Here is a 55,505-nt window from a genome sequence, read left to right as displayed (position 1 = left end):
CCACGCGTGACTTCGCGGTACACCAGCCAATGCCAAATTCCAGGCAAGGCTCACGTTCCGGCGGCAGCGGGGACTGACGCATGAGTTCGCGGGTATTGATATAGATTCGCCAACACCCAGGACCGCCCGGCTTCGGTGTTGAGGCCCGTTTAACCAGAACGGGACCTGATCGAAGAACAGCGCTTTTTGGCAACGAGCGTTCGGCGCCAGGCCGCCTGGACACATGTTGGTGAAGCTGTGATCGATTCCCCGATCGTCCGTGCTCCGTGGTGCGGTATAGCCGGTGGGACGTACCGCATCAATGCCAGCGGCGACTCCCCAGGACCGTCACAGCGGCCGTGATGGCGATGCCGAGGCCGATCGGGACGCTGAAATGGATCCGGAGCAGGAGCACTCCGATGGCGGCCCCGGCGAACATAGCGAGGACAGCGCCCAGCCGTCGGTTGAGTAACCGGGGCCGTTGCTTGCCCACAAGTGACTCTCCGGCGAGGGAAGTCATGGTGGAAGTAATGACCACTGTGGTCATGTCTCGTACGCCCAAATGCCGCGCAATCAGGGCCTGGGAGCCCATGTGCATGGCGATAACGGCGGCAATAATGACACCAATGGACTGCCAGCCGACGTCTTCCAGGATGAGAGAGATGGCGGCGGTTCCCGACAACGCGATACAACCCGCTGTCAGAAGGAGCGTGACCCTCCGGTTCCAGCCTTTCGGGCTTGACTGGAGCGTAAATCCGGCGACCGCCGCACCGAGGAGAAAGGCGCCAAGTGCTACCAGTGGGCCCAAAGTTGGCAGGTTCGCCGCCCCGGCCAACGCCAACGCAAGAATCACCACGTTGCCGGTCATGTTTCCGGTGAAGACGTGATCAAGTCCGAGGTAACCCACCGCGTCAACCACACCTGTAACGAGCGTGAGGGCCATCATGAGCATCAGTCGGAACTTTTCCGGAGACGCATTTTCTTGCGGGGTAGAGGCGGTTTTGGTACCTGGGCTGGCTACGGCTGATGTCATGGTTTAAGGGATCCTTCATCGTGAGGGGGTGGTCTTTATGACCACCCCCTCGGACATGCTTGTTGGTGGTTTTAGATGGGCTGGGTGGCAGCTCCAGGGTGTCATCGTCAATCAGGCGCTCGGCAGGGATGTGGTCGTTGGCCGTCTGTGCGTCCATGCCGCCAACCACGACGCGCGCGAATGGTGGGAGTTATCCTCCCGCCGTCGTGAGCTGTTCGGCTTGCTGCCTCGCATTGTTGGCGCGGCGCTCAGCCCTAAAGCTTGGAATGCTCGCCCAGGCGGTGCCATGAACGGTTGTGGTAGACCAGAGCGTCGCCGGGTTCGCCCGCCTTGACGTCACGCATCACGCGGGACTCCAGGGCGTGAACGGCGATGATTGTGGAAGTCCCCACCTCCATGCGATCGATGACGGCGCAGCGCACCCAGGCGCGGACATCGTCATACACCGCTTCGCCGGTCGCAAGGGCCGACCAGCGGTGCGTCTGGTCAAAGCGGTCGGCGCCAGGGGTCGCTCCAATCTTCGCCAAGCCGACGTCGTGCGCGTCCAGCAGGTGCACGACGACGGTTTCGGCGCGGGAAAGCACCTCGGACGCAGAGGACAGTGCCGAGACCGAGAAGATCAGCAATGGAGGATCCGCACTCACTGACACGACTGACGATACCGTCAGCGCTACCGGTCCTTCGCCGGCATCCGCCGTGACGACGGCGACACCTCCCGGGTGCCCACGGAACAGTGCTTTGAAGTCGTCGGCCGAGAGGGAGGACGGGAAGCTTTGCCTCGGAGCCTCGAGCCAGGTGTCTGCGGGGTAGGCGTGAAACATCGTTATGACGCTTTGGGGGCGGAGGGGGCGAGTTCCTGGCGAATGATGTTTGTCCCTGCGCTGAGAGCACTCAGCTTGGCCAGTGCGACGTCCCGGGGGAACGGTGCCATGCCGCAGTTAGAGCTGGGGATGAGCTTGTCCGCATCGACGAACTGCAGGGCTTGGCGGAGGGTGTTGGCGACGTCCTCCGGGGTCTCGATGGTCTCGCTTGCGACGTCGATAGCCCCCAGCATGACTTTCTTGCCGCGGAGGAGCTCGATGAGGTCCATGGGCACGTGGGAGTTCTGGGATTCCAGCGAGATGATGTCGATGCTGGAGCTCTGCAGCAGCGGGAACGTTTCCTCGTACTGCCGCCACTGAGAGCCGAGCGTCGCCTTCCAGTCATTATTCGCCTTGATCCCGTAGCCGTAGCAGATATGCACGGCGGTCTCCGCACGCAGCCCTTCGGCCGCTCTCTCAAGCGCAGCCACGCCCCAGTCCTTGACCTCATCGAGGAAGACATTGAACGCGGGCTCGTCGAACTGGATGATGTCAACGCCGGCGGCCTCGAGTTCTTTCGCTTCCTGGTTCAGGATTGTGGCGAACTCCCAGGCCAGCTTCTCGCGGCTCTTGTAGTGGTCGTCGTAGAGCGTGTCCACCATCGTCATTGGGCCGGGAAGGGTCCATTTGATCGGCTTGTCGGTGGTTGCGCGGAGGAATTTTGCGTCGTCGACGAAGACCGGCCGTTCGCGGCGCACCGGTCCGACGACGGTCGGTACGCTCGCGTCGTAGCGGTCGCGGATGCGCACGGTCTTGCGCTGTTCAAAATCGACCCCGCTGAGATGCTCGATGAAGGTCGTGACGAAGTGCTGCCGGGTTTGCTCGCCGTCGCTGACGATGTCGATGCCGCGCCGGCTCTGCTCGTGAATGGCGATGCGCAGCGCGTCCTGCTTACCCTCAAGCAGTGCATCCCCCTCCAGCTTCCACGGGGACCAAAGAGTCTCCGGCTGTGCGAGCCACGATGGTTTCGGCAGGCTTCCGACAAGGGTGGTGGGCAAAAGTGTGTTCATGATGGGCGATTCTCCGTGGGTCAGTTGACGAGGGCGGGGTAGTTGGCGGTCCACTGGTCCAACAGATCCTTGTGGGGCGTGATGAAGTGTTCCTCCGTGTATTTCGCCTGCGTGACCGCGAGCTGACCGCGCTCGACGCGGTCGTAGGCGATCTGGGTCCGCGAGTAATCCTGCTCGCCCAGGCTCGGCTGGTAGACGACGGCGGCGGCGGAGTTCGCGTTGTAGACCTCCGGGCGGTAGATCTTCTGGAACGTCTCCATGGTGCTGATGGTGCCGATGAGCTGCAGGTTGGAGTAGTCATTGAGCAGGTCGCCGCGGAAATAGAAGGCGAGGGGAGCCACGCTGCCGCGGGGCATGAAGTAGCGCACCTTCAGCCCCATCTTTGCGAAGTACGCATCCGTCAGCGAGAACTCGTCCTGCTGGTACTCGACGCCAAGGACCGGGTGATGGTTTCCGGTTCGCCGGTACGTCTTGCTCGTGGAGACGCTGATGCAGACCACTGGCGGTTGCGGGAAGCGTTCCCGGCATACCGGGGAATCCAGGAAGTGCTGGAACAGCTTGCCGTGAAGGTCGCCGAAGTCCTCGGGTACGGTGGGCTTGCCCGAGTCAGCTGCTGCCGCCGGAAGTACGACGCTGAAGTCGAAGTCCCGGACGTAGGAGGAGAAGTTGTTGCCGACAATCCCTTGGTGGCGGACCCCGTTCAGCAGGTCGACGATCTGGATGTCGAGAACCTCGAACAGCGGGAACTGCTGATCCATACCGTCCGCGGTGAGCTGTATCTGCACGGAAACGATCTCAAGCTCGAGCGTGTAGCGGTCCCGGTCCGGGTTGTCCCAGTCTGCGAGATCGTTGAAGCGGCGCCGAATCATGGTCAAGGCGTTGCGGAGGTTCTCCTGGCGGTGCTCGCCCCGTGCCAGGTTGGCGAAGTTCGTGGTGATCCGGGAGCCTTCCGACGGGGAGTAGTCCTCGTCGAAGCGGGTGGTGGTAATGCTGAAGGTGAAATCGTCGGCCATGCGCTGCCAATCTTGGAGATGGGCCGGAGACGGCCTTTCAAAAGGGACGTGTCCATGGTGCAGCCTTTCAAGGGGTATCAAGTAACTAGGCTCTACTATGCATTCATATAGACTTTGCCTATGGCTCAGATTTCCAGCGGACTGACCCTGCAGCAGCTCCGCTACTTCATCGAAGTTGCCGCCGAGGGATCAATCTCCGCGGCGGCCGATCTTCTCTATGTCGCGCAGCCGACCATGTCCGCAGCGATGAAGGACCTTGAGGCACGGGTGGGCCGTGCACTCCTGGTTCGCTCCGCCCGCGGGGTCACCCTCACCGCCGACGGGGTGGAGTTCCTCGGCTACGCGAGGCAGGTGGTCGAGCAGTTCGCCCTCCTCGAGCAGCGCTATCTTGGCCGGCCACCGACACGACGTCTGCTCGGAGTGTCCACGCAGCACTACTCGTTCGCGGTGGACGCCTTCGTCCGGATGGTCAAGGCCACCGAGGTGGCCGAATACGAATTCTCGCTCCGCGAGTCCCGCACCTGGGACATCATCGAAGATGTCCGGACACTCCGCAGCGAGATAGGCATCCTCTACCGGAACGATTTCAACCGGAAGGTCATCGACAAGCTGCTCCGCGAATCCGGGCTCGCGTTCTCTCCGCTGTTCCTGGCCGATCCGCACATTTTTATTTCGCGGAAGAACCCGCTCGCCTCAAAAGAGCGAGCGACTCTGGACGATCTTTCCGGCCTGCCGCGGCTGACCTTCGATCAAGGTGCGAACAACTCTTTTTACTTCGCCGAGGAGATTCTCTCCACCTTGTCCAGCAAGCAGGAGATCCGGGTCTCCGACCGTGCGACGATCTTCAACCTCATGATCGGGCTCCACGGCTACACGATCTCGACGGGCATCATCAGCGGTCAGCTCGACCCGGAGATCGTCGCCATCCCACTCGACGTTGATGAACGCATCGAGATCGGCTGGATCGGCCACGCCGCGATTCCGCTCACCGACCAAGCACAGCGCTACCTCAGGGAACTGCGGGCCGTCGTCGCTGAGTTCGGCGTAGCGCTACTCGACTGACTGCAATTGAGCGGGCGGGTCCGTACCCCTTAGGTGATTGGACGTGTTTGTTGCAGCCGAGGGGCTGAAGGTGTCGTACATGCCGGCTGTCTTTGTTGGCATGGCGGGGGCGCGCCAGCGAGCAATCCGGCCTGTTCCGCGTGGTGGCCGCAGCCATTGCTCCCACACGTTTGACCGAAGAGCTCCGGGACACGCCATTGAGGGGCCATGATCTTGCGGATGGACCAAACCTTGGCCGAGTTCGGTCCCGGATTTGCTTTCGTCGGCCAGCAGTACCCGTTGGATGTCGGTGGCGACGAGTTCTGCACTGATCAGAAATTGCTCAACCACATTTGCTACCGGCCTGAGTGCTGGAAAATTGGACGTAGCGATCAAAAATCTGACCAAAGATCACCCCAGACAGCGACCGATGACACCCGGTGATGTCTTCGATAGAAATGTTCAGCTACGAAACGCTTTGGCTCTGGTCACGAGACGGCAGCTCTCGTAGCTACTTCTACTCTTGTGGTTTGAATGCCGAGGCTGGAGATTGCTTCAAGCTGTCTGGGCCCAACCCTCGCCTGCCGATCAGGTGGCCGAACTGTGGCGACGTGCATCCGTCCGGTGGGGTCACCAGATTATCCACGGCTGGAAGCAGGAGTTGTTGGGGTTGTTCTCTGACAACACGTCTTTAAGGACAGCTACAGCTGGCGGAGCCTCCGAGCGCTGTCATTCGGGCGCCGACGGGGGTGTTGACTTAGTGCGGTCTTAGAGTTCGCGCAGGTAGCACAGCATCCGGTAGTCGGCGCCCGGTTGGAGGTTGGTGAAGCCGTGGCGTTCGTAGAAGCGGCGGGCGTCGGTGTCCACTTCATCGACGTTGATGTGCATTTCCGCTCCGCCGCGATTCCGGACTTCGTGGACCGCGGTTGTCATCAGTGCCGTGCCGATGCCTTGGCCGCGCAGGTGGGGCTGGACGTAGAATTCCTCGAGCTGGGCCAGTGATCCGTTGTAGTAAGGGGTGGGCCTCAGGGTCAGGAACGCCAGACCGGCGGGCGCGAGCGGGGCACCGGCGAGAAGGACAAGAACGTCAGCGCGGGCCAGGAGGACCTTGAATCGAGCGGCAAATTCCACGGCGGTCGGACCTGGTGTTTCAAACTCAGCATTAAAGTCACGCAGCAGGCGCCCGACTACGCCCGCGTGCTCGGTCGATGCAATGAAGACATCCGGGGTGGCCATGTACCAATTGTGCACACCAGCTGATCTTGAGGAACGTTGGCATAGTTGATGCGCCTTGTTAGCCGGACGAGGTGGTTCGCATCGGTTTCGAATTGTCCGTGTCCGGGGCAGGGAACCCCGGTGGTGAAGTGCCTTCGGCCACGCCTCACGGGTGTGGGCCGGCGGTGACTGGGGGTCGGCATCCCTGTCTCCTTGATGCCTTTGGCCGCCGGCCCTTCCCCTATATAAGGTCCTGCCCCCAACAGCGGGATCTTGTCTTCAACGGTAGGGACGGTTCGTAAAGGACGGCGCATGTTCGACATAGGCTTCGCTCAAGTCTGGCCCTCTCCGAGTACCTCACGGCTGCTGCGACGGCCACGGGCAGCACGGGCATTACTGTTCCTGACGAAGTTGGCAAGAGGCTCGACAAGGCTGAGGACGAACTTAAAGGCCTGGGGCTCAAGTACGATGCCACTGATACCATCCAGGGAAAGACCATCATCATGGAATCCAACTGGGAGGTCATCGCCCAGGATCCGGGCGGCGGCACGACCGCGCCGAAAGGCACCAAGGTGAAGCTGGGGGTCAAGCACCTGACTTACACACCGTCCCCGACACCCACACCCACTCCCACGCCGACTCCTGTTCCGGTAGTAGGTGGAGGTGTCGGTGGTGACGTTGACGTGAACGTCAATCCTCCTGCTGTCCCGCAAGTCCCTGTCGCGCCGCCAGCTGCTCCAGACGCGCCGAAGTACGGGATCGTTTGCAAGGACGGCTACCCCTGGCCGGGGACCACTCGCCAAGGAGCCTGTCACGGTCACGGCGGAACCGCCAACTAACGGCGCTACCTCTTAGTGCTGTGGGGCGTCGAGCAACCGATGTGGTTCTCGGGGCGCCGCGGCACGGACCTTGGCAGTGCAGGGCTCGGTGCATTCACGTCCAGAAGTCGTCCGCCTTGGCTGTGTCCTCATGCATTTCGAGGACCTCGGTCACTTTGTCGCCGGAGATGCTGAATACCAGGACCGACCTTTGGCCGATCGACTTGCCGTCGCGCTCGGCAGAGTACGTGTGAATTCCGACTGTGTACTTGTCGCCGGCGGTCACGTCCTCAAGGGTGATCTTGAGCGTCCCGTTGGTGCGGGAAGCAAGCTCGCCGAAGTATGCCAGGATCGCATCCTTGCCCTTTTTATCGCCCGACAGGGGGCCGCTTCCGCCGACATGCCACACCGAATCCTCGGTGTACTGGTCCATGAGCGTGTCCATGTCGCCTGCGATGAACGCTTCATAACCACGCCGGATCACTGCTGCGTTTTCCTCTGATCCCATCTCCCACACCTCTGTCATCATCGTCGGGATCTTGCGAGGAAAGAGTAGGCCCGGTCAGTGACCGCGTCGAGGGTGAGTGGCCCCCTATTTCTCCACTTCTTCCGCCCGCGGTTGGGGTGGGCAGTGTCGAGACACAGAAAAGGCGCGCCCCGTTCGCTGAGCGCGCCTTTCCCGGTATGCCTGTCAGTCCTTGAAGGCGTCCTTGACCTTTTCGCCGGCCTGCTTCACGTCGCCCTTGGCCTGATCAGCCTGCGCTGCACGGTTGTCCACTCCGTGCGGGTTGTGGTTCTGTTTGCCGGCACGTGTCCGGTGGATGCGGTCGTGTTCCATCACGGCTTGCTGGGCGCCGACGATCCGACAGGCTTTTCACGCTTCTTAGGGTGTAGCCGGACCGAAGGTCTCGGTCGCGAACGGCCCGAGCTGAAGTGTGACAGCGTGTTAGCTATCAGGATGATGATCTCTCGTCGCCATGCTCAGCTTTTCTTCTCGGTCACGCCGCCGGCGGCATAACTGGCTGACCCTGCTCCAGGGCATTTTCTCGGGGGTCTTCTGCCTCTGGTGGGGAGCGCGGACGAACTGAAACGATGGTGTGCGGGCCTGCCGGTCCCGGCTGCGCTGTCCCGCTGAACGAAAGGATGAATCTATGTCGTCGGGGGCGGCGGAACCGCTTGTGCACATTCAGGACTTCCGGATGGACTTCGGGGACACGACGGTCATCCGGGATCTGTCGTTTGATGTGCATGCGGGGGAGACGTTCGGGTTTCTGGGCAGTAACGGGTCGGGGAAGACCACGACGCTGCGGGCACTGCTGGGTATTTACAGACCTACGGCGGGGGTCCTGCACGTTGGCGGGAAGGTTTTCGAGCCCAGCGATGGGTCACGACTTGGGTATCTGCCGGAGGAACGCGGCCTGTACAAGAAAGAACACGTCCTGGACGTGATGGTCTACTTCGGCAGGCTCAAGGGCCTGTCCAAGACCGCGGCCCGGGCCTGGTCAGCGAGCTATCTTGAGCGCGTCGGGCTTGCCGACAAAGCCAAAGCCAGGCTCGACAAGCTCTCCAGCGGACAGCAGCAGAAGGTCCAGCTAGGTGTGACCATCATGAACGATCCGGAGCTGCTGATCCTGGATGAGCCGACGAAGGGCTTTGACCCGGTGAACCGGCGGCTGCTGATGGACATCATCGAAGAGCACAAGCGGGCCGGCGCCACGGTCATCATGGTCACCCATCAGATGGAGGAAGTCGAGCGGCTCTGCGACCGGGTGATCCTGCTCAAGGACGGGGTCTCCCGAGCCTACGGCACGGTCGAGCAGGTCCAGGAGGAGTTCGGCGGCACCGTGTACCGGGTCACTTACGACGGCGTCCTGCCTGTGTCCCAGTTGTTCGACGTCGTCTCGGACGATGACGGCCGGGCGGAACTCGCCCCACGGCAGAGCGCCAGCGAAGAGAAGGTCCTGCGCGAGCTCGTGGAAGCCGGCGCGGGAATCAGGTCCTTCACCCCGGCGAGGATTTCCCTGGATGAGATCTTCATCCAGGTCTACGGCGAACAGCATGAACTGGCGGAGGGCTAGAGATGGCACTGGCACAGCACAACCTCGGCACCGTGATCGCGTTCGAGTTCACCAGGACGATCAAGAAGCGCGGCTTCGCCATCGCGACCCTGGCGATCCCGGTCCTGCTCATCGTGGTCTTCGCGCTTCTTTACGCATCCAACACGACGACGAAAAGCAGTGCCGACGCGCAGAGGAACGCCCAGTTCTCCTTCACCTACAGCGACGCCTCCGGAATCGTCGCACCGGCAGGGGCACAGGCTGCGGGTGGGACGCGCACCACCGACCCGACGTCCGCCATCGAGGCGGTCAAGAACGGCAGCTCGGAGGCGTACTTCGAATACCCGGCTGACCCGACCAAGGAACCCGTGAAGGTCTACGGCGCGGATGAGGGCATGTTCGAGAACGGCAAGTACGAGGCCGTGGCCAAGCGGCTGCTCGAAGTCTCGGCCCAGAAACAAATCGGTTCACCCCAGCTCACGGCCGCCTTGACCGGGGCCGTTAAGTTCGACTCGGAAACCTTCAAGGACGGCAGGACAGCCGCCGGTGTCGGCGGGGTCATTCCGCCGCTGCTGTTCCTGGTGGTGTTCTACATTTCGATGATCCTGCTCTCGAACCTGATGCTGAACTCCACCCTGGAGGAGAAGGAAAACAGGGTCACAGAGATGATCCTGACCACCCTGAACCCGACCACGCTGATCACCGGAAAAATCATCTCCATGTTCATGGTCGGGCTGCTCCAGGTCCTGGTGTTCCTGGCACCTGTCGGGCTCGCCTACCTGTTCTTCCGCGACCGGCTCGCGCTGCCGGAGATGGATTTGTCTACCCTGGTCTTCGAACCGGGACCCATGATCACCGGCGCCCTGCTGCTGCTGGACGGGTTCACGGTCTTCACTGGCGTGCTGGTCGCCATTGGGGCGATCATGCCGACCGCCAAAGAGGCAGGGACGATCTTCGGGCCTCTCATGGCGATGATGTTCATCCCCTTCTACACATTCAGCCTGGTCATCTCCAACCCTAAAGCGCTGATCGTGCAGATCTTCACCTACTTCCCGCTGACAGCACCTGTCACCGCGCTGCTCCGCAACGGCTTCGGCACCCTGAACCCTGTCGAAGCAGCCATCGTCATCGTTGAACTGTTTGTGGTCGGGATCCTGATCCTGCGGCTGGCAGTTCACCTGTTCCGGTACGGCTCCATCGAATACGGCCGCAAACTTTCCATCGCCCGGACTTTCCGCCGCAGCGAACTCGCTGCCAAATAGAACAAACACTCGGGGGATGGCCCCGGGTTTTGCCCGGGTGGGAAACTGAGGTGTGAACATCCAACAGTGGTGGCCAAAGCTTCAGCCCTCCACACAGCAGTGGCTGGTGGACAACAACGGCGATGTCGTTCCCCGTGGCATCGTCCTGGAAATTGCGGGTGCCGGCGGCCCACCGGCGCGGGATCCCTGGTGGGATGAAAGCGATGAAGCAGGTGGAGTGGTCCTCCCCGACGAAGCCATTGACTGGATCGAAGCGTCCGCCAACGACGAAGACCCAACATAGCAGTCTCTTACAGCTCCGGGGGAAGCCCTGTTGTGTGATTCCCGGCCGGGTGGATGATTGTCGCATGCAGTGAATTCCGGGCTGGGTGGCAGCCGCTCTCCTCGTCACGATTGTCTTCGGAAGTGTGTACCTGACGTTGCAACATATTGGCCGTCAGGCCTTCAACGCCGCGCCGGGAGCTGGCGCCGCGGCCAGGTCCTGAACATTGGCTTCGAAGCGCTACCGGGCCGCGGCTGGTACTGACCAAAGACAGCGGCATGTTTGTCATCGTCTACGGGCAAGACACTAAACCGGTCTCCACGACGGTGACGCTGCACGTGATGTTCCGGATCTTCCGGCCGGCGTCCTGGACACGACCCCGTGCCGCAGGGGCTGAAGCCGTCACCTGGCAGCCGGAGCGTGCCCTCAGGATAGCTGTCGTTATCCGGCAGGAACGGTGTCAGCGTGACGGTGGGCGACCTTCCATTCGCCATCCTCGCGCCGGTAGACCTGCGTTGCCCGAAGCGTGTAGGAGTTCGGTACCCCGTTCGTAGAAACGGAGGAATGTTCCAAGCCCGCCGTGTACGCCATGTCGCCAATTACGTCGCATGCCTGCATCTCGAACTTCCAGGATCTGCAGTCGGAGAAGCTTCTCTCAAGTAAGGAGAAGACTTCTTCCAGTTCTTGCTGTCCGTAGGCATTGCGCCACGCGCCAAGAATGCTGACCGGTTCATTGCGGGACCAGATGGCGCGACGAGGGTTTGCGTCACCGTTATGGAGAGCTACTTCTGCGTCGTGCAAAGTCGTTTCAACCCAACGAATAAACTCGTCCCTTTGGCTCATGCCGACAAGCTACGCGCACCTGGGCTCACGGGCAAGATCCCGCAGCGCTGACGGAAGACGACCTGTCGTGCCACCCGCCGCTCACCGGCGAGGGCACAGAAAAGCGCGCGGCCCCAAGTGACCGGCGCCGGCTGGGGGTGGGCCCTGAGTCTCCAGAGATTTATCTCAACAGGACCCTCTCGACGCCGGTCACAACTATGCCGGCCCCAGACCGGGAAGACTCTCGTGCGACTCCAACCCATACTAGGGGCACCAGGACAGCCAGCCGAGGGCAAGCTGCCCCTAATTGGACATTAGGGGCTACCGAACGGTCACCGGTCCTCGAGACGGCCCATCCGGTCAAATGGCGGCGGTTGCCGCCGCCGTGGCCCTGCGAATTGCCGTCTTCCATCCCCACACAAAGTGCTGAGTTCCCACCGCAAAGTCCCGGTAGTTCGACCCATACCGCTGGTGGACGAAACGCCTTCCGCTGCATCCAAAGGTCTTCCTAAGGTGTCCCAAAGGTACACGTCCGGGAGAACTCCCCGGGAAGGGCCAGGTCAAGAGGGACCTTCATGGGCACATTCCGGTCGCAGCCGACGAGGCAGCAAGCGCGACAGCGTCCAAGAACCGTATGCCTGTTCCAGCTCCACCAAGGTCAGGGGCGGAGAGCCCAGGCTCGTCCAACAGATTTCGTTTTCCGCTCCTAGTCAGCACCAGATGCAGCAGGTGGTCCGCGATCTCGCTGCCCGTGCATCTGCCCGGCGTCTCCGGGTTTCGTAGTCCTCGCTGAGTGAAGGCGGCGACTGACTTGGTCTGCGCCCAAGAACCCTTCAAAGCCCCAAAGGCTCTTTTCAGGCTGTGTCGATGCGCCTAAGCTGCCCCCACCACCATCCACAGGAGGCATCAATGCGGACAGCAAAAGCACCGGCGGAATCCGAGCAGGTTCGTCGTCTTTCCGAGAACCTCATCTCGCAGCTGGCCAAGGGCAGGGAATGGGCCACCCCTGGCGTCCAGGCAGCCCTCCAGAGAGCGGTTGCCGGGCTGGACACAGGCATCGAAACCGCCTCCCCGCGGCTTCAAGCGCTGCTGCGGCGTTTGGCGGATGAACTGGCCGGCGGCGTGGAAACACTCACACCCAGGGTGCATGAACAGCTGATGCGGGTCGGGCCACGCGCCGCTGCGCCAGCCCCGATCCAGACCAGGAAATCCCCGTCCCGGATCTGGTGGCTGATCACCGGAATCGCCGCAGCAGGAGCCGGGGCGGCAGTGTGGCGGACCATGCACGCTTCCAAGCCCTCATCACCATGGGTCGACACCGAGGAACTGAAAGCCAACCGAACTGATCCCAACGTCGACGCAGACCTGAATCCCGGCCGGATGTAGAAGCGTGTTCCGGGGGAGCCGGCACAAAGATCCGGACGCTGCCACGGCGCCCGGACACCCAACATCAGACGCACAGCTTCGCAGAATCATCAGCGATCCCAGAGGTCCTGACGCCGTTGCCGCCAGCCTGTCCAATGAGGAACTGGCGCAGGTGCTGGACGCTCTTTACCGAAGCCTTGACACTCCCGTGCCTGAGCTGGGGATTGTCTATTGGTACGAGGCGTGCCTTGAGGAGAGTCTGCGCAGGCACGGAACGGAACGGACGGGCTCGGATGAGGAGTCATCCCGGAGATGAAACGCCCCCGGAAGGAGAAGTTCACTCCCGGGGGCGCTGTGTTCAGTCGGCCGACCTGCTACTGATTAGCGGCGGGTGTCGTCGATGCCGTCTGTATCGATGTGTTCCTTGCGGACCTCTTCGCTGACGGTCTTCTCGTCGCGGACAACGTCCTTGTCGAGACGGACCCGCTCGACGGGAACAGCTTCCTTCTCGACACGGGCCGTACTCGTGAAGGACCACCTCAAGTTCCTGTTCCCTGGGCGGCAACAACATGCCTGCCCCGGTTCTGGTGCGGAGCTTCAGATAGATGTCGTCTCACGGTCGTCCGGCTGGGCTTGACGACTGATTTTGTTCTGACGTGGATGGTGTGGACACTTTCCACACTTATGTCTGCTTTGTTTTTCATGCCATATGGGCGCGCAGATATCGACCTGTGGCCCGCATGCGGTGCCTAGACGACAGGTGATCAGGTGCTGTCGGGACATCGAGGACGCTCTGCACCCGTTGACTGGGCCGCGCTCCATAGTCCAAGTAGTGGAGCGGATGTCCTACTCACGTGCGCTTAGGTCTCGGAGCAGCTGACTTTGTAGTGGAACCCGGTGCATTCTTCGGTTGCCCAGGCGTTGTAGAAGTCGGCTTTTTCGTAGAGCCGCCGTCCTTCCACGGGGGAGTAGAGCCAGAGAATTCGTCCGTCGTGGGTGACGGCGTCCACGATTCCCCTGCCCACGGTCGTTCCTTGCTGCCGGATTTCAACATGGGCTTCCGTTAAGGTGCACCAGTCGTCGATTCGTCGGGGTGACACGTCCTTGATCGTGCTCATGTCAGTACTCGGCTTTCCATGGTTTGCCCACGACGAAGCCTTCGGGGAAGGGATCAGTTGGGTCGAGGACAAGTTGGTTTATGGATGTGATCCATGCCCGGCCGGAGACGGACGGAATGACCGCCTGGTACCGGCCGAGCGTGGTGGTGCCCTCGATTTGAGCGTGGAACTGGCTGCCGATGATTGATTCGTGCCGGAACAGCTGCCTTGGTTTTAGCTCACCCCGGGCGTGGAGCAGGGCAAGGCGGGCGGACGTGCCCGTGCCGCAGGGAGAACGGTCCAGGCGGCCAGGCGAGACGACGACGGCATTTGTGGAGCGGAGCATTTCTGCGCCGTCCGGGCCGGGCTCGCGAATCAGGGGGCCGGTGAAGGATGTGTTGGTGATGCCGGGTATCCGTGGATCGGACGGATGGCTGATCTCAAGTTGCTCAGCTGCCGCTTTTTTGATGCGTTGGCCAAGGTCGTACAGCGCTGCCTCCTGGCCCACATCCAACGAGACGCCGATGGATTCGGCATCGACGAAGGCGAAGGTCATGCCGCCGTAGGCGACGTCGATGGTGATCTTTCCCAGCCCCGGCACGTCGATTTTTGCGTCCTGGTGGTAGACAAAGGCCGGCTGGTTGACGAGTTTTACGCGCCCGACCTTTCCAGCTTTACAGTCCGCTTCGATGCGGATGAGCCCGGCGGGCGATTCCAGGACCAGGTTGGTGACCGGCTCAGTCATTGGCAGCATTCCGGTTTCCAGGAGCACGGTTGCTACGCACATGGTGTTGGACCCGGACATGGCAGGATATTCGGTGGATTCGAGGATGATGTAACCGAAGTCCGCGTCCGGGTTGTTGGAGGGCAGGACGACGTTGGCGTTATGCCATACGGCACCGCGCGGTTCGGAAAGCAGTAGTTTGCGAAGGTGATCGAGGTGCTCTGAGAAGTGGAGCATCTTGTCGAACATCGACGCGCCCGGGACGGGCCCGACGCCGCCAACCACCACCTTGCCGGATTCGCCCTCGGCGTGTGCATCCACCACGTTGAGCATGCGGCTGAACCTCATTGATACTCCTAATTGCTGCGAATTCGATGCCGACGGCGGGTGCTTAGCGCACGTAGTCGGCGCCGGTGATATCGATCGTGGCCCCGGTGGTGTGGCGGGACCTGCCGGAGGCGAGGAAGGCGATGACTTCCGCGACATCCTCCGGTGGTGTTACCTGACCTAGGGGCAGGGCCGCCAGCAGCGCGGGGTCCGTGGCGAGGTCGCCTGCGATGTCGGTGGCCACCCAGCCGGGCGCGACGGCGTACGCGAGGATGTTCTCCCTCGCGTAGCCGCGCGCGATTCCCTTGGTCAGGGCGAGGAGTCCGCCTTTGGCGGCGCCGTAGGCGAGGTGTTCTGCGTCGTCCCCGCGGTGGGCGGAGCGGCTGGTGGTGTTGATGATGATGCCCCCGCCGCGCTCCCGGAATCCGAGGATGGCCTGCCGGCACAGGTCCGCCGGGGCGAGCAGGTTCAGTTCGTAGTTGGCCTGCCAGCCCTTCTGCCATGCGCGGCCGTCATCCATTGGTGACGCGAGCCAGGCGCCGGCGTTGTTGACCAGCACGTCGACGCCGCCGCGCCAGGCCGAGGCCTCGGCCCAGACCCGCTGACGCTCCGCTGTGTCGCGGAGGTCGCCCTGCACCGGATGGACACGATCGCCCAGCCGGTCGGCGGTGGCTTGGGCGGAGTCCTTGTCGTTCCCGTAGTGCAGGACGACATGCGCGCCGTCCCGGTGCAGGACTTCAACTGTTGCGCGGCCGATGCCGCGCGAAGCGCCAGTGACGAGGACGGTCTTACCGTCCATGGTGCCGGTCATGCGACGGCCTGGGCGCCGGTGATTTCGATGACGGAGCCGCAGATGTAGGGTGCTTCGTCGGAGGCGAGGAAGGCCACCAGGGCGGCGATTTCCTCCCGCTTGCCGATGCGTCCGAACGGGACCAGGGCGTCGAGGTCGGCGACGGTGCGGCCGCTGCGGGCGAGCCCGGCTTCGAGCATGGGTGTGTGCACTTCGCCGGGCGCCACGGCATTGACCCGGATGTTGTTCGGGGCGTAGTCGCGGGCCAGGTTTTTGGTGAAGGCGACGACGGCGGCCTTGGACACGTTGTAGGCGATGTGTCCTGGCGCCGGGTACAGGCCCCATTGGGAAGCGGTGTTCACGATGGCACCGCCACCGGCATGGATCATGTGCGGCAGCACTGCACGGCAGAGGTGGAACAGTGCATCCACGTTGACGGCAAAGGACAGGTCCCAGTCGTACTCCGTCAGGGAGAGCAGGTCACCACGGCGGTTAACGCCCGCGTTGTTGGCCAGCACGTCTATCCCGCCGCGGCCGTCAACAATCAGCTGGACCGCGGCCGCGGAGCCCTCGGGGTCCAGCAGGTCGAAGACCAGCGGCTCGGCGGAGAGACCGTCCCCCGTCAGGGCATCGGCTACGTCCTTCGCGGCTGTTTCGTTGGCATCGGCCACGAACACGTGGGCGCCTTCGGCGGCCAGCCGGCGGCTGATGGCGGATCCGATCCCGCCACCAGCCCCGGTGACCAGCGCGGTCTTGCCGTCGAAGCGGCGCCCACGTCCCGTCGTCGTCATTCTGCCTACCCCTCCAGGGTGAAGATGGTGCGGTGCCACTCCTTGGCCTGCTGGCCGGTGAGGTCAAACATGACGTGCTTGACCACGGTGTATTCGTCGAAGGAGTAGGTGGACATGTCCTTGCCGAAGCCGGACTGCTTGAAGCCGCCGTGGGGCATTTCGCTGATGATCGGGATGTGGTCGTTCACCCAGACGGCCCCGGCACGGATTTCGCGGGTGGCGCGCAGGGCACGGTAGACATCCTTCGTCCAGGCGGAGGCGGCCAGGCCGTAAGGGGTGTCGTTGGCCAGTTCGATGGCTTCGTCGTCAGTGTCGAAGGGGGTGACAGCGAGGACAGGACCGAAGACTTCATCGCGGAAGATTTCGCTGTCCGGGGTGGCGTCGGCGACCAGGGTGGGCCGGTAGTAGGAGCCGCTGGCCAGCTCGCCGTCAGGGATGCCGCCGCCAATCACGCGGGCGTACCCGCGGGCACGGTCCACCATGCCGGCGACGGTTTCCTGGTGCTTACGGGAGACGAGGGGGCCGAGGTCGGTGGCGGGGTCGGCGGTGGGGCCGAGCTTGACCTTGGCGTAAAGGTCGGCGACGCCGTCGATGAACTTCTCGTAGAGGGAGCGGTGGACGATGGCGCGGGTGGCGGCGGTGCAGTCCTGGCCGGTGTTGATCAGGGATCCGGCAACGGCGCCGTGGATGGCGGCTTCAAGGTCGGCATCGTCGAAAACGACGAAGGGGGCCTTGCCGCCGAGTTCGAGGTGGACGCGCTTGGCGGTGGTGGCTGCGGCGTCCAGGACGGTGCGGCCTACGGAGGTGGAACCGGTGAAGGAGAGCATGTCCACGTCAGGGTGGCGCAGCAGTTCGGCGCCGACGGTGGAGCCGCGGCCGGTGAGGACGTTGATGACTCCTGCGGGAACGCCGGCTTCGGTGGCCACTTCTGCGAACAGCAGGCTGGTCAGTGGCGTGATCTCCGCGGGCTTGAGGACGATCGTGTTGCCGGCGGCGATGGCGGGCAGGATCTTCCAGGCGGCCATCTGCAACGGGTAGTTCCACGGCGAGATGGAGCCGATGACGCCGATCGCTTCGCGGCGGATGGAGGAGGTGTGGTCGGGGGAGTATTCACCGGTTGCTTTGCCTTCAAGATTGCGGGCTGCGCCGGCGTAGAAGGCGATGTTGTCGATGGTGCCGGGGACGTCGAATTCGCGGGTGAGGCGGATCGGCTTGCCGGCCTGCCGGGATTCGAGCTGGGCGAATTCCTCGGCGCGTTCTTCCATAAGCGCGGCGAATTTGGTGAGGACTGCGGACCGTTCACCGGGGGTGGCGCGTGACCAGGCCGGGAATGCGTCGCGGGCTGCCTGCACGGCCTGCTTGACGTCGTCGCTGCCGGCCAGGGTGATGGTCCGGATGGTGTCGCCGTTGGACGGGTCGATGACGTCCACGGTTTCGCCGGTGCTTCCGTCGACGAGTTTGCCGTTAATGAACTGGCTCACAACTCCTGCTTTCAGTTGTTTCGGAAAAGTGTCTAAGTGGGTGCTTTAGGCGCCGGGGGCCCAGATGTCGCCGACCGTGTAGCCGGAGGGGAAGGGGTCGGTGGGGTCCAGCAGCCATTGGGTGCGGCCGGTGATCCAGCCGCGGCCCCGGATGGTGGGCAGGACCGCTTCGCGGCCGCCCGCCGTCGTTGTTCCGGTCAGCTGGCCGATGAATTCGCTGCCGATGATGCTGTGGTGGGAGAAGTCTTCGCCGATGGCCAGCTGGCCGCGGGCGTGCAGGGCTGCCATCCGGGCGGACGTGCCGGTCCCGCAGGGGGAGCGGTCCAGCGCCCCGGTCCAGGTGGACGGGTCGGAGGGGACGAGTTTGCCGTTGGACAGCACCACGGTGTTGCGGTCCTGCCGGCCGGGAACGCGGTCACCGGTGTGCAGCATGACCAGGTTGACCCCGGAAATGAGCGGGTTGTCCGGGTGGACACAGGCGATCTGCTCCAGGGCGGCCATCTTGATCAAGGCACCCGCGCGGGCAAGTTCCTTGCCGTTGTCCGGGTGCAGTTCCAGGCCCAGGTCCGCTGCCTTGGCCTGGGCGAAGAACTGGCCGCCGAAGACGACGTCGACGGGCACGGTTCCGTACTCCGGCACCTCGAGCGGGAAATCGAGTTCGACGACGAACGCGGGGACGTTCACGACGGTCACCGAGAGGACCTTGCCGTCGTGGATCTTGGCGACGGCCTGGACGGTGCCAACGGCGGTGTCGATGGTGACCATGGTTTCGGGGCCGCGGACCGGGACGATGCCTTCCTCCAGGGCGGCGGTGACCGCGCAGATGGTGTTGGATCCGGACATCGGGGTGAAGCCGCCCTGTTCCAGGACCACGATGCCGAAGTCGGAGCCTTCGTTGACCGGGGGCAGGAGGATCACCGAGCAGAGGCCCGGGTAGCCGCGCGGCTCATGGAGCATGAGCCGGCGCAGCCAGTCCAGGTTGTCCTTGCAGTACTGCAGGCGCTCCGCCATCGTCTCGCCCTGGACGAGGGACGCGGCGGAGGTGAGGATCCGGCCCGGCTCGCCTTCGGCGTGGACCTCGATGGCGTCGAGGGCGAGTTTGGTGGCGGAGCGCGCGGTCATGCTGCTACTGCCGGGAGGACGCCTGCGTTGCGGAGGATGCCGGCGAAACGCTCGCGTTCCTCGGCGGGCAGCGGCTGGATGGGCAGCCGGGCCGGACCGACGGGTTCGCCGATGAGTTCCAGGCCCGCCTTGATGCCGGCCACGTAGTTGACGGACTCAAGGAAGTCACTGATGGCCCACAGGTGCTTCCACAGTTCACGGGCGCGGACCAGGTCCTTCTCTTCTGCCAGGGCGTTCCAGAATTCGACGGCGAGCTCGGGCACCACGCCGGCGGTGCCCCAGACCGAGGCCTCGGCGCCGGAGGCGATGCCGAAGAAGGTCAGGGTGTCCCAGCCGTTGAAGGCCTTGATGCTGTCGGTGTGGTTGGCCAGGAGTTCGGCCAGGCCCACGGCGTCGTCCGATGTGTTCTTGATGTAGTCCACTCCGTCGATCTGGCCGAGTTCGGCCAGTTCAGCGGCGGTCAACTGGATGCCGGTGGCACCGGGAACGTTGTAGTAGACGATCGGGATGTTGATGGACCCGGCGACGGCGGAGAGGAACGTCTTGAGGGTGCTGAGGTCCAGGGGGTCGTAGAACGGCGGGACCAGCATGATGGCGTCCGCGCCGACCGCTTCGGCGTGCTGGGCCAGGTCGATGGCGCCCTGGGTGGACAGTGCCCCAATGCCGGCGACCACGGGGACACGTCCGTCGGCGCCCTTGACGTACAGCTCGATGACGCGGCGGTATTCCTCGGGGGAGAGGGTGGTGAACTCACCGGTGGTGCCCGTGGGGACGAGGCCGTGGATGCCGGCGGTGACCAGGCGCTCCACCTGGCGCTGCAGGGCCGCTTCGTCGATGGCGGAGCCGTCCTCGGTGAACGGAGTGGTGACGGCGGCGAGGATGCCGCGGAGTTCCTTCTTGGTGCGTGCAGACATGGTGTGGTGCTTCCTTTCCAAAGGTGATCAGGCCGCTGTTTTGCGGCAGGAAATTAGGGGGTCCGGTACTAGTGGGCCGGGACGGGCTGGCGCTGGACGCCGCGGAAACGGTCGGCCCTGAAGGGCTGGAGGGTGGGCGCCATCCGGCCGCGGACGATCAGATCCGTCAGTGCCGAGGCGGTGCCGGGGGCGAGGGTGATGCCCATCATGCCGTGGCCGGTGGACACGTACGTGTTTTGCAGGTGCCCGAGGTGGCCGATGACGGGCAGCCCGTCCGGTGTCATGGGCCGCATGCCGGCCATTGGTGTCGGCTTGGTGGCGGGTGGCTCCCAGTTGCGGAAGTACTTTGCCGGGGCCCGGAGGATGGCATCGACCCGGACCTGGTTGATGTTCTCGTCCAGGCCGCCGAATTCCATGGTGCCGGCCACGCGCAGGCGTTCGTTGAACGGTGTGACCGCGACCTTGGCATCCCAGAGGTTGACGGTGCTGCGCAGGCCCAGGGCGGGAACCTCAACGCTGTATCCCTTGCCGGGGCGGACGGGCAGTGGCACTCCGAACTGCTTGGAGAGGTTGCCGCTCCAGGCACCGGCGGCGAGGATGAAGTTGTCGCCGGTGTAGCGGTTGCCGCGGCTGTGGACCGCGGTGACGCGGTCACCGTTGCGGTCCACGGCATCGATGGGCGAGTTTTCGATGATCTTGACACCCATCGCTATGAGCCGCTGGTGCAGCGCGGTAGCCATTGCTCCCGGGTCCACGTGGCGTTCCTGGGGGAAGTAGATACCGCCCAGGACTTCGTCAGTGAGCAGTGGTTCCTGCTCGTGCACCGCGTCCCGGTCCAGCACGCGTGGCTGGCGTCCGTACTGGGATGCCAGGTCGAGGTTGTCGACGTGGTGGTCGAAGTTGTCCTGCTCCATGAAGGCCATGAGCAGACCGTTCGTGTGCATTTCGAAGTCCATGCCGTCGGCGCGGTACTCGTCAAAGATCTGCAGGGTGTCGGCAGCAAGTCGGAGGTGGCCCTCAAAGCCTGCGCGCTGGTCGCGGGCGTTGGACTTGCGCCACATGCCCAGCATGAATCCCAGGAAGGCCGGGTTCAGGGAGGGCCGGATGTAGAGCGGGCTGTCCGGGCGGAGCATCCACTTCATGGATTTGAGGACGACGCCGGGACCGGGCACGGGTGCCGATTCTGCCGGGCAGATCCATCCGGCGTTGACCTTCGACGCGCCCAGGCCGGTGGCCCGGGCGTCAATGATGGTGACGTCCTCGCCTTCCCGGGCGAGGTGGTAGGCCTGGGTGAGGCCGATGACGCCGCCACCAATCACTACGGTGTGCACAATGGTTCCTTTCTTGGTCCGGTTCAGGGGCCTGTTCCGGATCGGTGTACCTAGAAGCGGACGGCGTCCACGAACTTCTTGAGGTCTTCGTTGTCGCACTTGTCGAACGCAGCTTCCGGGGTGGCGTTGACGGCGATTTCACCGTCGTGGAAGAACACCACCCGGTCTGCGGCCTTGGAGGCGAAGGCCATGTCATGGGTGACCAGGGCGACGGCGATGCCGTCCTCTTCCTTGAGCCGGCGCAGGACGTCGAGTACTTCTGCCGCGACGGGCGGGTCGAGGGCGGAGGTGATCTCGTCGCAGAGCAGGAGCTTGGGCTTCATCATCAGCGCCCGGGCGATGGCGACGCGCTGGCGCTCACCGCCGGAGAGCTGGGTGGGCTTGCTGAGGATATGGTGGGCCATGCCCACTTCGGCCAGGGCGGCTTCGGCGCGGTCGCGGGATTCGGACGCTCCCGCGCCACGTACCTTGCGGGGGGCGAGGACGAGGTTGTCCAGCACGTTCATGTGGGGCCACAGCGTGTAGGCCTGGAAGACCATGCCCACTTCTGAGCGGATGTTGTCCCATTCCTTGGTGCGTTTCTGGTCAGCGAAGACCGTGTGCCCGTCGATCAGGATCTGGCCCTCGTCCGGGTCGGTGAGCCCGGCAAGGGCGCGGAGGAGGGTGGATTTGCCGGAGCCGCTCTTGCCGATGATGACGGTGACGTCGCCTTTGTTTATCTCGAAGTCGACATTCTTGAGGATCTTGCGGGGTCCAAAAGCTTTTTGGAGGCCGCGGGCTTCCACGAGGACCTGCCGGTTCCCGGTGAGGCGGGGGGTGGGCTCGAGCGCTGTCACCTTTTTGCCCTTCTGTTCGGTTCCATCATTGTCCTTCTGCTGCTGGACCGGAGGAAGCCCGGTGCTCAGTGAGTGGCTCATGCCGGCACCACCGGACGGGTCCCGGGCATCATCCGGGAAGCGAGCCTCCTGGGCGCCGGGGCGCCCATGCCGGAGCTGTTCTGCATCCTGCGTTCGATGGAGCTGGTGATCAGTGAAATCGGGAAAGCGATGGCGAAGTAGACGCCTGCTGCCAGGGTGAAGACTTCCAGGGCCCGATAGGTCTGGGAAGAGATCGTGTTGGAGATGAACATCAGATCCGAGACGGCAATCGTGGAGACCAGCGCCGTGTCCTTGAATAGGGAGATGTTCAGGGACAGGATGACCGGCAGCTGCTGGCGCAGGGCCTGCGGGACGATGATGTAGCGGAGCTGCTGGAAGCGGCTCAATTGGAGCATCCTGCCGGCTTCGACCTGTTCAACGGGAACGGACTGGAAGCCGCTGCGGTAGGTTTCGGCCATGAAGGCGGTGAGGTTCGCCGTCAGGGCAATGACAGCCGACGCGTAGCCGGGGAGAGTAACCCCGGTCAGGGCAGGCAGTGCGTAGAAGATCCAGAACAGCTGGACCAGCAGCGGGGTGCAACGGAAGATCTCGATGTATCCCTGGGCGGCCCAGCGGATCACCTCGATCTTTGACATGCGCCCGACTGCCAGGGGCACCGCGAGGATCATGCTGATCACGATGGTGATGACGGTGATCTGGAGGGTGAGGCCCAGACCCTGCATCATTGCAGGGAATGCGTTGGCCACCACGTTCCAGTCGAAGTTGTAGTTCATGATGTCTTGGCTCCTTGGCCGCGTTGTTCCTGGCGGATCACTTCTTGGCGAGGTCGCCGAGGTTGTTGACCTCGAAGTAGTTGACCTTGGCGTAGGCCTGGGCCAGCGTGCCGCTCTTCTGGGCGCGCTCGATGGCGATGTTGACGATCTGCATGGACCGGGCATCGATTCCGGCGGGAACACCGTAGGCGGCGGTGCCGGAGTAGATCTCAGGCTTGGGGACAATGATCTTCAGTGACGAGTCGGCCTGTGCCTGGGACTCTGCGGTGGGAAGGTCGGTGAATTCTGCCACCGCGCGTCCTGCCTGGATGGCGGAGATGGCGTTGGAGTACGAATCCATGGGCATGATGTTGCCTGTCAGGCCCTTCAGTGTCGCCTCGGGTGCTGCACCTTGGGCGGTGGCAATCTGGCTGCCGCTGCTGATGACCTGGTCACTGGTGGTGAAAGGGGCATTGGCCTTGACGACGAACACGCCGGGGTATTCGTAAACCGGGTTGGTAAAGGAGATCGCCAGTGACCGCTCCACCGTGTAGTCAAGGTTTGCGGCGAAGTCGTAGCGGTTAGCCTGCAGGCCGGCCACGATGTTCTTCCACTCCGCGGCCACGGGAACCAGCTTCACGCCCAACTGCTTGGCCAGTTCCTCGAGGGGAATGAGGTTGGGGCCACCGAGAGTCCCGTCCGGCTGCTGGGTGGTCATGGGCGGGGCGATGGCCACACCGACACGGAGCTCACCGCGCTTCTTGATGTCATCGATGAATGAGCCCTGGGCGGATCCGGTGGATGCAGCGGCGCTGTTGCCGCGCATGCCGGCGCCGAGCCAGCCGCCCACCCCGGCAAGGACCATGACGGCCAGGATGGCGAGGACAATCTTGCTTGTTTTGGTCATTTCAAACCCTCTTTATGGGAAATGGGTCGGGGGAAGGCAAGGAAAAGAGTTTTGCCGACTGGATGGAAGATTTTTCTGATTGGACGCGGCCACCATGCTGCCGTGCTGTCCTGGGGGCGAAAGGCGGACGATGTTGCCATTCGGAGGTCGTTTGGTTGTTTTATTGTCTTACAATCAGCGTCGTGCTTCCAGAGTAAACCTGTGACCGGGGCCACGTCCAGTGCCTGCTGCAAAAAAGAAGAGTGTGAAGGAAATAAAGCTGTAACGCGGATTCCGCGTGCTTCCGGGGCCGGGGCCCGCGAGAGGGTGAGGAAGGCGGCAAATGTAAAATCCTGATGACCGCGTCGCGGAGGACTGCTGTTGGAAACAGCAAAAGCCGGCCTTCACGGGCGTGAAGACCGGCCTTTTCCGGGTGTGTGCGCGGGTAAGCTGCCTCCGCGTCTAGTGGTCCAAGGCGTACGTCTGACCCGTCTGGATGCCTTCGACGGACTTTACGTATGCGCGTCCCACCGTTTCCGCGGGAACCTGTTGGAATCCGGGGAAGTAGCCGTGGTAGCCGGTGGCCTCGGCGAGGACCGAAGGGCTCACGGCATTGATGCGGATACGGCGCGGCAGCTCGGCCGCGGCGGCCATGACAAAGGATTCCAGAGCGCCATTGGCCAGGGAGGAAGCGGCACCGGTCAGGATGGGTTCACGGGCAAGTACCCCGCTGGTCAGCGTGAAGGAGCCGCCGTCGTTTACATACTCCACGCCTATCTGGACCAGGTTAACCTGGCCGAGGACCTTGTCCTCGAACCCTGCCCGGAAGTCCTTGTCGGTGAGTTCTGCGAGCGGTTTGAATGGGACAGAGCCGGTGCAGGATATGACGGCGTCCACGCGGCCCACCTGGTCAAACATCCGGCGGACGGAGTCCGGTTCGGTCAGATCGACCGTGACCTGCCCGGAGCGGGAGGCCTCGATGATCTCGTGCCGGTCCCGCAGGGCCGCGGCGGCCGAGGACCCGAGCAGGCCGGTCGAGCCCACGATCAGAATCTTCATGTATTTAGCTCTCTTTCTGTGGAATTGCGCTGCCCAGGAGCGGGATGAGTTCCACCGCGCTGCGCATGGTGTGTTCGCTGAAGGCCTTCCGGATGACTTCGAGGTCCTTGGTCCGGATAGCTTGAACAAGCTTTTCGTGGACCCTGTGCGCACGCACGGGGTCTGCCCTGGCCGCCTGGTCCTGGGCGAGGATGATGGTGAGGTGTGCTTCCGTCACCGGCCAGAGCCGCAGCAGCAGCGCATTCTCGGACGCCGCCCACAGGCTCCGGTGGAATGCCACGTGGCTTTCGTGCCGGATGACAGGGTCCGGATCCATCTCGACGCGGCTGTAGTCTGCCCAACTGTCCTCCACCACTTTCATGCGCCGGCCTGAGGTGTCCTCCACGATCGCGGTGGCGGCCAGCATGTCCAAAGCCATGCGGGTGTTGGCCAGGTCCATGATGGCTGCCGCGTCCAGGGTGGCCACCCTGAGTCCACGGTAGGGCTCCTGGACCAGGAGCCCTTCCTGTGCCATCTGGTTGAGGGCCTCCCGGACCGTGGGGCGGCTGACGTTAAGCCATTCGGAAAGCTGCACCTCGGTGAGCTTCTCGCCGGGTTTGATGGTGCCCAGAACAACGGCGCGCCGGATCTCGTTGACCACGCCATCCCTGCGGGACACCGAGGCCACCGGGGACATCCGCAGAGGAAGTGCCGCAGCTGACATGTTTGATTCCGCCATGAGCTTCCCCAATACGTTAGATGGTCGACTACTGCAGTGGTGCAGATTGTCAGACAAAGTTTAGCGGTTTTCTCGCTCCGCGTACATGGTTACAAAGCAATTCTCCGGATCAGGGCACTTTCCGTGTGGACACTCCGGGGTAGCCACGTGCCCGGAATGCCGTTTATGGACGGCATGACGCTTCCTTCTCCAATGAATCGCGGCTCGCCGGCGATAGTGGTGGAGGCCTTCCCGCCGGCCGGAGCCCACCAGCCGGTCCGGGGGCAGTGCTCCCCGGTGCGCACGCCGTTCGTGGGCGCTGGAAGGAAATTACTGCGTCGTTTCATTGCGGCTCCTCAAGGCTCAATGCTGATGTGGCATTCACGGTAGGGGCGGCCGCCAGTGGCTGGCATGTGTACATCCGTCGAGAGAGCGACCTCTTTAGGTACAAATGGAGTCCCCTCCGACGTTAGCAGTCACCGTACCGTTGCTTCCAAGCCGATTCGGCAATACTCCTGAACGAAAGCGAGCAAAAGCGTGACCTCGAACGAAGAACTTCCCGTCCTGTCCCACTGGATCGACGGCGCCGAGTCCCTTTCCTCCGGGGACCGCACGGCCCCGGTCTACGATCCCGCCCGTGGAATCGAAACCAAGCGCGTCGCCCTTGCGAATGCCTCTGACATCGAAACCGCCATCTCGTCTGCTCACAAAGCCTTCCCTGCCTGGCGTGACCTCTCCATCACCAAGCGCCAGCAGATCCTGTTCCGCGTCCGTGAACTGCTGAACGAGCGCAAGGGCGAACTCGCCCAGATCATCACCGCCGAGCACGGCAAGGTGGTCTCGGATGCACTTGGCGAAATCACCCGAGGCCTGGAGGTCGTCGAACTGGCCACCGGGTTCCCGCACCTCATCAAGGGCGAGCACTCCGAGAACGTCTCCACCGGAGTTGACGTCTACTCCACGAAGTCGCCCCTCGGCGTCGTGGGCATCATCAGCCCCTTCAACTTCCCGGCCATGGTTCCCCTGTGGTTCCTGCCTGTCGCCATCGCCGCCGGCAACACCGTCGTGCTCAAGCCCAGCGAAAAGGACCCCTCCGCTGCGAACTGGCTCGCCGAACTGTTCACGGAAGCAGGCCTCCCCGCAGGCGTTTTCAACGTCCTGCACGGAGACAAAGAGGCCGTCGACGGACTGCTGGAGCACCGGGACGTCAAAGCCATCTCCTTCGTGGGCTCCACCCCGATCGCCCAGTACATCTACGAAACTGCAGCCAGGAACGGCAAGCGGGTCCAGGCCCTGGGCGGGGCGAAGAACCACATGCTGGTCCTGCCCGACGCCGACCTGGACCTCACCGCCGACGCAGCCATCAACGCCGGCTTCGGATCCGCCGGTGAACGCTGCATGGCCATCAGTGTTGTCGTCGCCGTTGAACCCGTCGCCGACGAGCTGATCGAGAAGATCACCTCCCGCATGGCGACACTGAAGATCGGCGACGGCCGCCGCAACTGCGACATGGGCCCGCTGGTCACGCGCCAGCACCGGGACAAGGTGGCGTCCTACATCGACATTGCCATCGAGGACGGGGCAAAGGTTGTGGTGGACGGCCGCGGCATCAACGTGGACGGTGACGAGAACGGCTTCTGGCTCGGGCCCACGCTGATCGACGAGGTTCCGGTCACTTCCCGCGCCTACACTGAGGAAATTTTCGGCCCTGTCCTGGCCGTGGTCCGCGTCCGCAGCTACGAAGAGGGCCTGGACCTGATCAACTCCGGCGCCTTCGGCAACGGCACGGCGATCTTCACCAACGACGGCGGCGCGGCCCGGCGCTTCCAGAACGAGGTCGAGGTCGGCATGGTGGGCGTCAACGTGCCCATCCCCGTCCCGGTGGCCTACTACTCCTTCGGCGGGTTCAAGGATTCCATCTTCGGCAGTTCGAAGGCCTACGGCCTGCAGGGCTTCCAGTTCTTCACCCGCGAAAAGGCCATCACCTCCCGCTGGCTGGACCCGAGCCACGGCGGCATCAACCTGGGCTTCCCCCAGAACTAGAGGCACCACCGCAAAGATGTCAGGAACCGGCACTGGTCTCTGACAACGAGGACCTCCGGCGTTCCTGCCGGAGGTCCTCGTTTGCGTTTCCGGCCTACTCCAAAAACTGAACAGCCGCGTACAGCTCCAGGCGGTCCTGCATGCTGTCCAGGTTCAATCCAAGGATTCGTCCGGCAGCATCAATCCTGTTGCGGAGCGTGTGCCGGTGCACTCCCACACGGCGTGCCGTCTTGTCCCAGACACAGTTATTGGCAAACCATTCCCGCACGGTCTCCAGCAGCTCCGTCTGCTCCGCGGCGTCGTGCGCGACGAGCGGTTGCAGCAATCCTCGGGCCACCGGCCCGGCCTTCTCCTCGCGGAGCAGGCCCAGCATGCCGCCCTCGGAGAGTTCGGAAAATTCGACGACGGCCCTTCCCAGTTCAGTTGCCCGCCGCAGCGCCCGCGTAGCTTCTTCCAGGGCGCCGGGCAGCGCATCCATTGTTGCCTCGGCGGAGACACCACACATCGCACCGTGGCGGCCCAGCAGTTCCAGGACCTTCTGCTGGTGGGCCCGGCCGGCCAGGATCACCAGCACCTGACCCTGAAGCGCATAGAACACGGCACCCCGGTGGTCGTCCGCGAGCAGCTCCAGGGCCTCCAGCAGGTTTGGTGCCGGACTCTCCTGCCGGGAGACGGTCACCAGCAGTGGATCACGGGGCAGCTGCCCCCATACCTGGCGGGCCGTGCGCAGGGCGACGTCGGTGCTGCCCGCCAGCAGCTGCTCGAAGACCCCCGCGCGCAGATGCCTGCGTGCCGTGTCGAGGGTACGCGCCTGTTCCAGGGCCAGGCTTGCCAGGCCGATAACGCTGTTGACGATATCCGCCCGGGCCGGGTCCAGGGGTTCGATGGCACCCAGCACCAGGGCGCCGCGCAGGTTGTCTTTGCGGCCAAGAGTCTGCAGGGTCACCGACTGGCCGTCAACGTCGAAGTGCGAGGCCGAGCGGGTCCCTAATTCCAGCGCCTGCCGTACCTTTTGACCTACTCCACCCGCGATCTCCGACGGGACGGGACGGTTCCGGGGCATGCGCACATAGTTGCCCGCGGCATCGTACAGGGCCACCCAACTGTGAAGCTGGCGCTCAAGCTCGCCGAGGATTGAGGTCAACCCGTCAGGCCGCAGGGCTGCCCGGGAGATGGCACGCTGGGCCTGCAGCGACCACTCGGCACGTGCGTGCTCTTCCCGCGCCAGATAGTCAGCAACAGTGCGAATAATGGCGATGAACGGTGTCCGGTCCGGTACCTCGACCAACGGAAGGCCCTGGTTCCGGCAGGCTTCCTCCAAGCCGGGAGGCAAGGTGCCATGAACCACCTGCGTCGCAAAGCCCAGTCCCACGATGCCGTGACTCACCAGCCGGCCGACGTACCGCTCATAGCCCTTCCGAAACTCGCCCTCGGCCGGGAACTGGGTACCGTCGGTCAGCAGCAGCTGGCCGGCGTCCAGAAACGGTGTGGGGTCCTCCAGGTCGGAGCTGTGCACCCAACTGATGGGCTCCTCAAGGCCCGGTGCTCCGAGTTCCGGCACCACCAGCCGCAACTTCAACGAGCGGCTGCGGAGCAGGACATTAAGGTTTGGCGGCATGGATTCCCCTGATGTGAAAACGTCGAATGACGACAGTTTGGTTGTACAAACGTATACGGCGCGGAGCCAGACGGAAAGCGGATGATGAAGGAACTTCCCATTCCACTTACCGAGAGGAAACGCCATGGTCGCCAACCAGGCACTCCTGCCCGCAGCAGACGCCAAGACACCGGCCGCTGATGCATCCCTCAGCAACGCCGAGGTCGTAGCCCTGGACCGGGCCAACGTCTTCCATTCCTGGTCGGCCCAGAAGTCACTGAACCCAATGGCGATCGCCGGCGGATCCGGCTGCACCGTCTGGGACCATGACGGCAACACCTACCTGGACTTCTCCAGCCAACTCGTCAACACCAACATCGGCCACCAGCACCCCAAGGTCATAGCCGCCATCGCCCAGCAGGCCACCACCCTGGCCACTGTGGCACCCGCGGCCGCAAACCACGTCAGGGCTACCGCTGCGGCCAAGATCCTGTCCCACGCACCCGCCAACATGGAGAAAGTGTTCTTCACCAACGGCGGCGCCGACGCGAACGAAAACGCCATCCGGATGGCCCGCCTGCACACCGGCCGCGACAAGGTCCTTTCCCGCTACCGTTCCTACCACGGCAACACCGGCTCGGCCATTGTTGCCACCGGTGACTGGCGGCGCATCCCCAACGAATACTCCCGCGGCCACGTCCACGTATTCGGCCCCTACCTCTACCGCTCAGAGTTCTGGGCCGAAACCCCCGAACAGGAAACCGAACGCGCACTGCACCACCTGCGCCGCGTCATCCAAGCCGAAGGGCCGCAGTCCATCGCCGCTATCCTGCTGGAAACCGTGCCGGGCACAGCCGGCATTCTCGTCCCCACCCCCGGCTACCTCGAAGGCGTCCGCGCACTCTGCGACGAATACGGCATCGTGATGATCCTCGACGAGGTCATGGCAGGCTTCGGCCGCACCGGCGACTGGTTCGCCTTCGACGCCTTCAACGTCACACCGGACCTCATTACCTTCGCCAAGGGCGTCAACTCCGGCTACGTCCCCGTAGGCGGCGTCATCATCTCCGGCGAGATCGCCGCGACCTTCGACGAGCAGGTCTTCCCCGGCGGCCTGACCTACTCCGGACACCCCCTCGCAGCAGCATCCGTGGTGGCCTCCATCGAAGCCTTCGAAGAAGAAGACATCGTCGGCAACGCCGCGAGGATCGGCCGGGACCACCTTGAGCCCGGCCTTCGCACCCTCGCAGAGAAACACAGCGTCATCGGAGAAGTCCGCGGCCGCGGCGTGTTCTGGGCCCTGGAACTCGTCCAGGACCGCAGCACGCGCGTGCCCGTAGCCCCCGAGTACATGGGGCGGCTCAAGGCTGAACTGCTCCGCCTGGGTCTGCTGCCGTTCCTGGCCGACAACCGCCTCCACGTAGTGCCGCCAGCCGTCGTCACTGCAGAAGAGGTGAACCAGGCCCTGGCCATCTACGACCAGGCTTTCACCGCCCTGACAGACTGACAAGACCCCGGGCGGCATCCTCAAAGCCCCGCAGGGCGAGTCTTTCGCTGAGGAATGAGGATCCAAATGGTGCTGCCTGTCCGCCCGATAGGCAGCACCATTCTTCTTACCTGGACGAACTGGAAATGTGAGACCAATGCCTGAGCAGGATCAGGACGGATCGAACCTGCCACTCTTCTACGATCCCTTAGCGCACGCCCCGGCCACGGATCTGGCTACGACAGTTGGCGAACGGACCCGCACGCCGGCCGCCGGAAAGCGGCGCGGCTCCTTCCACAATAAGCCCCGAAAAATCCGGGTTAACCAAGTCGTGGACGACCTCACGCAGTTGGCACTCCTCAGCGAAGCCCTCCATGCCGCGTCCCAGGGCCGTCATTTCTCATGAACCCGAGACGTTCCCGGCGCACAGGTCATTCGCATGCCGTGGACCGCGCGACCTGTCCAACCCAGCCGAAAGAACCGGCCGGGTAAGCGCACAGAACAAACCCGCCGGCAAGCAAACACGAAGCCGAATCGGCCGCGAAGGCCCATCCATCGCAGGAGACCAGGAAGCGCTGGATACTGGTACGACGAAGGAGTCACATGGACACTCGAAAGACACCCGCGCCCATAGGGGAGGCTTATGAGGCGAGCGATGCCCAGCTAAAGAAGCAGATCGGGCTTTTCGGCCTGATCGCGCTGGCTGTCAGCCTTCAGATCGGTTCCGGCTGGCTCCTGGCCACCCTCGCCGCAGCAAGTATCGCCGGCCCCTCCTCGATTATCACCTGGGTACTGGGCGCGGTCTTCTTCGGCGTCATTGGAGCGGCATGGATGGAGCTGGGAACCATGCTGCCGCGTTCGGGCGCAGGCGTCCGCTACCCCAGGCTCACCCACGGAGCATTCCTGAGCTGGTTTAACGGGTGGGGTTACCTGATTGCCGCGTTGGCACTGCCGGTTATTGAAGTACAGGCAGTCCTCACGTACGTCGGTGGAAACTGGCCGGACCTCGGACTCCTGACCGAAAGTGACGGGACGATGATCCTGTCATGGCCCCGGGGAATAGTGGCAGGTTTCGGGCTCCTGATAGTCTTCTTCATTCTCAATTCCTTTGGCGCGAAGGTCTTGAGCGAGTCGAACAAATACATCACTATTTGGAAGCTCGTTATCCCACTCGTGACAGCCGGGCTGATGTTCTTCGCCTTTTCTTCCGCGAACTTCACCATCGGCGGCGGGTTCGCCCCTCAAGGTGCAGGAGCTATCCTCGGTGCCCTTGCCAGCGGCGGCATCGTGTTTGCCTACTCCGGTCTCCGCCAGATTCTCGACTTTGGCGGTGAGGCAATCAATCCTCAACGGAATATCCCGATCGCCATCGTGGTCGGAGGGCTCCTGATTCCCCTCGTCATCTATGTACTTCTGCAGATCGGATTCGTAGGAGCCGTGAACTGGAGTGCGGCCAACGTGGCGCCGGGGGACTGGCATGCCCTCCTTGGAAGCCATTGGGCCTCAGCACCGTTGCTCAACGCGGTCACAGCCGCCGGATTCGCGTGGTTCTCCGTGGTCCTCCTTTCGGACGCAGCACTCTCGCCCATGGCGACAGGCTGGGTGTGGCTGGGCATCGGCGCCCGGTCCACCTACTCCATGTCCGTCAACGGGGAGCTGCCCAAAGCGCTCCAACGCATCAACCGGTTCGGCACCCCCATTGTCGCCCTGGCAATATGCACAGCCCTGGGAATGTTCTTCTTCTTCCCGGCCCCAAGCTGGTACTCCTTCGTTGGCCAGGTTTCCATCGCTCTGACACTCAGTTACCTCATGGGCGGACCCGTACTGGTCGTGCTGCGACGCACAGCACCCGAACTCCCACGCCCATTTCGGCTCAAGGCCGCCACCTTCTGGGCCCTCGCCGGATACGTGGCCAGCCTGCTGTTGATCTACTTCGCAGGCTGGGTCTCCCTCATCAACCTCTTCACTGTCGTATTCTTCGCGCTTCCGCTCTACGGCGGCTACGCAAGCGTCCGGAGCGGTTGGAGCCGCCGTCTGCCCAGTTGGCTGCTCTCCGTGGGGTTCACCATTGCGTGGATATGGGTAGCCGCGGCTGGGGGATGGTTGTTCACCCGCAACCAACAACAGACCCAAGGCTCATGGCCTTTCCCCATCTACTTCAGCGCCATGGTCTTAGTCGCCGGTGTATTTCTCGGCGGCCTCTACCTGTCCAGCAACGCGAAGGGGCGGGGACACATTCGCGGCGGTATATGGATAGTCGTCACCTTCCTGGCAACTCTGCTCGTCGCATACTACGGACAGTTCGGACCCCTCAAGGAGCCCGCGCTCGGAAACCAAACCGACATCATGATCATGGCGTTCGTTGCCATCGGTACCTTCATCTGGTCTGTTCGGGCAGGCGGCCCAACAGAGGAACTTGCCGCCCTGTTGACCGCTGAGAATCCAGGCTCCAACAGAAGCCTTCCTCGTCCAGCGGCGCGCTCTGTCCCGCTGCCTTAGCGCCTTGAAAATCCGAGGCAGGCAGCGCTGGGAGAACGTCGTGCATCTCTTAGGGCCAGGATCAATGCTGTCGTGTCCGTTAGTCCCGGAAGTTCAGTCGGCAGGGATATCGTCGTAGGGTATGGAAGCTTTGCTCTTGGGCGGAGAACGTCGAGTAATCCAAACACGGTATGTGACTTCGAATGTGGGGAGAATGTCATAGTCGCCGCCTGCACCGTGATTGAACCCCCCGCGCCCCGTTTCTCATGGACGACCTCAAGAGCATCATGATCACCTGTCTCGACGACTAGGAACATCCCTATGAGCAAGAAAATCCCTGGCCTCATCGGCCTGGCACCCCAGACAAACTGTGTCTACTACCTCGAGATGACCCGTACGGCGATGGATGCGGACCCCACTCAAACCCCCAACTCACTGCTGTGGACGATCGATTTTGAAGCAGCCGCCCGCTCCGTTGGTGCAGGAGACCTCGATGCGCTGAATGCTTTGCTGGTCGATGCCGGCACGCACCTTGCTGCAGGAGGGGCAGACTTTCTGGTGCTGACTTCCAACACAAGCCATAGTGCTGTACATGCTCTGGAAGCGCACACACGTTTGCCCGTCTTGGATATCCGACTCGTAGTGGCCCGTGAGCTGCAGCTTCGTCGGGTGCAGCGTGTGGGGATCCTCAGCACCAGCCTCACACGATCAGCAGGTCTGTATGAGGAAGTGCTGGCATCGGCTGGTTTCAGCATCGAATACCCCGACAGTTTAGCCGCCACGCACATCGACCAGGTGATTTTCAACGAGCTCGTAAAAGGAATCACCGACGGCGAGGCTTCCGCCGTCCTCAAACACGCCGCGGATCAGTTGCGTGACCGCGGCGCGCAGGCCATCCTCCTGGCATGCACTGACATGACTATTGTCGCGGACCAGCTCACAGACTCCGACATCGTCGACACCACAACTCTGCACGCCAAGGCGGCGGGAGCGTATATCTCTAGCGAAGACGCGGATGTAATAACTTCCTGAACTGCCAGGTCCTCACCTAAGACCCGGGCAAGGATGTTTCAAGGCTTAACACCCGTGTCAAGGTAGGCGATGGTAGTGCTTTAGGCATCGGTGCTGCCCTACCGAGTCATTGTCTGGTGGTGCGTTTTCCCAGGGCGGTCGGATGCCCGCTGCCGCAATTCGGATGGTGCGTGCCCATACTCCTGCCGGAACGCGCGGGCGCGCGAACCGTCTTGACGCCCGTACTGATAACAGGCCCTGCTAAAGCTCCGCATTGCTTGGGCAGCGCGGTCCTTTCTGGCTGCCGCTGCCTGATTGGAGAGCGTTCGACTCAGCGAAGTCACCAATGCCGGAGCGCATGAGGTTTCGCAATGGGGCCAGTCGTCGCCGGTGAAGACCAGGCTTTCTTTCACGCACTCGACGCGGAAGCCTCCGCGTGCGAGGCACTGGATGGGTGAGCTACGAAGGTAAGCTCCGGTCCGCGCAACCGGGTCCAGGGAGTGCACTCCACGGACGTCCCCGTCGCGGGCGAACCGCAGCATATCGGCGAGCTGTGGTTGCAAGCGTCCTTGCCGGCCATCGCCTGGACCAACAGGAACTCCTCGGCTGGAAACCGAAGTACCTAGGCTTCTCCAGCGACCCGGCGGGCTTTACGAGGGGACACGAAGACCTCTTAGGCGTCGGCTGTGTGTAACAACCAGCAACCTAAGAGGTCTTCACGTGTTCATTATGGAATCAACGTCCTGACCGATACAGCTAGTGCGCGATCAGCTCAGGGGCGATAACCCGTTACTTCTGCATTCCAAGCTAACTAACCAGCGAGACCGTGCGTAGCCGTGCTTGGGGACACGGTCGCGGCAGTGAGGACGGCGGTCTCCTGCTCGCCTTGCTGCACTTCGTCGAGTTCCTTGAGCGTGTACTTTTTGGTCTCTTTGGCGGTGAGGGCTGAGATTCCTGCCAGGACCATGAAGCCGAGCGCGACCATGGACGGTCCGACCCAATCTTTCAGGTCGGGGCCAGCGAGTGCTGTAGAGAGAACCGGGCCGATGACGCCCGAGATGGCAAAGCCAATCTGGGTGCCAAGGGCGAGCCCGGAGACGCGCAGCCGGCCGGGGAACATCTCTGCGAAGAACGAGGGCCAGGACGCGTTCACCATGGAGTAGAAGAGGGAGTAGTTGATGATGCCAAACAGGAAGATCAGCGACCAGTTGCCGGTCGTAATCGACCAGAGATAGGGCACCATTGTGATGCCTACGCCGCCCGTTGCGACGAGGAACATCGTTTTGCGACCGATCTTGTCCACAAGGAATCCTGCCAGGGGCGTGATTCCGAGGGCGATCACTGCCGAGACGGTGGTCGTCAGGAGCATGGTCGGCTTATCCAGCTTGTATCCTGCGGTACCGAACGCCACCGAGAAGGTCTGCATCATGTAGCTCGTGCCCGCGATGAGCGCGCAGAACACGATCCGCAGCACCGCGCGCCAGTGGAAGCGCAGAAGGTGCCTGAGGGGCGCGACGTTCACCTTGGCAACCTGGAGCTTTACGAACTCCGGCGGCTCCTGGATGTGGCGGCGGATCAGGTAGGCAGCGACGACCACGACGGCGGAGGCCCAGAACGGAAGCCGCCAACCCCAGGTCAACAACTGCTGCGAGGGCATAGCGGCGACAGGGATGAAGACCAGCAGGGTGAGCAGCGTGCCGGAGGAGGAGCCCAACGTGGTGAAGCTCGCAAGGAAACCGCGACGGCCCTCGGAGGCGTGCTCCAGGCTCATGGTGATGGCACTGGGCTGCTCGCCGGAAAGGCACAGTCCTTGGATGACGCGGATCAGCACGAGCAGGATCGGAGCAAGGGGACCGATTTGGGCGTACGTGGGCAGGCACCCGATCAGGAAGGTGCAGCCGCCGATGCCGAACAGTGTGATCATCATGACGAATTTGCGGCCACGGCGGTCACCCAGTGGCCCCAGGATGAGGGAGCCGAGGGGGCGTACCGCGTAGCCGACCGCGAAGGTGATCATGGCGAGCAGCACGCTGATGCCCTGGGGCAGCTCGGGTGAAAAGAAGAGCACGTTCAGAACCAACGCCGACGAGGTGCCATACACCGCGAAGTCGTAGTACTCCAACGTCGTGCCGATCCAGGCCGCGACTGCGGCCCTGACCGGGGTCTTCCTGGGAAGTGAGGTTTCTGTCATTTCGTCTCCATTGGTGATGGGTGAACACCGGTTGCCGCTGCACCTGGGCTCTCGGAAGTGGATCTCAAGTGGAATATCCGGTTAGTCCTGCTGTGAGCTCTTTCGCATGTCGTTTACGGCTCTGCGGACCGGCCCCAGACATCAAGTTAACGTTTGCGGTGTGGGTCACACAAAGTCCCTTTTTATGTACCTACATAGCGATTCGTTATGGACCTTTAACGAAGAGGGTCTGATGTGGGGCGACTATTTCCACGACGCCGTACCGCTTCCGCAACCAGCTCGGACATCCATGGTCGGTGGCCACGGTGAAGAACCATCCCCGGGGGTAGTCCCTTGATGGACGGGACGGAGCCGGCAATGTCGATGGTGATGCGGCCGTTGCCAAGCGGGGCGTTGGAGAGGTGAAGGTCCCCGAAGGACTGGGGGAGGACGGGATCGAGCCAGACTCCACCGGCAGACACGACCGGGTCGTAGCGCATCAGGCTGGACACGATCTGGATGGGTGCGGTGGCTGCCCACGCCTGAGGCGAGCAGGCGGTGGGGTACGGAACGGGAGTGGCGAGGTGGTCCCGGCTGAAGCCGCAGAACAGTTCCGGGAGGCGGCCGTCGGAGAACTCTGCCGCGTCCATTATCCCGGTGGCGATTCTCTGCGCTTCGGCGACGAAGCCGTAGCGGAGGAGCCCGGCGACGATGATGGCGTTGTCGTGGGGCCAGACGGACCCGTTGTGGTAGCTGGCCGGGTTGTAGGCTCCCATGTTGCTGGCCAGAGTGCGTACGCCCCAGCCGCTGAACATTTCCGGTGACATCAGGTGCGCGGCGACGTCCGGGGCCTTGTCTTCGTCGATCAGGCCCTGGAGCAGGCAGTGCCCCATGTTGGAAGCGCAGGCATCGACCTGCCGTTTCCTGCCGTCAAGTGCGACGGCGTAGTACCCGCGCTCGGGGATCCAGAATTGCTCGTTGAACTGCTTCTTCAGCCGGGCCGCGCGGTCTGTGAGGTCGTCGCCCAAGGCCATATCGCCGGCGTCGTAGGCCAGCCATGCCCGTGACAAATAGGCGACGTACACGTAGGCCTGTACCTCGCAGAGCGCGATGGGCGGCTCGGCCAGGGTGCCGTCGGCAAAATTGATGCCGTCCCAGGAGTCCTTCCATCCCTGATTGATCAGCCCCTGGTCGTTTAGCCGCTGGTACTCAACGAAGCCGTCACCGTCCTTGTCGCCGTAGTTCACGATCCAGTCCAGTGCGCGGTCGGCGTGGGGCAGCAGGGCCTTGATGGTGTCCGCCGCGAATCCCCACCGGCTGACCGCCCCAAGCACCATCAGGAACAGGGGAGTGGCATCCACACTGCCGTAGTAGTTCGACTTGCCACCCAGTGACAGGCCGCTGGAGACGTCAAGGCGGACCTCGTGGAGGATCTTGCCCGGTTCCTCTTCCGTCATCGTGTCCACCACGGTGCCCTGGCGGTCGGCGAGGGTCTGGAGTGTGCCCAAGGCGAGCGAGGGGTCCACCGGCATCGCCATCACCGAGGCCCACAATGAGTCCCTTCCGAACAGGGTCATGAACCAGGGCGCGCCGGCGGCGACGACAACGCGCTCCGGATGGTCGGGGTCCTCGATCCGAAGAGCGCCCAGGTCGTCATAACTGCGGCGCAGGGTCCGTTCCACCGAGCGGTTGGCCACCTGCAGTACGGGGATCTTCGCAACCCACTCCCGGCGGCGACGGTCTCGGGGGGACAGGCTATCCCCCTCGGAATGGGCGAAAGCCGGTGCGTGGGCACCATCGTCGGTGGGCAGAACGGTCAGAACTGTGCTCCATTGCCCATGAGCGGGTACGGACACCCGATACTGGACGGTGTTACCGGAAATGTCGGCACCAGGTACGCGGATAGCGGTGCCTTTGCGGACGTCCTGCCAACTGCCCCGAATGCTGAGCATCCCGTCCTCGGCTTCTCGTGTTTCCTCCCACCGTCGCCGGATACGTGCCTCCTTCACCTCGAAGAGGTCCGCGTAGTCGGCCCCCGTTTCCAGAACGATGAGGCACTCAGCCGGCTCCTGGGAGTAGTTGTGGACGGTGAGCTGCTCCTGGAGGCCGGCCCCGACCTCCCGCAGCCGTTCCACTATAAGTGGGCTGTCCGCGTAGCCGTCGGACCGGGGGATCCTTGCAACAAATGCGGCACGGAACGGCTCCTTTGTCTCCGCTGTGAGTGGTTCAAGCCCCTGTCCATCCACTGTGAGTCGCCAGGTTGAAAGGATCCTGACGTCGGCCACGAAGAGGCCGTGCGGACGATCGGCGTGAATGTCCCCGTTGGACGACGAAATACAGAAGGATGAGCCCTCGACCAACGTCACAGAGCCAGCCCCTAGCGGACCGGCCGCCGTATCCGCATTCCACCCCGCCATTCTGGCCTCCTCCGCGACTACCGAAGCGGCGCACAAGCAAACACCATGCTTACGGCGGCCTCTTCGAAAAGACGCTACGCTCGGTTGCCGGTCGCCGCCAGAGCGGAGACGCGAAGCCAAGCCGGAACTCCTCCGCGCCAGTGTCGGCAAGGGACGACTGGTCGGAAGGCGGCCGGCAGCGGATCAGCCGGGAGGATCATTGCGGCTAGGCCACACGCAAGCCGACGCCTCTGGTCACTTTGCGGATCTCGTCGGACTTCAGGCCGCTTGCCCCGGCAAGTTGGTAATCGTCAAGGAGCCGGGATTTCCTGGCCAGGGCCAGTACCTGCGCTCGTTCTTCTTCTGCGGCGCTCCGGGCGCCTTCGGCCACGGCCAACTCGGAAACCAATCCCGCAATGACGTGAAGATGACCGCTCCGGCTTTGGCCGGACGGGTACAGCTCGCCGCGTGCCCGCGCGGCAGACCGGATACTGGCTGCAGGCAGGCCGGCGGCCTTTGCGACGGCGGCAACCTTCACGCCGTCGCACACGGCCTGGGCAACGCAATCACCCAGCTCGGCGGTGAGGGCACGCACCCGGCTGGACCGGAGCGCGATGGACGTCCGCAGCTCGGCCAGCGTGGCGAGGGCTTGTTGGGCGCGTGCAGTGTCGGGGTCCGGCTTCAGGACGCCCCGGTACCGGTACGCTCCTACGCCGGCCCCGCCCCTCCCGGTTCCGCCCGTACGCGCAGGTATTCGTTCCTGAATCTCTCTACCGGGCACCTTTGCTCCTTGTCTCCGTTGGTGGTGTTTCCATGCCGACGCGGCTTCCCGCCGGAAGGGGTACCTTTCCCGCGGTTCGTCCCGGCGGCCTGGAAGGAACGTGCCGGGGGCCGGCCCTGTGCTTTCCTCAGGTGTCTGCACCCTGCAGGCTACGCCGCGGGCAAGCCCGGGAGGCAATACCGAAAGTGCGTGGAGCAATACGCCAAAGTTCTGGCCTGCTCCGTCATAAGGCCTGCTTATCTGTCCACGCACTTTAGGTCTTATCCAAGAGGGCAGCTCCTTCCCTAGGCTCGAATGAACCACCCTCATCCGTACCGGAAGCCTGGAAGAGACCATGCCTGAATTCGTGCCCGCATCACGCGTAACCCGTATCAAATCCTCACCCAGCGTTGCCGCGGCGGCCCGCGTGCGGGAGCTCAAGGCCGAGGGACGCCGGATCCTGGACCTGACGGTCGGCGAGCCGGACTTCGATACACCGCAGCACATCAAGGACGCTGCCATCGCAGCCATCGGCCGCGGTGAAACCAAATACACATCAGTCACCGGAACGCCCGAACTGCAAAAGGCCATCCTGCAGACGCTGCAGCGAAAAACCGGCCAGCAGTACGCGCCCGGCGAGATCACCATCGGCGGCGGCGGCAAGCAGGTCATCTTCACCGCATTCATGGCAACCCTCAATGCAGGTGACGAGGTCGTGATCCCGGCACCGTACTGGGTCTCCTACCCGGACATGGTGCTCGCCAACGAAGGAACCCCCGTCATCGTCTCCTGCGGCGAGGAGACGGGGTTCAAACTCACCCCGGAAGCCTTGGCAGGGGCGCTGACGGAGCGCACCAAGTGGGTCATCCTCAACACGCCCTCCAACCCCACAGGAGCTGTCTACTCCCGCGGGGAACTGGCCGCGTTGGCCGCCGTCATCAAGGACCACCCTGCCGTCCACGTCCTCACCGATGAAATCTACGACGAGATCCACTTCGGCGGCGAACCCATCACCAGCCTGGTAGCCGTCGCCCCTGAGCTCAAGGACCGTGTGCTGGTTACCAATGGCGTCTCCAAGGCCTATGCCATGACCGGATGGCGGCTGGGTTATGCCGGCGGACCGGCGCCCCTGGTGGCCGCCATCAACAAGCTGCAGTCCCAGATGTCCTCCTGCCCGTCCTCCATCAGCCAGGCCGCCGCCGCCGAGGCACTCGGCGGCGACCAGGCATTCGTCCGCGAAAGCGTGGACGTATACCGCGAACGGCGCGATGCGGCAGTCTCCGCGCTGAACGCCGTCGAGGGCCTGCAGTGCACGACGCCGGAAGGCGCCTTTTACGCGTACGTCAACTGCGCCGGGGTTATCGGCAGGTCGACGCCCGATGGCAGGCAGATCGCCAACGACGAGGACTTCACGCTGTACCTGCTGGAAGCGGCGTCTGTTGCCGTCATCCAGGGTTCGGCGTACGGACTGAGCCCCTACTTCCGGATTTCCTACGCCACCGGGCTGCCGGTGATCGAGGAATCCATCGCTGCCATCGAAAAGGCCGTCAACGCACTGGTCTGACAAGCACCCCATCCCGGTTCCCACGCTTTCCAACAACAGGAGCACCCCCATGATCCACGTCAAAACGAAATTCGACCGGCCTTCCGAAGATGCCGTCCAGCGGCTTTCCAAGTTCTCTTCCGCCACAGTGCATGAAGCACAGGGCCGCAAAGGTGCCCTGAGTTCGAAGATCAAGCCGATCGACCGCAGCATGTCCTTCTGTGGCCCCGCCGTCACCGTGGTCTGTGCGCCGCGGGACAACCTGATGCTGCAGGTGGCCATCCATTACGCGCAGAAGGGCGACGTTGTCCTGGTGGCAGCCGGTGAGTACGAGGAAGCCGGAACGTTTGGCGACGTGCTGGGCAACGCCATGAAGGCGAAAGGCCTGGCCGGCATGGTCACGGATTCTGGTGTCCGAGACACCAAAGACCTGATTGAACTTGGGTTGCCGGTCTTCTCCGGCAGTGTCTGCATCAAGGGGACCGTCAAGGAAACCATTGGCCCCATCAACCATCCCCTGGTGTTCGGGGACGAAATTGTCTACCCGGGCGATGTCCTGCTCGGGGATGCCGACGGTGTGGTGGTGGTCCGCAAGGATGAGATCGAGGACGTCATCAAGCTGTCGCAGGCACGCGTGGACGCTGAGGACGACCTCATCCGCCGCTACAAGGAAGGCGGCACCACCATCGAGTTGTGCAAGCTGACCGATGTGCTGAAGGCCAAGGGTCTGCTGGTGGAGGACCCCGAACTGGAGCCTGCGCTCTAGCCCCACACCCATCGATTGCTCCGTACTTGTCAATTTGCGCCCTCATAACGACGAGTACGGAGCAATCGATGGGGTTAAACCACGAGGCCCGGGTTCCTTTCGGAACTCCGGGCCTTCTCGTCGCTGTCTCTTGGACGCCGTCGGGTTGTGCGGTGGTTCAAGCCACCTCAGTTCATCCCGGGAAGAAGGTACGCCGGCGGCCCCACCTGGGCGTCGTCCAGGTACCACATGGTGGACCCCCGTTTGCCCGGCGGCATCATGCTGCCCTCGAAAACAAACACGGGATCCGAGGCAGCGCCCTCTTCGGCCCGCCAAAATCCGTTGGTGGGGCAATGCGAACCGGTGCTGGCCTTCAGCTGGATCCTTCGTTCCGAGGATTTCCGGTATTGCAGGCTGGTGATCTTTTTCATGGCTGGGCTCCAGGGAATTTATTGCCACGGTATCGCCTTCGGCGAAACCTTTATGGCTTTTATCCTAGGACCCTTCCAATTCTGAGGATAAGACTAATGGAGCGTGACCTGATAAGGGCCGCTTATGAAGCATCCGTCGCCGCGGAAGATCCGGTGGATAGCGGCTGGTATTTGCTGCGCAGAATTTCCTGGAGCATTTCTTTCAGTACCAGCAGGACGGCGGAACCGGCCTCGGAGAGGGGCTCGTGGTCCGGGGTGCACAGTGCGATCTTGCACTGGAGGGCCGGTTCGGTGATGCGCAGCACCCGGAAGTCCTCCTCGTGGAACAGGGCATCGGCGGCCGACTTGGGCAGGATGGTCGCACCCAGGTCGCTGCGCAGCAGCCTGGTCAGGGAAGGCACCGATTCCACTTCCCCCACCAGGCGCAGCGTGAGTCCCTTGCTGTCGAAACCGGCCTCCACTACTTGGCGCAGGGTGTGGATCCGTTCTGGCAGGAACAGGCCCAGGGTGGCCGCCGCTTCCAGGGTGATGGTGCCGGCCCCGGGATCCACCGGAAGCTCCCGCGCGGCGTTGACCACCAGGTACAGGTCCTCCACGATCAGCGTGGTGAACTGCACGCCCCGGATGGGCCCGGGCTCGTAGATCAGGGCCATGTCCAGCCGCCCGTTCTTGATGGCCTCGCTGAGCACGCCGCCGTAAATCTCGGTCAGGTGCAGCACGATGTCGGGGTAGCGCCGCCCCACTTCGCGGATAATCCGCGGAGTGAGGCTTGAGGCCATGCTGTAGGGAGCGATTGCGATGGAGACGCGGCCCGACGGCGCCGCTCCTGAAGCAGCCACATCAATCCTGGCCTGCTCCACTTGGCGAAGGATGGTCTGCGCGTGCCGGTACAGGGTATGGCCGGCCGCTGTGGGCTCCACGCCCTGCTTGCTCCGGATCAGGAGCCGCTGCTTCAGCTCCGTTTCCAGGGCCGACACCTGCTGGCTCAGCGCCGGCTGGGCCACGTGGAGGGCGGCGGCCGCCTTGGTAATGCTTCCTGAGTCGACGATCTTCACGAAGTACGCCAGCTTCCGGGTGTCCATAGCGCTCCTCTTTTTCCGGCCGGGACGGCCCAGCATGCGGGGTCATACGTTGGCGCTATGGCGGGACAGGCATTACGTCTTTGTGTGATCCGGGTCCCGGGCATAGGTTAATTGCAGATGACCTTCCAATGATCAGAACATTCTATCCCCGCCCCAGCCATCGCCGTTTTTTATGGCGGCATATGTTTTGTGCATACGCCGGAAGCAGTTTATTGGAAGCGCCATTCGTATCGTCACGCAAATAGGGTCGCGTACATTCTTTGGACCGGAGCAATAGCGCCGGTGAAGGTCATAACTGTTCCCTATGGCGTGATACCGCATTCGTCTTTGTGTGGCTCATATCCCGATGCCACACTGATTTACACCCGCAGTACCAGCAGAGGAAGGCCCGCAATGCCCACAGTCGATCTCGTAGCGGATCTTGGTGAAGGTTTTGGCGCCTACTCGATTGGCGATGACAAAGCCCTGCTGGAGATCGTGTCCAGCGCCAACATCGCCTGTGGCTTCCACGCAGGGGACCCTGACATCATGGACGCCACTGTGGCCGAATGTATCCGAAGGGGAGTCGGCATCGGCGCCCATCCAAGCTTCCCGGATCTCCGCGGCTTCGGCCGCCGGGCCATGGACCTCACCGCTGACGAAGTCCGCACCGACGTCATCTACCAGCTGGGCGCCCTGTCAGCGTTTGCCGCCTACCACGGCGGTTCCGTCTCCCACCTCGCCCCGCATGGCCGCCTGGGCAACCTGGTGGCAACACGCGCCGATTACGCGGGAGCCGTAGCCGACGCCGCCGTGCGCGTGGATCCGGCCCTGATCATCCTGGCGCAGGACGGTGAACTCGCCACCGCCGCGGCCCATCGCGGCCTGCGGGTGGCCATCGTCGGCATCGCGGACCGCGCCTACCAGGATGACGGCACCCTGGTGCCGCGCAGCCAGCCCGGCGCCGTGATCCACGACCCCTCCGTCATCGTCGAGCGCACCGTGCGGATGGTCTGTGAAGGACTGATCAAGACTGCCTCCGGCAGGGACATCGCCATCCAGGCAGACACGGTGCTGCTGCACGGCGACAACCCGGGCGCCGTCGAACTGGCCCGCCTGATCCGCAGCGAACTGATCGCCGCCGGCGTCACCATCGCCCCGCTGGCACAGGTCCTCGGCGCAAAGCAAAAGGTTTCCTGACCATGGCCGCCACAACGACGACCAGCCAGACAACGCTGGACATTTACGAGTCAGGTGATGCTGCCCTGCGCGTGGTGGCACGGTCCGGTGACGCAGAAACCAATTGGGCCACGGTCCACTCCCTGGCCGGCTGGCTGGCCACGGCCGGCGTCGACGGCATTTACGGCGCCGTTCCCACCTACGATTCCGTCCTGGTGGAATTCGACCCCTACCTCACCTCTGCTCGGCAGGTCAGGGCGTTCGTCCTCCTCGGAATGCGCCAGTTGGACTTTGTGGGCACCACCCTGCGCGAGCCGCGCCGCTTCGAAGTTCCCGTGGTGTACGGCGGGGACTACGGGCCAGACCTGGACCGCGTGGCCGAACACCAGGGCCTGGACGTTGAGGACGTCATCGCCCGGCACACCGCCAAGACCTACGTCATCCGCTGCCTCGGAGCGCCGGCAGGATCCCCCATGATGGACGGACCAGACTTCCCGGTCCCCGTCCCCAGGCTCAAGGACCCGCGGCTGTCCGTTCCCGCCGGTGCCGTATCCGTGGCCGGACGCCAAGCAGTGATCGCGCCCGCAGTGGCACCGGGTGGCTGGTGCGTCATCGGCCAGACCCCCCTGACGGTCCTGGACGCAGCACGCGAACCCCTGGTGCCCTACGTCCCCGGCGATGAACTCCGCTTCTACCGCATTCCCGCCGAGGACTTCGGAAACTTCGCGGGGCAGTTCCTGGAGGCACGGCCATGACCGGTTCCCTGATCATCCTGCAGCCCGGACACTCCGTGGTCACGGACCTGGGCCGGACGAAGGGCCCCGCCTACGGCCTCCCCGTCAACGGCGCCCTGGACCAGTTTTCAGCCAAGGCCGCCAACATCCTCGCCGGCAACGAAGATAACGACCCCCTGCTGGAACTCACCGCGCTGGACTTCCGGATGCGCGCCACCACCGACCTGCTGATCGCCGTCACCGGTGCACCCCTGGACCTCACGGTGGGCGGCCGCGAGTGCCCGCAATGGGAGCCGGTGTCCGTCCGGGCCGGCGAAGTGGTGGCCGTTCGCGGAATCCGGACCGGGCTGCGGGCCTACGTCGCCGTTCACGGGTCCTTCACGGTCCCCAGCCTGCTGGGCAGCTGTGCCCCTGACACGGTGGTGGGTTTCGGATTGAAGCTCGTGGAGGGCTTCCGCCTGGAAACACGGAAGACCACGGCGCCCATCACCCAGCCACACTTTGGCCTGCCGCTGTTCCGGCTGGCAATCACCAAACCAGCCTTCACCACCAACCCGGTCATCGATGTCACCGACGGGCCGGACGTGGCGGAATTCGGGGACACGGCGGGCCTGTTGTTCACCACGCAGTACGCCGTGAGCCCGCGCAGCAACCACATCGGACTGAGGCTTGGTGGTGCCCTTCCCGAGCGCCAGCTCACCTCCGAAGTGCTCTCCCGCGGCGTTCCGGTCGGGGCCATCGAGGTCCCGTCCCGGGAGGAACTGCTGGTACTGCACCGCGGACGCGGCGTGACGGCCGGCTACCCTGTCCTGGCTGTGGTCACCAGCCGCTCCCTGGACCTCCTGGCGCAAGCCAGGCCGGGACACACCGTCACCTTCAGGAAGACAACCGTGGCGGAAGCAACAGCCACGCACCGCACAGCCTGCCTGGAACTGGAGAGGCTACGGCAGACCATCAACACAGTCTTCGGTCTCCTCGGGATCGGTGCCGGCCAGCGCTGGCACGAACTCAGCCCAGCGTCAGGGGCGTGAACATCATGAATGTTTATCCCACCGCCCAGGACCGCGCCCACAAACCGCTACTCGATCCCTAACCACTGCCAACCCGGAGCTACTACGTCCAGCCCACCGCCGGAGGTAAGTGCGCGCCCATTCCCACTTTTTGGAGTAACAAATGCCTTTTTCCGACTACACCACCGCCCTCGTCACCGGCGCGTCCACCGGCATGGGCGCCGCCATCGCCGAACGGCTGGCCAAGCGCGGCCTCACCGTCCACGCGGTGGCCCGCAACGAGGGACGCCTCGCTGAGCTGGCGGACCGGACGGGAGCCGTCCCGCACGTGGTGGACCTGACCGACACCGCCGCCCTGGCCGCCGTCGTCAATGACCTGAAAGTGGACGTCCTGGTCAACTGCGCTGGCGTCTCCCGTCCGGGCAACATCCTGGACTCCTCCGAGCAGGACATCGACGAACTGGTGGACGTCAACCTCCGCGGGCTGCTGCAGCTCACCCGGCTGGTCCTGCCCGGCATGGTGGAACGGGACCTCGGGCACGTGGTCAACATCAGCTCCATCGCCGGCACCTACAACTTCTACGGGCACACCGTTTACCACGCCACCAAGGCCGCGGTGCACCAGATCTCCCGGCAGCTCCGCAACGACACCGTGGGCAAGCGCATCCGTGTCACCGAAATTTGCCCCGGCCGCGTGGAAACCGAGATCTTCGGCCGCAACATGGGCGGCAGCCCCGAGGCCATGGAAGAAGCCTGGCAGACCTACTACGAAGGCTACGAGTCGCTTACCACCGACGACATCGTCAACGCCCTGGACTACGCCATTGAAACCCCGCGCCACGTGAATGTTGGCATGCTTGAACTCATGCCCACGTTCCAGGTTCCCGGCGGCCTGACCTTCGACCGCCGCGAGGACTGAATCCCAGTACATCCCGCGATGCCCACCGGGCACCGGACTTCCACACCGCCAACCCGATAGGCCCCACCGATGCAGTTGATACGTACCGTCAGTTTCCCCGAACCCCAGCTCCTGGCCGACCTGTCCCCGCTCCCGGAGGGACTGACGGGAGTGCTGTGGGACATGCAGGGCGCCCCGGACGAGGCCCACGGCAGCATCGACGGGGTCATCCTGCCGTACCTCAACGCCGGTGCGGTCCTGGCGAACCTGGACAAGGTGGCGGACCTGAAGTTCGTCCAGACCCAGTCCACCGGGTTCGACGGCGTCCGCGAGGCAGCAGGAGCGGGCGCCGCGGTGGCAAACGCCTCGGGCGTCCACGCCGCAGCCACCGCCGAACTGGCCGTGGGCCTCATCCTTGCGAAACTGCGGGGCATCGACCAGGCGGTCAAGGACCAGCAGACCGAAAACTGGGCACCGCAGCGCCGCCAGTCCCTGGCGGACCGCCGGGTGCTCCTCCTTGGCATCGGCGGCATCGGGCAGGAACTGGCCCGCAGGCTGGAGCCGTTCGAAGTGACCGTCACCCGGGTGGGTAGCACCGCCCGCACCGACGACCACGGCCAGGTCCATACCTCCGCCGACCTGGAAACCTTGGCACGGGAGCACGACATCCTGGTCTCCGTCCTGCCCCTGAACGACCACACCCACCACTTGGTGGGCACGGAAGTCCTGTCCGCCCTGCCCGACGGTGCGCTGGTGGTGAACGTGGGCCGCGGCGCCGTCGTTGACACCGAAGCGCTCACCCGGGAAGTGGTCTCCGGCCGCCTGCAGTGCGCCATTGACGTGGTCGATCCCGAGCCGCTGCCCGGCGGGCACCCGCTGTGGTCGGCGGAGAACGCCCTGATCACCCCGCACGTGGGCGGCAACGCCTCAGCTTTCGAGCCCCGTATCCTGAAACTCCTTAAACGCCAACTGGAAGCCCTGGCCGCCGGCCAAACCCCGGCGAACCTGGTCCAGCAGGGGCCTTTCGAGCAGGTCCCTTCCCGGCAGGGGCAGTCCGCATGAGCGCGCTGTTCGACCTCACCGGCCGCGTCGCCCTGGTGACCGGATCCAGCCGCGGCATCGGCTCCTCACTGGCCCGGGCACTGGCCGACGCCGGCGCCACGGTGGTCCTGAACGGCGTCAACCCGGAGCGGCTCAAGGAAGCCGAAGCCGCGCTCGCCGCCGACTTCCCGGCCGGCCGCATCGCCAGCGTCGCGTTCGATGTCACCGACGGCGAGGCTGCGGCCCACAGCGTCGCGTGGATCGAAGAGAACGTGGGTCCGCTGGAGATTCTGGTGAACAACGCCGGAATCCAGCACCGGGTCCCGATGCTGGACCTGGACGTGGCGGACTGGGAGCGGGTCATCTCCACGGACCTGACCAGTGCGTTCCTGGTGGGCCGGGAAGCCGCCCGCCACATGATAGGCCGCGGCCGGGGCAAGATCATCAACATCTGCTCGGTGCAGACGGACCTTGCCCGTCCCACCATCGCCCCGTACATTGCAGCCAAGGGCGGGCTGCGGAACCTCACCCGCGCCATGACCGCCGAGTGGGCCGCTTCCGGGCTGCAGATCAACGCCGTGGCCCCCGGCTACATCCACACCGAGATGACGCAGAACCTGGTGGACGATGAGGAGTTCAACTCCTGGATCCTCGGCCGGACACCGGCCCACCGCTGGGGCACCGTGGAGGACCTCGCCGGTCCTGTGGTGTGGCTGGCCTCTGACGGCTCCAACTTCGTGAACGGACAAACCATCTTCATCGATGGTGGAATGACGGTGGTGGTCTGATGCCTGCAATCACAGAAGAACTCCCGGCAACCGGGCCGGCCCTGGTGGCCCATGCCGCCGGGGACCTGCGCATCGACGAGGTCCCGCTGGCCCCGCCGGCCGAGGACCAGGCCGTCGTCGAAGTCCTTTACGGCGGCATCTGCGGATCGGACCTGCACTACTGGCTGCACGGCGCGGCCGGCGAGTCCATCCTGAAGGCACCCCTGGTGCTGGGCCACGAGATCTCCGGCGTGGTGGTCCGCGCCGCCGCCAACGGCCAGGGACCGCAGCCCGGAACCGCCGTCGCCGTCCACCCGGCCACGCCCGGGCCGGGCGAGGCCCGGTACCCCGCAGACCGGCCCAACCTGTCGCCGGGCTGCACCTACCTGGGCAGTGCCGCCCGCTACCCGCACACCGACGGCGCCTTCAGCCGGTACGTCACCCTTCCGGTGCGGATGCTGCGGCCCCTTCCGGACGGCATCGACCTGCGCACGGCCGCGCTGGTGGAACCGGCGTCCGTGGCCTGGCACGCAGTCTCCCGCGCCAGGGACGTCCGTGGAAAGAGCGCGCTGGTCATCGGCTCCGGACCCATTGGTGCCCTGGCCGTCGCCGTCCTCAAGCGTGCCGGCGCAGCGCACATCACCGCCGTCGACCTCCATCCCAAGCCCCTGGAGATCGCCATGGCCGTCGGCGCGGACCACGTGATCAACGCCGCGGACATCGCAGCCATCGCCGCCGTGGAGGCGGACGTGGTGATTGAGTCCTCCGGCAACCACCACGGCCTGGCCTCAGCCATCCGCGGCGCGGTGCGCGGCGGGACCGTGGTGATGGTGGGGTTGCTGCCCACCGGCATGCAGCCGGTGCCCATCTCACTGGCCATCACCCGCGAGCTGGACCTCAAGGGCTCCTTCCGCTTTAACGACGAAATCGACGAGGTCATCGCGGCGCTGGCCGACGGGTCACTGCACATCGGCCCGGTCATCACGCACCAGTTCCCGCTCGCCGACGCCCTGCACGCGTTCGAGGTGGCCAAAGACTCCACCAGCTCCGGCAAGGTCCTGCTGAGCTTCGGCGATGGGGAGGTCCAATGAGCGGGCGGCTACCTCCGCTGGTGGTGATGGGCGTCTCCGGCTGCGGGAAGTCCACCGTCGGCGCCCTCCTGGGGCAGCGACGGGGCATGCCGTTCTTGGACGGGGATGATTTCCATCCAGCAACGAACAAGCAAAAGATGGCCGCCGGGGTTCCACTGACGGACACGGACCGGGAGCCATGGTTGGCCCGGTTGGGGGAGTTGCTTGCAGGGAAGGGCGACGGCGGGGCCGGAGTCCCACCGATTGTTGCCTGTTCCGCGCTGAAGCGCCGGTATCGGGACCTCCTGCGCAGCTATGCACCGGAAGTTGTCTTCGTCCACCTCACCGGCACTGCGGCAACAATCGGCGCCCGGATGGACGCGCGCTCCCACGAATTCATGCCGCGCGCACTGCTGGAGTCCCAGTTCGCCGCCCTTGAGGACCTGGAATCGGACGAAGCTCACGTGCTGGGCGACATCACGCAGCCGCTGGACCTCCTGGTGGAGTCGCTGGAGCTGAAGTTGAAGCCGGCGGATGGGGTTGGGCCGGAGGTAACGCTTCCGATAGCTTCCCTCCCCGGTTCAAGACGCCCAAATCCGCGACGCGGGACAAGCTACCTCTCCCGGGACCGCACAAGCTGACTCGAACGGTTCCCAGCCGATGATCAGTTCGAGCGGCTTCGGTTGGTCAACGGCGAAGTTACGAAACCCCTGAGTGCTCCGCCAGGAATGCAAAAGGCCGAGCCGCTCTCGTTGCCTGTAGACCCCCCGATTATGAAGATTCCGCCAAGGCCGCTTAGTGCGTTGACGAAGCGTTCGCCGCCTGCCCGACGGCGGGGACTCACGCCGCGGTGGCGACGCCGAGGTCCGCGGCGTGGCGGCTGATGGTGCGGGCCAGGTCGATGTCGCGGCTGGTGATCCCGCCGGCATCGTGGCTTGAGAGGGTGACGCGGACCTCGGGGTAGGTGAGCGTGAGGTCGGGGTGGTGGTTGGCCGCCTCGGCGGAGGCGCCGATGCGGTTCACGAGTTCCAGCCCGGTGGAGAACTTCCGGGTCCTGAAGGTGGCGGTGAGGGTCTCGCCGGTCAGGTTCCAGCCGGTGAGCCCGGCTTGGGCGATCTCGGCGGGGGACAGCTTCCGTTGTGGATCAGTCATGGTGTCATCATGGCTCCGGATCCTCGCCGTGGGCTACCCCTGGGAGGCGCCACGCCTTTGCAGCCGTGCCCGATTTATGGACTCCAGGACATTAAATGTCGTTCCCAGTGGACCACGCGTGAAGGTCCCGCCGCTGCCCCGCACCATCCAGCGGCGGGAGTTCAACCAAGCCGCCGCGCCCGCCCTGAACCAAAGGAACCCTTCCTTGGCTGGGCCTGCTGCACCTGAAAAGCTGCTTATGCGGGGATGCTATTAAGAGAGACGTGCAACACTTCGGCGGGGGCGCCGTGCAGCGCCGTCGGAGAACAGCTCCGGTGTGGCTTCCTGGATCCGCTGGACGTCCTCGAAGACCGCGCGGAGATGCAGGCGCAGGCTGCTGTCCGCACGGGAGAGGTTGTTGGCTTCGAGCGCGTCCACCACGGCGGTGTGCTGCTCGATGAGGGTGGACACGGGGCGGGTGTCCAACAGGCTCATTCGGCGCGCCCGGTCCAGGTGTGCCTTGGCAGAGTTAACCGCGGCCCACGCGGACTCGTGCCCTGCCAGGCGCAGGAGTTCCCGGTGGAAGTCCTCGTCCAGCCGGAAGAATTCCTCCACGTCTCCGTGGGCATCCGCGTCGGATTGGGCCTGCAGGATGTCCCGCAGCCCGGTAACTCCCGCGGCGTCGACTGCCAGGTCCCGCAGCGAAGCGCATTCGATGGCCTCACGGACAAATTGGGCTTCGGAAACGCGCCCGAGGTCCACCAGCGAAACGAACGAGCCGATCTGGGGAAAGACCTGGACCAGGCCTTCTTCGCGGAGCAGGATCAGGCTCTCGCGGACGGGCGTCCGGCTGACGCCGAGTTCCTGAGCCAACTCGTTCTCAGAGAGGGGCTCGCCAGGGGGCAGCTGCAGGGAAATGATCCGCCGCCGGAGCGTCTCAAGGGTTTGGTCGCGCACCGAAAGCCGGGGTGAGGCGCCTCTTTTGTCCGTTGCCATGCGTTCAGTCTAACTGGTTGACACACTAGAATGGTAGTGCTTGTATGGTAGTGAAATCGAGGGGCTGCCCGTCGCTTCCGCCCTGTCACGCGGAGGGCCGGGCAGACCACAGGGTTTCCGCTGAACCATCCCCTTCACCGCTCTCCCCTTCGACTGCATCACCTGCAAAGGAGCAACTGATGACCGAAAGCATTGCGCCGCCCACCCCCGGGCAGGCCGAGGCCCGAAGCACCCGCGACCTCGCCAAGGTTGCCGTCTCCGGCTGGCTCGGAACGGCCATGGAGTTCATGGACTTCCAGCTGTACTCCCTGGCGGCGGCCATCGTCTTCAACAAGATCTTCTTCCCGGACGTCAGCCCTGTCATCGGCCTGATCGCAGCCATGGCCACCTACGGCGTGGGCTATGTGGCCCGCCTGTTCGGCGCCGTCTACTTCGGCCGCATGGGCGACAGGATCGGCCGCAAGAAGGTCCTGTACATCACGATCGCCCTGATGGGAGCCTCCACCACCTTGATCGGTGTCCTCCCCACGTACGCCATGGTGGGCATCTTGGCTCCCATCCTTCTGGTGGCCCTGCGTCTCATCCAGGGTTTCGGGGCCGGTGCGGAGATCGCCGGCGCCACCGTGATGCTCGCGGAGTTCGCGTCCGCGCGCCGCCGCGGCGTCATTTCCTCCCTGGTCTGCCTGGGCACCAACTCCGGCACGCTCGGTGCGTCCGCCCTGTGGGCCATCCTGGTCGCGTCCCTGTCGCAGGAGGACCTGCTGAGCTGGGGCTGGCGCATTCCCTTCCTGGCCAGCTTCGTGATCATGCTGTTCGCCATCTGGATCCGGCGCTCCATTAAGGAAAGCCCGGTCTTCGAACAGCGCGCCGACGTCGTCGACGGTGTTGCCCTCACCAAGGACAAGATCAAGACCGCCGCCAAGGCACCCGAACTCAAGGGCACCAGCACCATCGAGGCCGCCCTGCACCAGAAGAAGGGGAAGTCCTTCCTGATCGCCCTCGGCCTGCGCTTCGGGCAGGCCGGCAACTCCGGCCTGGTGCAGACCTTCCTGGTGGGCTACCTCACCACTGTCCTGCTTGCGGACAAGACGGTGGGCACCAACGCGATCATGTACGGCTCCCTCCTGGGCTTCGTCACCATCCCCCTGATCGGGCTCCTCGGCGACCGGTTCGGCCGGCGCCCCCTGTATATCGCCCTCAGCGCCCTGACGGCCCTGTACGCCATCCCCATGATGCTGATGATTACCAGCGGCAACACAGCAATCATCACCATCGCCATGGTGATAGGCCTGAACCTCGGCGTGCTGAGCCTGTTCGCCATGGAGAGCGTCACGATGGCCGAGTTCTTCGGCGCCCGTACCCGCTTTACCCAGCTGGCCCTCGCCAAGGAAATCGGCGGAATCCTGGCCACCGCGATCGGCCCGCTGCTGGCGGCAACGCTGACAGCAGTCACCGGGCACTGGTGGCCGCTGGCCGCGATGGTCATTGGCTACTCGCTGATCACGCTCGTTTCGGCCGCCGTCGGCCCCGAGGTCCGCGGCCGCGACCTGGTCCGCCTCGAGGACGCTGTATGAAAGCCGTCGTAGTCCACGGCCCCAACGACCTGCGCATCGATGACCGGCCGGAACCGGTCGCCGGGCCAGGGGAAGTGGTGCTCGACGTCGAATGGGGCGGCATCTGCGGAAGTGACCTTTCGTACTGGCGCCACGGAGCGTCGGGGACGGCGGCGTTGAAGTCACCGCTGGTCCTGGGGCACGAGGTGGCGGGCCGGATCGCCCAGCTCGGCGCCGGCGTCGACCACCTCGAGGTGGGCCAGCCAGTTACGGTCCACCCGGCCGAACCCGTGGGAGACGGCATCCTGCCGGCGCGCCTGCAGGGCCGGACCAACCTGTACCCGCAGATCCGCTATTTCGGGTCGGCGGCGTTTGATCCGCACACGGATGGAGGCTTCAGCGAACGGAAGCTCGCCAAGGCATTCCAGGTCCGTCCCCTTCCTGACGGCGTGGACACCCTCCGCGGGGCGCTGGCGGAACCGCTCGCCGTCGCCATGCACGCGGTGGGCCGCGCGGGGAGCCTCAAAGGCCGTGACGTGCTGGTCAACGGTGCCGGACCCATCGGGTCGCTGGTCACTGCCGCGGCCAAGTTCGCGGGGGCCAGGACCGTGACCGCCACGGACATCAGCGACGCGTCCCTCCGGATAGCCAAGGCCATGGGCGCAGACGAGGTGCTCAACGTTTCGGACCACCCGCTGCCGGCCGACTTGGAGCTCGTCTTCGAGGCCACCGGAATCCCGGCAGTGCTCGGCGGCGTCCTGCGGGCCACGGCCCGCGGCGGCACCGTCGTCCAGGTGGGCAACCTGCCAGGCGCCCCGGCGGCCTCGGCGCTGGGGGACCTCGTCACCCGGGAGATCACCTGGATCGGCTCCTACCGGTTCGTCGAGGAGATCACCGACGCGCTGCTGGCCATGAAGGACGGGCTGGACGTCTCGCCCGTCATCACCCACAGGTTCGGCATCGACGACGCCGAACAAGCCATGCGGACCGCCGCGGATCCGGCCGCCGGCAGCAGCAAGGTCATGCTCCGCCTCTCCTGACCCAACCGACTGGCAGGAGATGCCGTTTTGAGCGTTCAAGACAGCATCTCCTGCGACCCACATTGAACATCCACCATTTGAAGGACTCCCAGTGAAGATCACCGACGCACGGGTAGTGGTTTCGTCACCCGGACGGAACTACGTCACGCTCGTAATTGAAACCGAGGACGGCATCACCGGCATCGGCGACGCCACCCTGAACGGTCGCGAGCTGGCGGTCGCGTCGTACCTCTCCGAGCACCTCTGCCCGCTGCTGATCGGCCGCGACGCCCGCCGCATCGAGGACGCCTGGCAGTACTTCTACAAGGGCGCCTACTGGCGCCGCGGCCCGGTAACCATGACCGCTATAGCCGCCATCGACGTCGCGCTCTGGGACATTAAAGGCAAAACCGCCGGCATGCCCGTCTACGAACTCCTCGGCGGTGCTGCCCGTGAGGGCGTCATGGTCTACGGCCACGCCAGCGGCACAACACTGGATGACCTCAGCGCCGACTTCCAACACCACCTCGACCTCGGCTATAAGGCCATCCGCGCCCAGGCCGCGGTTCCGGGCCTGGACAAGACCTACGGCATCGCGCCGGTGGACGGGAAGCTCTACGAACCGGCCAGCAGCAACGTGCCACAGGAAGACACCTGGGAAACCACCGCATACCTGGACTTCGCGCCGAAGCTGATGGCCCACGTCCGCGAACAGTTCGGCTATGGCGTCCACGTCCTGCACGACGTCCACCACCGCCTCACGCCCATCGAAGCCGGCCGGCTGGGTGCCTCGCTGGAGC

General features: G+C 64.1%; 53 protein-coding genes and 2 pseudogenes (2 of these 55 cut by a window edge). 24 read left to right on the top strand and 31 right to left on the bottom strand.

Annotated features, from left to right (window positions below; all coding sequences use genetic code 11):
- From VXJ37_RS03970 to VXJ37_RS03950, 5 genes and pseudogenes are all read right to left on the bottom strand, one after another.
- Nucleotides 1-11, bottom strand: a pseudogene (locus VXJ37_RS03970) (hypothetical protein) (its annotated part extends 223 nt beyond the left edge of the window); the annotation flags it as partial.
- 287 nt (nucleotides 12-298) lie between these two features.
- Nucleotides 299-931, bottom strand: a complete 633-nt coding sequence (locus VXJ37_RS03965) for a YoaK family protein (RefSeq protein ID WP_331321753.1) — start codon at nucleotides 929-931, stop codon at nucleotides 299-301.
- A 335-nt stretch (nucleotides 932-1,266) separates the two neighbouring features.
- A complete protein-coding gene (locus VXJ37_RS03960) occupies nucleotides 1,267-1,833 on the bottom strand; it encodes a flavin reductase family protein (RefSeq protein ID WP_331321752.1) in 567 nt (188 codons plus the stop codon).
- A 2-nt stretch (nucleotides 1,834-1,835) separates the two neighbouring features.
- A complete protein-coding gene (locus tag VXJ37_RS03955; protein ID WP_331321751.1) occupies nucleotides 1,836-2,882 on the bottom strand; it encodes a methionine synthase in 1,047 nt (348 codons plus the stop codon).
- A 20-nt stretch (nucleotides 2,883-2,902) separates the two neighbouring features.
- Nucleotides 2,903-3,895 (bottom strand): DUF1852 domain-containing protein, encoded by a 993-nt coding sequence (locus VXJ37_RS03950; RefSeq protein WP_331321750.1) that lies wholly within the window; start codon nucleotides 3,893-3,895, stop codon nucleotides 2,903-2,905.
- Between the two features lie 120 nt (nucleotides 3,896-4,015).
- Between VXJ37_RS03950 and VXJ37_RS03945 the strand changes: the two genes are divergently transcribed.
- Nucleotides 4,016-4,957: a LysR family transcriptional regulator gene (locus VXJ37_RS03945; protein ID WP_331321749.1), complete on the top strand. Its 942-nt coding sequence runs from the start codon at nucleotides 4,016-4,018 to the stop codon at nucleotides 4,955-4,957.
- Nucleotides 4,958-5,704: 747 nt separating this feature from the next.
- On the opposite strand, the gene VXJ37_RS03940 is transcribed toward VXJ37_RS03945, so the two are convergent.
- Nucleotides 5,705-6,172, bottom strand: a complete 468-nt coding sequence (locus VXJ37_RS03940) for a GNAT family N-acetyltransferase (RefSeq protein WP_331321748.1) — start codon at nucleotides 6,170-6,172, stop codon at nucleotides 5,705-5,707.
- 317 nt (nucleotides 6,173-6,489) lie between these two features.
- Between VXJ37_RS03940 and VXJ37_RS21110 the strand changes: the two genes are divergently transcribed.
- Nucleotides 6,490-6,990 (top strand): PASTA domain-containing protein, encoded by a 501-nt coding sequence (locus tag VXJ37_RS21110; protein ID WP_369605603.1) that lies wholly within the window; start codon nucleotides 6,490-6,492, stop codon nucleotides 6,988-6,990.
- A 94-nt stretch (nucleotides 6,991-7,084) separates the two neighbouring features.
- On the opposite strand, the gene VXJ37_RS03935 is transcribed toward VXJ37_RS21110, so the two are convergent.
- On the bottom strand, nucleotides 7,085-7,477 hold the full coding sequence (locus VXJ37_RS03935) for a nuclear transport factor 2 family protein (RefSeq protein WP_331321747.1): 393 nt from the start codon (nucleotides 7,475-7,477) through the stop codon (nucleotides 7,085-7,087).
- A gap of 183 nt (nucleotides 7,478-7,660) precedes the next feature.
- Nucleotides 7,661-7,807, bottom strand: coding sequence for a hypothetical protein (locus VXJ37_RS03930; protein ID WP_331321746.1), 147 nt, complete (start codon nucleotides 7,805-7,807; stop codon nucleotides 7,661-7,663).
- Between the two features lie 313 nt (nucleotides 7,808-8,120).
- On the opposite strand from VXJ37_RS03930, the gene VXJ37_RS03925 reads away from it, so the two are divergent.
- The 3 genes from VXJ37_RS03925 to VXJ37_RS03915 are packed head-to-tail and all read left to right on the top strand — an operon-like array spanning nucleotide 8,121 to nucleotide 10,571.
- Nucleotides 8,121-9,047 (top strand): ABC transporter ATP-binding protein, encoded by a 927-nt coding sequence (locus VXJ37_RS03925; protein ID WP_331321745.1) that lies wholly within the window; start codon nucleotides 8,121-8,123, stop codon nucleotides 9,045-9,047.
- A gap of 2 nt (nucleotides 9,048-9,049) precedes the next feature.
- The gene (locus VXJ37_RS03920) at nucleotides 9,050-10,288 is read left to right on the top strand and encodes an ABC transporter permease (RefSeq protein ID WP_331321744.1); all 1,239 of its coding nucleotides are present in this window, start codon (nucleotides 9,050-9,052) and stop codon (nucleotides 10,286-10,288) included.
- Nucleotides 10,289-10,340: 52 nt separating this feature from the next.
- Nucleotides 10,341-10,571, top strand: a complete 231-nt coding sequence (locus VXJ37_RS03915) for a hypothetical protein (protein ID WP_331321743.1) — start codon at nucleotides 10,341-10,343, stop codon at nucleotides 10,569-10,571.
- 420 nt (nucleotides 10,572-10,991) lie between these two features.
- Here VXJ37_RS03915 and VXJ37_RS03910 read toward each other — a convergent pair whose 3' ends face one another.
- A complete protein-coding gene (locus VXJ37_RS03910) occupies nucleotides 10,992-11,393 on the bottom strand; it encodes a YybH family protein (RefSeq protein ID WP_331321742.1) in 402 nt (133 codons plus the stop codon).
- An 888-nt stretch (nucleotides 11,394-12,281) separates the two neighbouring features.
- On the opposite strand from VXJ37_RS03910, the gene VXJ37_RS03905 reads away from it, so the two are divergent.
- The gene (locus tag VXJ37_RS03905) at nucleotides 12,282-12,758 is read left to right on the top strand and encodes a hypothetical protein (protein ID WP_331321741.1); all 477 of its coding nucleotides are present in this window, start codon (nucleotides 12,282-12,284) and stop codon (nucleotides 12,756-12,758) included.
- Nucleotides 12,759-13,118: 360 nt separating this feature from the next.
- On the opposite strand, the pseudogene VXJ37_RS03900 reads toward VXJ37_RS03905, so the two are convergent.
- The 14 genes and pseudogenes from VXJ37_RS03900 to VXJ37_RS03835 all read right to left on the bottom strand — a co-directional run.
- Nucleotides 13,119-13,290 (bottom strand): annotated as a pseudogene (locus tag VXJ37_RS03900) (DUF2382 domain-containing protein); the annotation flags it as partial.
- Between the two features lie 307 nt (nucleotides 13,291-13,597).
- Entirely contained in the window at nucleotides 13,598-13,855 is a 258-nt protein-coding gene (locus VXJ37_RS03895; protein WP_331321740.1) for a hypothetical protein, read from the bottom strand.
- Nucleotide 13,856: 1 nt separating this feature from the next.
- On the bottom strand, nucleotides 13,857-14,906 hold the full coding sequence (locus tag VXJ37_RS03890; RefSeq protein WP_331321739.1) for a proline racemase family protein: 1,050 nt from the start codon (nucleotides 14,904-14,906) through the stop codon (nucleotides 13,857-13,859).
- A 43-nt stretch (nucleotides 14,907-14,949) separates the two neighbouring features.
- On the bottom strand, nucleotides 14,950-15,696 hold the full coding sequence (locus tag VXJ37_RS03885) for an SDR family NAD(P)-dependent oxidoreductase (RefSeq protein WP_331321738.1): 747 nt from the start codon (nucleotides 15,694-15,696) through the stop codon (nucleotides 14,950-14,952).
- Nucleotides 15,693-16,466 carry an SDR family NAD(P)-dependent oxidoreductase gene (locus VXJ37_RS03880; RefSeq protein WP_331321737.1) on the bottom strand — a complete coding sequence of 258 codons (774 nt, stop codon included), beginning with the start codon at nucleotides 16,464-16,466 and terminating at the stop codon, nucleotides 15,693-15,695. Before VXJ37_RS03880 ends, VXJ37_RS03885 begins: the two co-directional genes overlap by 4 nt.
- 5 nt (nucleotides 16,467-16,471) lie before the next feature.
- Entirely contained in the window at nucleotides 16,472-17,947 is a 1,476-nt protein-coding gene (locus VXJ37_RS03875; RefSeq protein WP_331321736.1) for a gamma-aminobutyraldehyde dehydrogenase, read from the bottom strand.
- Nucleotides 17,948-17,992: 45 nt separating this feature from the next.
- On the bottom strand, nucleotides 17,993-19,069 hold the full coding sequence (locus VXJ37_RS03870; protein WP_331321735.1) for a proline racemase family protein: 1,077 nt from the start codon (nucleotides 19,067-19,069) through the stop codon (nucleotides 17,993-17,995).
- A complete protein-coding gene (locus tag VXJ37_RS03865) occupies nucleotides 19,066-19,983 on the bottom strand; it encodes a dihydrodipicolinate synthase family protein (protein WP_331321734.1) in 918 nt (305 codons plus the stop codon). Before VXJ37_RS03865 ends, VXJ37_RS03870 begins: the two co-directional genes overlap by 4 nt.
- 68 nt (nucleotides 19,984-20,051) lie before the next feature.
- The gene (locus tag VXJ37_RS03860; protein WP_331321733.1) at nucleotides 20,052-21,314 is read right to left on the bottom strand and encodes an NAD(P)/FAD-dependent oxidoreductase; all 1,263 of its coding nucleotides are present in this window, start codon (nucleotides 21,312-21,314) and stop codon (nucleotides 20,052-20,054) included.
- A 50-nt stretch (nucleotides 21,315-21,364) separates the two neighbouring features.
- Complete coding sequence (locus VXJ37_RS03855; protein ID WP_331321732.1) at nucleotides 21,365-22,231, bottom strand: amino acid ABC transporter ATP-binding protein; 867 nt, start codon at nucleotides 22,229-22,231, stop codon at nucleotides 21,365-21,367.
- Complete coding sequence (locus tag VXJ37_RS03850) at nucleotides 22,228-22,965, bottom strand: amino acid ABC transporter permease (RefSeq protein ID WP_142118072.1); 738 nt, start codon at nucleotides 22,963-22,965, stop codon at nucleotides 22,228-22,230. The genes VXJ37_RS03855 and VXJ37_RS03850 overlap by 4 nt, the downstream gene beginning before the upstream one ends.
- 37 nt (nucleotides 22,966-23,002) lie before the next feature.
- On the bottom strand, nucleotides 23,003-23,851 hold the full coding sequence (locus tag VXJ37_RS03845; protein WP_331321731.1) for a substrate-binding periplasmic protein: 849 nt from the start codon (nucleotides 23,849-23,851) through the stop codon (nucleotides 23,003-23,005).
- A 441-nt stretch (nucleotides 23,852-24,292) separates the two neighbouring features.
- Nucleotides 24,293-24,889, bottom strand: coding sequence for a short chain dehydrogenase (locus VXJ37_RS03840; RefSeq protein WP_331321730.1), 597 nt, complete (start codon nucleotides 24,887-24,889; stop codon nucleotides 24,293-24,295).
- Between the two features lie 4 nt (nucleotides 24,890-24,893).
- Nucleotides 24,894-25,607 (bottom strand): GntR family transcriptional regulator, encoded by a 714-nt coding sequence (locus tag VXJ37_RS03835; protein WP_331321729.1) that lies wholly within the window; start codon nucleotides 25,605-25,607, stop codon nucleotides 24,894-24,896.
- A gap of 516 nt (nucleotides 25,608-26,123) precedes the next feature.
- Between VXJ37_RS03835 and VXJ37_RS03830 the strand changes: the two genes are divergently transcribed.
- On the top strand, nucleotides 26,124-27,629 hold the full coding sequence (locus tag VXJ37_RS03830) for a CoA-acylating methylmalonate-semialdehyde dehydrogenase (protein ID WP_331321728.1): 1,506 nt from the start codon (nucleotides 26,124-26,126) through the stop codon (nucleotides 27,627-27,629).
- Nucleotides 27,630-27,723: 94 nt separating this feature from the next.
- Here the strand turns inward: VXJ37_RS03830 and VXJ37_RS03825 are convergent, their stop codons facing one another.
- Nucleotides 27,724-29,247 (bottom strand): PucR family transcriptional regulator, encoded by a 1,524-nt coding sequence (locus VXJ37_RS03825; protein ID WP_331321727.1) that lies wholly within the window; start codon nucleotides 29,245-29,247, stop codon nucleotides 27,724-27,726.
- 124 nt (nucleotides 29,248-29,371) lie between these two features.
- Between VXJ37_RS03825 and VXJ37_RS03820 the strand changes: the two genes are divergently transcribed.
- The 4 genes from VXJ37_RS03820 (at nucleotide 29,372) to VXJ37_RS03805 (ending at nucleotide 34,222) form a co-directional block, all read left to right on the top strand.
- Nucleotides 29,372-30,733 carry an aspartate aminotransferase family protein gene (locus VXJ37_RS03820; RefSeq protein WP_331321726.1) on the top strand — a complete coding sequence of 454 codons (1,362 nt, stop codon included), beginning with the start codon at nucleotides 29,372-29,374 and terminating at the stop codon, nucleotides 30,731-30,733.
- Nucleotides 30,734-30,869: 136 nt separating this feature from the next.
- Complete coding sequence (locus VXJ37_RS03815) at nucleotides 30,870-31,118, top strand: hypothetical protein (RefSeq protein WP_331321725.1); 249 nt, start codon at nucleotides 30,870-30,872, stop codon at nucleotides 31,116-31,118.
- Between the two features lie 197 nt (nucleotides 31,119-31,315).
- Complete coding sequence (locus tag VXJ37_RS03810; RefSeq protein ID WP_331321724.1) at nucleotides 31,316-33,211, top strand: APC family permease; 1,896 nt, start codon at nucleotides 31,316-31,318, stop codon at nucleotides 33,209-33,211.
- A 300-nt stretch (nucleotides 33,212-33,511) separates the two neighbouring features.
- On the top strand, nucleotides 33,512-34,222 hold the full coding sequence (locus VXJ37_RS03805; RefSeq protein ID WP_331321723.1) for an aspartate/glutamate racemase family protein: 711 nt from the start codon (nucleotides 33,512-33,514) through the stop codon (nucleotides 34,220-34,222).
- Nucleotides 34,223-35,012: 790 nt separating this feature from the next.
- Here VXJ37_RS03805 and VXJ37_RS03800 read toward each other — a convergent pair.
- From VXJ37_RS03800 to VXJ37_RS03790, 3 genes are all read right to left on the bottom strand, one after another.
- A complete protein-coding gene (locus VXJ37_RS03800; protein WP_331321722.1) occupies nucleotides 35,013-36,392 on the bottom strand; it encodes an MFS transporter in 1,380 nt (459 codons plus the stop codon).
- A 215-nt stretch (nucleotides 36,393-36,607) separates the two neighbouring features.
- Nucleotides 36,608-38,788 carry an amylo-alpha-1,6-glucosidase gene (locus VXJ37_RS03795; protein ID WP_331321721.1) on the bottom strand — a complete coding sequence of 727 codons (2,181 nt, stop codon included), beginning with the start codon at nucleotides 38,786-38,788 and terminating at the stop codon, nucleotides 36,608-36,610.
- 205 nt (nucleotides 38,789-38,993) lie between these two features.
- Nucleotides 38,994-39,548, bottom strand: a complete 555-nt coding sequence (locus VXJ37_RS03790; protein ID WP_331321720.1) for a hypothetical protein — start codon at nucleotides 39,546-39,548, stop codon at nucleotides 38,994-38,996.
- Nucleotides 39,549-39,882: 334 nt separating this feature from the next.
- Here VXJ37_RS03790 and VXJ37_RS03785 point away from each other — a divergent pair, with 334 nt between their 5' ends.
- Nucleotides 39,883-41,091, top strand: coding sequence for an aspartate transaminase (locus VXJ37_RS03785; RefSeq protein WP_331321719.1), 1,209 nt, complete (start codon nucleotides 39,883-39,885; stop codon nucleotides 41,089-41,091).
- Nucleotides 41,092-41,140: 49 nt separating this feature from the next.
- Nucleotides 41,141-41,836, top strand: coding sequence for a 4-carboxy-4-hydroxy-2-oxoadipate aldolase/oxaloacetate decarboxylase (locus VXJ37_RS03780; protein ID WP_331321718.1), 696 nt, complete (start codon nucleotides 41,141-41,143; stop codon nucleotides 41,834-41,836).
- A 167-nt stretch (nucleotides 41,837-42,003) separates the two neighbouring features.
- Here the strand turns inward: VXJ37_RS03780 and VXJ37_RS03775 are convergent, their stop codons facing one another.
- Together VXJ37_RS03775 and nac are read right to left on the bottom strand one after the other, a co-directional pair.
- Entirely contained in the window at nucleotides 42,004-42,246 is a 243-nt protein-coding gene (locus VXJ37_RS03775; protein WP_331321717.1) for a hypothetical protein, read from the bottom strand.
- Between the two features lie 122 nt (nucleotides 42,247-42,368).
- Nucleotides 42,369-43,328 carry a nitrogen assimilation transcriptional regulator NAC gene (nac, locus tag VXJ37_RS03770; RefSeq protein ID WP_331321716.1) on the bottom strand — a complete coding sequence of 320 codons (960 nt, stop codon included), beginning with the start codon at nucleotides 43,326-43,328 and terminating at the stop codon, nucleotides 42,369-42,371.
- A 393-nt stretch (nucleotides 43,329-43,721) separates the two neighbouring features.
- Here nac and VXJ37_RS03765 point away from each other — a divergent pair, with 393 nt between their 5' ends.
- From VXJ37_RS03765 to VXJ37_RS03730, 8 genes are all read left to right on the top strand, one after another.
- The gene (locus VXJ37_RS03765; RefSeq protein WP_331321715.1) at nucleotides 43,722-44,507 is read left to right on the top strand and encodes a LamB/YcsF family protein; all 786 of its coding nucleotides are present in this window, start codon (nucleotides 43,722-43,724) and stop codon (nucleotides 44,505-44,507) included.
- A 2-nt stretch (nucleotides 44,508-44,509) separates the two neighbouring features.
- Nucleotides 44,510-45,241 (top strand): 5-oxoprolinase subunit B family protein, encoded by a 732-nt coding sequence (locus VXJ37_RS03760; protein WP_331321714.1) that lies wholly within the window; start codon nucleotides 44,510-44,512, stop codon nucleotides 45,239-45,241.
- A complete protein-coding gene (locus VXJ37_RS03755) occupies nucleotides 45,238-46,251 on the top strand; it encodes a biotin-dependent carboxyltransferase family protein (protein WP_331321713.1) in 1,014 nt (337 codons plus the stop codon). The genes VXJ37_RS03760 and VXJ37_RS03755 overlap by 4 nt, the downstream gene beginning before the upstream one ends.
- A 142-nt stretch (nucleotides 46,252-46,393) precedes the next feature.
- Nucleotides 46,394-47,149, top strand: a complete 756-nt coding sequence (locus tag VXJ37_RS03750) for an SDR family oxidoreductase (protein WP_331321712.1) — start codon at nucleotides 46,394-46,396, stop codon at nucleotides 47,147-47,149.
- 69 nt (nucleotides 47,150-47,218) lie between these two features.
- Nucleotides 47,219-48,190: a 2-hydroxyacid dehydrogenase gene (locus tag VXJ37_RS03745; RefSeq protein WP_331321711.1), complete on the top strand. Its 972-nt coding sequence runs from the start codon at nucleotides 47,219-47,221 to the stop codon at nucleotides 48,188-48,190.
- Entirely contained in the window at nucleotides 48,187-48,957 is a 771-nt protein-coding gene (locus VXJ37_RS03740; protein WP_331321710.1) for an SDR family oxidoreductase, read from the top strand. Before VXJ37_RS03745 ends, VXJ37_RS03740 begins: the two co-directional genes overlap by 4 nt.
- Nucleotides 48,957-50,027 carry an L-idonate 5-dehydrogenase gene (locus tag VXJ37_RS03735; protein ID WP_331321709.1) on the top strand — a complete coding sequence of 357 codons (1,071 nt, stop codon included), beginning with the start codon at nucleotides 48,957-48,959 and terminating at the stop codon, nucleotides 50,025-50,027. Before VXJ37_RS03740 ends, VXJ37_RS03735 begins: the two co-directional genes overlap by 1 nt.
- Entirely contained in the window at nucleotides 50,024-50,647 is a 624-nt protein-coding gene (locus tag VXJ37_RS03730) for a gluconokinase (RefSeq protein WP_331321708.1), read from the top strand. Before VXJ37_RS03735 ends, VXJ37_RS03730 begins: the two co-directional genes overlap by 4 nt.
- A 199-nt stretch (nucleotides 50,648-50,846) precedes the next feature.
- On the opposite strand, the gene VXJ37_RS03725 is transcribed toward VXJ37_RS03730, so the two are convergent.
- The gene (locus tag VXJ37_RS03725; protein ID WP_331321707.1) at nucleotides 50,847-51,158 is read right to left on the bottom strand and encodes a 4a-hydroxytetrahydrobiopterin dehydratase; all 312 of its coding nucleotides are present in this window, start codon (nucleotides 51,156-51,158) and stop codon (nucleotides 50,847-50,849) included.
- A 252-nt stretch (nucleotides 51,159-51,410) separates the two neighbouring features.
- Nucleotides 51,411-52,133, bottom strand: coding sequence for a GntR family transcriptional regulator (locus tag VXJ37_RS03720; RefSeq protein ID WP_331321706.1), 723 nt, complete (start codon nucleotides 52,131-52,133; stop codon nucleotides 51,411-51,413).
- 179 nt (nucleotides 52,134-52,312) lie between these two features.
- On the opposite strand from VXJ37_RS03720, the gene VXJ37_RS03715 reads away from it, so the two are divergent.
- The 3 genes from VXJ37_RS03715 to manD form a co-directional block, all read left to right on the top strand.
- Nucleotides 52,313-53,707 carry an MFS transporter gene (locus tag VXJ37_RS03715; RefSeq protein ID WP_331321705.1) on the top strand — a complete coding sequence of 465 codons (1,395 nt, stop codon included), beginning with the start codon at nucleotides 52,313-52,315 and terminating at the stop codon, nucleotides 53,705-53,707.
- Nucleotides 53,704-54,726: an L-idonate 5-dehydrogenase gene (locus VXJ37_RS03710; RefSeq protein ID WP_331321704.1), complete on the top strand. Its 1,023-nt coding sequence runs from the start codon at nucleotides 53,704-53,706 to the stop codon at nucleotides 54,724-54,726. The genes VXJ37_RS03715 and VXJ37_RS03710 overlap by 4 nt, the downstream gene beginning before the upstream one ends.
- A gap of 91 nt (nucleotides 54,727-54,817) precedes the next feature.
- Nucleotides 54,818-55,505, top strand: partial view of a D-mannonate dehydratase ManD gene (manD, locus tag VXJ37_RS03705; protein WP_331321703.1) — the 5' portion only. Its footprint extends 524 nt past the window's final position; 688 of the gene's 1,212 nt are visible here — the first part of the coding sequence; the start codon lies at nucleotides 54,818-54,820; its stop codon lies off the right edge, out of view.

The sequence above is a fragment of the Pseudarthrobacter phenanthrenivorans genome (assembly GCF_036455295.1).
GTDB lineage: Bacteria > Actinomycetota > Actinomycetes > Actinomycetales > Micrococcaceae > Arthrobacter > Arthrobacter phenanthrenivorans_C.
Note: the sequence above shows the minus strand (reverse complement) of the source record. Positions and strands in the feature narration are given on the sequence as shown.

What these genes read in the sequence shown, in the direction of transcription:
- VXJ37_RS03965 (WP_331321753.1), bottom strand. Translation starts at nt 931, where the DNA reads ATGCTCATGATGGCCCTCACGCTCGTTACAGGTGTGGTTGACGCGGTG.
- VXJ37_RS03960 (WP_331321752.1), bottom strand. Translation starts at nt 1,833, where the DNA reads ATGTTTCACGCCTACCCCGCAGACACCTGGCTCGAGGCTCCGAGGCAA.
- VXJ37_RS03955 (WP_331321751.1), bottom strand. Translation starts at nt 2,882, where the DNA reads ATGAACACACTTTTGCCCACCACCCTTGTCGGAAGCCTGCCGAAACCA.
- VXJ37_RS03950 (WP_331321750.1), bottom strand. Translation starts at nt 3,895, where the DNA reads ATGGCCGACGATTTCACCTTCAGCATTACCACCACCCGCTTCGACGAG.
- VXJ37_RS03945 (WP_331321749.1), top strand. Translation starts at nt 4,016, where the DNA reads ATGGCTCAGATTTCCAGCGGACTGACCCTGCAGCAGCTCCGCTACTTC.
- VXJ37_RS03940 (WP_331321748.1), bottom strand. Translation starts at nt 6,172, where the DNA reads ATGGCCACCCCGGATGTCTTCATTGCATCGACCGAGCACGCGGGCGTA.
- VXJ37_RS03935 (WP_331321747.1), bottom strand. Translation starts at nt 7,477, where the DNA reads ATGGGATCAGAGGAAAACGCAGCAGTGATCCGGCGTGGTTATGAAGCG.
- VXJ37_RS03930 (WP_331321746.1), bottom strand. Translation starts at nt 7,807, where the DNA reads ATGGAACACGACCGCATCCACCGGACACGTGCCGGCAAACAGAACCAC.
- VXJ37_RS03925 (WP_331321745.1), top strand. Translation starts at nt 8,121, where the DNA reads ATGTCGTCGGGGGCGGCGGAACCGCTTGTGCACATTCAGGACTTCCGG.
- VXJ37_RS03920 (WP_331321744.1), top strand. Translation starts at nt 9,050, where the DNA reads ATGGCACTGGCACAGCACAACCTCGGCACCGTGATCGCGTTCGAGTTC.
- VXJ37_RS03910 (WP_331321742.1), bottom strand. Translation starts at nt 11,393, where the DNA reads ATGAGCCAAAGGGACGAGTTTATTCGTTGGGTTGAAACGACTTTGCAC.
- VXJ37_RS03905 (WP_331321741.1), top strand. Translation starts at nt 12,282, where the DNA reads ATGCGGACAGCAAAAGCACCGGCGGAATCCGAGCAGGTTCGTCGTCTT.
- VXJ37_RS03895 (WP_331321740.1), bottom strand. Translation starts at nt 13,855, where the DNA reads ATGAGCACGATCAAGGACGTGTCACCCCGACGAATCGACGACTGGTGC.
- VXJ37_RS03890 (WP_331321739.1), bottom strand. Translation starts at nt 14,906, where the DNA reads ATGAGGTTCAGCCGCATGCTCAACGTGGTGGATGCACACGCCGAGGGC.
- VXJ37_RS03885 (WP_331321738.1), bottom strand. Translation starts at nt 15,696, where the DNA reads ATGACCGGCACCATGGACGGTAAGACCGTCCTCGTCACTGGCGCTTCG.
- VXJ37_RS03880 (WP_331321737.1), bottom strand. Translation starts at nt 16,466, where the DNA reads ATGACGACGACGGGACGTGGGCGCCGCTTCGACGGCAAGACCGCGCTG.
- VXJ37_RS03870 (WP_331321735.1), bottom strand. Translation starts at nt 19,069, where the DNA reads ATGACCGCGCGCTCCGCCACCAAACTCGCCCTCGACGCCATCGAGGTC.
- VXJ37_RS03865 (WP_331321734.1), bottom strand. Translation starts at nt 19,983, where the DNA reads ATGTCTGCACGCACCAAGAAGGAACTCCGCGGCATCCTCGCCGCCGTC.
- VXJ37_RS03855 (WP_331321732.1), bottom strand. Translation starts at nt 22,231, where the DNA reads ATGAGCCACTCACTGAGCACCGGGCTTCCTCCGGTCCAGCAGCAGAAG.
- VXJ37_RS03850 (WP_142118072.1), bottom strand. Translation starts at nt 22,965, where the DNA reads ATGAACTACAACTTCGACTGGAACGTGGTGGCCAACGCATTCCCTGCA.
- VXJ37_RS03845 (WP_331321731.1), bottom strand. Translation starts at nt 23,851, where the DNA reads ATGACCAAAACAAGCAAGATTGTCCTCGCCATCCTGGCCGTCATGGTC.
- VXJ37_RS03840 (WP_331321730.1), bottom strand. Translation starts at nt 24,889, where the DNA reads ATGAAGATTCTGATCGTGGGCTCGACCGGCCTGCTCGGGTCCTCGGCC.
- VXJ37_RS03835 (WP_331321729.1), bottom strand. Translation starts at nt 25,607, where the DNA reads ATGGCGGAATCAAACATGTCAGCTGCGGCACTTCCTCTGCGGATGTCC.
- VXJ37_RS03825 (WP_331321727.1), bottom strand. Translation starts at nt 29,247, where the DNA reads ATGCCGCCAAACCTTAATGTCCTGCTCCGCAGCCGCTCGTTGAAGTTG.
- VXJ37_RS03820 (WP_331321726.1), top strand. Translation starts at nt 29,372, where the DNA reads ATGGTCGCCAACCAGGCACTCCTGCCCGCAGCAGACGCCAAGACACCG.
- VXJ37_RS03815 (WP_331321725.1), top strand. Translation starts at nt 30,870, where the DNA reads ATGCCTGAGCAGGATCAGGACGGATCGAACCTGCCACTCTTCTACGAT.
- VXJ37_RS03810 (WP_331321724.1), top strand. Translation starts at nt 31,316, where the DNA reads ATGGACACTCGAAAGACACCCGCGCCCATAGGGGAGGCTTATGAGGCG.
- VXJ37_RS03805 (WP_331321723.1), top strand. Translation starts at nt 33,512, where the DNA reads ATGAGCAAGAAAATCCCTGGCCTCATCGGCCTGGCACCCCAGACAAAC.
- VXJ37_RS03800 (WP_331321722.1), bottom strand. Translation starts at nt 36,392, where the DNA reads ATGACAGAAACCTCACTTCCCAGGAAGACCCCGGTCAGGGCCGCAGTC.
- VXJ37_RS03795 (WP_331321721.1), bottom strand. Translation starts at nt 38,788, where the DNA reads ATGGCGGGGTGGAATGCGGATACGGCGGCCGGTCCGCTAGGGGCTGGC.
- VXJ37_RS03785 (WP_331321719.1), top strand. Translation starts at nt 39,883, where the DNA reads ATGCCTGAATTCGTGCCCGCATCACGCGTAACCCGTATCAAATCCTCA.
- VXJ37_RS03780 (WP_331321718.1), top strand. Translation starts at nt 41,141, where the DNA reads ATGATCCACGTCAAAACGAAATTCGACCGGCCTTCCGAAGATGCCGTC.
- VXJ37_RS03775 (WP_331321717.1), bottom strand. Translation starts at nt 42,246, where the DNA reads ATGAAAAAGATCACCAGCCTGCAATACCGGAAATCCTCGGAACGAAGG.
- nac (WP_331321716.1), bottom strand. Translation starts at nt 43,328, where the DNA reads ATGGACACCCGGAAGCTGGCGTACTTCGTGAAGATCGTCGACTCAGGA.
- VXJ37_RS03765 (WP_331321715.1), top strand. Translation starts at nt 43,722, where the DNA reads ATGCCCACAGTCGATCTCGTAGCGGATCTTGGTGAAGGTTTTGGCGCC.
- VXJ37_RS03760 (WP_331321714.1), top strand. Translation starts at nt 44,510, where the DNA reads ATGGCCGCCACAACGACGACCAGCCAGACAACGCTGGACATTTACGAG.
- VXJ37_RS03755 (WP_331321713.1), top strand. Translation starts at nt 45,238, where the DNA reads ATGACCGGTTCCCTGATCATCCTGCAGCCCGGACACTCCGTGGTCACG.
- VXJ37_RS03750 (WP_331321712.1), top strand. Translation starts at nt 46,394, where the DNA reads ATGCCTTTTTCCGACTACACCACCGCCCTCGTCACCGGCGCGTCCACC.
- VXJ37_RS03745 (WP_331321711.1), top strand. Translation starts at nt 47,219, where the DNA reads ATGCAGTTGATACGTACCGTCAGTTTCCCCGAACCCCAGCTCCTGGCC.
- VXJ37_RS03740 (WP_331321710.1), top strand. Translation starts at nt 48,187, where the DNA reads ATGAGCGCGCTGTTCGACCTCACCGGCCGCGTCGCCCTGGTGACCGGA.
- VXJ37_RS03735 (WP_331321709.1), top strand. Translation starts at nt 48,957, where the DNA reads ATGCCTGCAATCACAGAAGAACTCCCGGCAACCGGGCCGGCCCTGGTG.
- VXJ37_RS03730 (WP_331321708.1), top strand. Translation starts at nt 50,024, where the DNA reads ATGAGCGGGCGGCTACCTCCGCTGGTGGTGATGGGCGTCTCCGGCTGC.
- VXJ37_RS03725 (WP_331321707.1), bottom strand. Translation starts at nt 51,158, where the DNA reads ATGACTGATCCACAACGGAAGCTGTCCCCCGCCGAGATCGCCCAAGCC.
- VXJ37_RS03720 (WP_331321706.1), bottom strand. Translation starts at nt 52,133, where the DNA reads ATGGCAACGGACAAAAGAGGCGCCTCACCCCGGCTTTCGGTGCGCGAC.
- VXJ37_RS03715 (WP_331321705.1), top strand. Translation starts at nt 52,313, where the DNA reads ATGACCGAAAGCATTGCGCCGCCCACCCCCGGGCAGGCCGAGGCCCGA.
- VXJ37_RS03710 (WP_331321704.1), top strand. Translation starts at nt 53,704, where the DNA reads ATGAAAGCCGTCGTAGTCCACGGCCCCAACGACCTGCGCATCGATGAC.